The 57,671-nt window shown below is 35.2% G+C and carries 54 protein-coding genes and 1 riboswitch (2 of these 55 running past the window's edge); of the genes, 40 read left to right on the plus strand and 14 right to left on the minus strand.

From position 1 onward, the window contains the following. From BST92_RS07660 to BST92_RS07705, 11 genes are all read left to right on the plus strand, one after another. Nucleotides 1–1,173 carry the 3' portion of an alpha-amylase family glycosyl hydrolase gene (locus BST92_RS07660; RefSeq protein ID WP_105070917.1) on the plus strand. The gene continues 270 nt to the left of window position 1, outside the view, so 1,173 of the gene's 1,443 nt are visible here — the last part of the coding sequence; its start codon lies beyond the left edge, outside the window; its stop codon occupies nucleotides 1,171–1,173. 93 nt (nucleotides 1,174–1,266) lie between these two features. Beyond that, complete coding sequence (locus BST92_RS07665; RefSeq protein WP_105070918.1) at nucleotides 1,267–1,602, plus strand: arsenosugar biosynthesis-associated peroxidase-like protein; 336 nt, start codon at nucleotides 1,267–1,269, stop codon at nucleotides 1,600–1,602. Between the two features lie 208 nt (nucleotides 1,603–1,810). Continuing rightward, nucleotides 1,811–2,878, plus strand: a complete 1,068-nt coding sequence (gene arsS / locus BST92_RS07670; protein WP_105070919.1) for an arsenosugar biosynthesis radical SAM (seleno)protein ArsS — start codon at nucleotides 1,811–1,813, stop codon at nucleotides 2,876–2,878. 1 nt (nucleotide 2,879) lies between these two features. Beyond that, on the plus strand, nucleotides 2,880–3,335 hold the full coding sequence (locus tag BST92_RS15135; RefSeq protein WP_211292461.1) for a TIGR04282 family arsenosugar biosynthesis glycosyltransferase: 456 nt from the start codon (nucleotides 2,880–2,882) through the stop codon (nucleotides 3,333–3,335). Next, the gene (locus BST92_RS15140; protein ID WP_211292462.1) at nucleotides 3,293–3,565 is read left to right on the plus strand and encodes a hypothetical protein; all 273 of its coding nucleotides are present in this window, start codon (nucleotides 3,293–3,295) and stop codon (nucleotides 3,563–3,565) included. Before BST92_RS15135 ends, BST92_RS15140 begins: the two co-directional genes overlap by 43 nt. Before the next feature lie 45 nt (nucleotides 3,566–3,610). Continuing rightward, nucleotides 3,611–6,820: a SusC/RagA family TonB-linked outer membrane protein gene (locus BST92_RS07680; protein ID WP_105070920.1), complete on the plus strand. Its 3,210-nt coding sequence runs from the start codon at nucleotides 3,611–3,613 to the stop codon at nucleotides 6,818–6,820. A gap of 40 nt (nucleotides 6,821–6,860) precedes the next feature. Next, nucleotides 6,861–8,312 carry a SusD/RagB family nutrient-binding outer membrane lipoprotein gene (locus BST92_RS07685; protein WP_105070921.1) on the plus strand — a complete coding sequence of 484 codons (1,452 nt, stop codon included), beginning with the start codon at nucleotides 6,861–6,863 and terminating at the stop codon, nucleotides 8,310–8,312. A gap of 104 nt (nucleotides 8,313–8,416) precedes the next feature. Further along, on the plus strand, nucleotides 8,417–9,763 hold the full coding sequence (locus tag BST92_RS07690) for a sodium:solute symporter family transporter (protein WP_105070922.1): 1,347 nt from the start codon (nucleotides 8,417–8,419) through the stop codon (nucleotides 9,761–9,763). Next, entirely contained in the window at nucleotides 9,748–10,572 is an 825-nt protein-coding gene (locus BST92_RS07695) for a metallophosphoesterase family protein (RefSeq protein WP_105070923.1), read from the plus strand. Before BST92_RS07690 ends, BST92_RS07695 begins: the two co-directional genes overlap by 16 nt. A gap of 3 nt (nucleotides 10,573–10,575) precedes the next feature. Further along, entirely contained in the window at nucleotides 10,576–11,058 is a 483-nt protein-coding gene (locus BST92_RS07700) for a rhodanese-like domain-containing protein (protein ID WP_170061722.1), read from the plus strand. A 3-nt stretch (nucleotides 11,059–11,061) separates the two neighbouring features. Continuing rightward, nucleotides 11,062–11,529: a hypothetical protein gene (locus tag BST92_RS07705; protein WP_105070924.1), complete on the plus strand. Its 468-nt coding sequence runs from the start codon at nucleotides 11,062–11,064 to the stop codon at nucleotides 11,527–11,529. A gap of 70 nt (nucleotides 11,530–11,599) precedes the next feature. Here BST92_RS07705 and metK read toward each other — a convergent pair whose 3' ends face one another. Further along, a complete protein-coding gene (gene metK, locus BST92_RS07710; RefSeq protein ID WP_042291523.1) occupies nucleotides 11,600–12,856 on the minus strand; it encodes a methionine adenosyltransferase in 1,257 nt (418 codons plus the stop codon). Between the two features lie 393 nt (nucleotides 12,857–13,249). Continuing rightward, a riboswitch (SAM riboswitch) is annotated at nucleotides 13,250–13,357 on the plus strand. Between the two features lie 127 nt (nucleotides 13,358–13,484). Here metK and BST92_RS07715 point away from each other — a divergent pair. The 8 genes from BST92_RS07715 (at nucleotide 13,485) to BST92_RS07750 (ending at nucleotide 20,984) form a co-directional block, all read left to right on the plus strand. Then, a complete protein-coding gene (locus tag BST92_RS07715) occupies nucleotides 13,485–14,777 on the plus strand; it encodes an O-acetylhomoserine aminocarboxypropyltransferase/cysteine synthase family protein (protein ID WP_105070925.1) in 1,293 nt (430 codons plus the stop codon). Next, entirely contained in the window at nucleotides 14,777–15,766 is a 990-nt protein-coding gene (locus tag BST92_RS07720; RefSeq protein ID WP_105070926.1) for an alpha/beta fold hydrolase, read from the plus strand. The genes BST92_RS07715 and BST92_RS07720 overlap by 1 nt, the downstream gene beginning before the upstream one ends. Before the next feature lie 9 nt (nucleotides 15,767–15,775). Then, the gene (locus tag BST92_RS07725; RefSeq protein WP_105070927.1) at nucleotides 15,776–16,858 is read left to right on the plus strand and encodes a homoserine dehydrogenase family protein; all 1,083 of its coding nucleotides are present in this window, start codon (nucleotides 15,776–15,778) and stop codon (nucleotides 16,856–16,858) included. A gap of 78 nt (nucleotides 16,859–16,936) precedes the next feature. Then, nucleotides 16,937–17,347, plus strand: a complete 411-nt coding sequence (locus tag BST92_RS07730; RefSeq protein WP_105070928.1) for an RrF2 family transcriptional regulator — start codon at nucleotides 16,937–16,939, stop codon at nucleotides 17,345–17,347. A 353-nt stretch (nucleotides 17,348–17,700) separates the two neighbouring features. Then, entirely contained in the window at nucleotides 17,701–18,765 is a 1,065-nt protein-coding gene (locus tag BST92_RS07735; RefSeq protein WP_105070929.1) for an NAD(P)/FAD-dependent oxidoreductase, read from the plus strand. Further along, nucleotides 18,765–19,088 carry a 2Fe-2S iron-sulfur cluster-binding protein gene (locus BST92_RS07740; RefSeq protein WP_105070930.1) on the plus strand — a complete coding sequence of 108 codons (324 nt, stop codon included), beginning with the start codon at nucleotides 18,765–18,767 and terminating at the stop codon, nucleotides 19,086–19,088. The genes BST92_RS07735 and BST92_RS07740 overlap by 1 nt, the downstream gene beginning before the upstream one ends. 22 nt (nucleotides 19,089–19,110) lie before the next feature. Next, nucleotides 19,111–20,220 (plus strand): acyloxyacyl hydrolase, encoded by a 1,110-nt coding sequence (locus tag BST92_RS07745; protein ID WP_105070931.1) that lies wholly within the window; start codon nucleotides 19,111–19,113, stop codon nucleotides 20,218–20,220. Between the two features lie 2 nt (nucleotides 20,221–20,222). Continuing rightward, nucleotides 20,223–20,984 carry a head GIN domain-containing protein gene (locus tag BST92_RS07750; protein WP_105070932.1) on the plus strand — a complete coding sequence of 254 codons (762 nt, stop codon included), beginning with the start codon at nucleotides 20,223–20,225 and terminating at the stop codon, nucleotides 20,982–20,984. On the opposite strand, the gene BST92_RS07755 is transcribed toward BST92_RS07750, so the two are convergent. The 4 genes from BST92_RS07755 to gldA are packed head-to-tail and all read right to left on the minus strand — an operon-like array spanning nucleotide 20,985 to nucleotide 23,359. Next, nucleotides 20,985–21,584, minus strand: a complete 600-nt coding sequence (locus BST92_RS07755) for a DUF2911 domain-containing protein (protein WP_105070933.1) — start codon at nucleotides 21,582–21,584, stop codon at nucleotides 20,985–20,987. A 48-nt stretch (nucleotides 21,585–21,632) separates the two neighbouring features. Next, complete coding sequence (locus BST92_RS15430; RefSeq protein ID WP_342747847.1) at nucleotides 21,633–21,788, minus strand: hypothetical protein; 156 nt, start codon at nucleotides 21,786–21,788, stop codon at nucleotides 21,633–21,635. After that, on the minus strand, nucleotides 21,788–22,429 hold the full coding sequence (locus BST92_RS07760) for a tRNA pseudouridine synthase A (RefSeq protein ID WP_342747848.1): 642 nt from the start codon (nucleotides 22,427–22,429) through the stop codon (nucleotides 21,788–21,790). Before BST92_RS07760 ends, BST92_RS15430 begins: the two co-directional genes overlap by 1 nt. 18 nt (nucleotides 22,430–22,447) lie before the next feature. Further along, nucleotides 22,448–23,359, minus strand: coding sequence for a gliding motility-associated ABC transporter ATP-binding subunit GldA (gldA, locus tag BST92_RS07765; protein ID WP_105070934.1), 912 nt, complete (start codon nucleotides 23,357–23,359; stop codon nucleotides 22,448–22,450). 300 nt (nucleotides 23,360–23,659) lie between these two features. Here gldA and BST92_RS07770 point away from each other — a divergent pair, with 300 nt between their 5' ends. The 11 genes from BST92_RS07770 (at nucleotide 23,660) to rlmN (ending at nucleotide 34,728) form a co-directional block, all read left to right on the plus strand. Continuing rightward, nucleotides 23,660–24,472 (plus strand): prephenate dehydratase, encoded by an 813-nt coding sequence (locus tag BST92_RS07770; protein WP_105070935.1) that lies wholly within the window; start codon nucleotides 23,660–23,662, stop codon nucleotides 24,470–24,472. Continuing rightward, nucleotides 24,469–25,629, plus strand: a complete 1,161-nt coding sequence (locus BST92_RS07775) for a pyridoxal phosphate-dependent aminotransferase (RefSeq protein WP_105070936.1) — start codon at nucleotides 24,469–24,471, stop codon at nucleotides 25,627–25,629. The genes BST92_RS07770 and BST92_RS07775 overlap by 4 nt, the downstream gene beginning before the upstream one ends. Next, nucleotides 25,626–26,486 (plus strand): prephenate dehydrogenase, encoded by an 861-nt coding sequence (locus tag BST92_RS07780; RefSeq protein ID WP_105070937.1) that lies wholly within the window; start codon nucleotides 25,626–25,628, stop codon nucleotides 26,484–26,486. The genes BST92_RS07775 and BST92_RS07780 overlap by 4 nt, the downstream gene beginning before the upstream one ends. Further along, the gene (locus BST92_RS07785; protein WP_105070938.1) at nucleotides 26,476–27,558 is read left to right on the plus strand and encodes a bifunctional 3-deoxy-7-phosphoheptulonate synthase/chorismate mutase type II; all 1,083 of its coding nucleotides are present in this window, start codon (nucleotides 26,476–26,478) and stop codon (nucleotides 27,556–27,558) included. The genes BST92_RS07780 and BST92_RS07785 overlap by 11 nt, the downstream gene beginning before the upstream one ends. Before the next feature lie 82 nt (nucleotides 27,559–27,640). Beyond that, a complete protein-coding gene (gene rsgA / locus BST92_RS07790) occupies nucleotides 27,641–28,645 on the plus strand; it encodes a ribosome small subunit-dependent GTPase A (RefSeq protein WP_105070939.1) in 1,005 nt (334 codons plus the stop codon). Then, nucleotides 28,642–29,094, plus strand: coding sequence for a D-aminoacyl-tRNA deacylase (dtd, locus tag BST92_RS07795; protein WP_105070940.1), 453 nt, complete (start codon nucleotides 28,642–28,644; stop codon nucleotides 29,092–29,094). Before rsgA ends, dtd begins: the two co-directional genes overlap by 4 nt. 20 nt (nucleotides 29,095–29,114) lie before the next feature. Beyond that, complete coding sequence (locus BST92_RS07800; protein ID WP_105070941.1) at nucleotides 29,115–29,444, plus strand: nucleotide pyrophosphohydrolase; 330 nt, start codon at nucleotides 29,115–29,117, stop codon at nucleotides 29,442–29,444. Nucleotides 29,445–29,446: 2 nt separating this feature from the next. Further along, the gene (locus tag BST92_RS07805) at nucleotides 29,447–30,724 is read left to right on the plus strand and encodes a 3-phosphoshikimate 1-carboxyvinyltransferase (protein WP_105070942.1); all 1,278 of its coding nucleotides are present in this window, start codon (nucleotides 29,447–29,449) and stop codon (nucleotides 30,722–30,724) included. 67 nt (nucleotides 30,725–30,791) lie between these two features. Next, entirely contained in the window at nucleotides 30,792–31,844 is a 1,053-nt protein-coding gene (gene queA, locus BST92_RS07810) for a tRNA preQ1(34) S-adenosylmethionine ribosyltransferase-isomerase QueA (protein ID WP_105070943.1), read from the plus strand. Nucleotides 31,845–31,949: 105 nt separating this feature from the next. Continuing rightward, nucleotides 31,950–33,611, plus strand: coding sequence for a T9SS type A sorting domain-containing protein (locus BST92_RS07815; RefSeq protein ID WP_211292463.1), 1,662 nt, complete (start codon nucleotides 31,950–31,952; stop codon nucleotides 33,609–33,611). A 76-nt stretch (nucleotides 33,612–33,687) separates the two neighbouring features. Continuing rightward, nucleotides 33,688–34,728 carry a dual-specificity RNA methyltransferase RlmN gene (gene rlmN, locus BST92_RS07820; protein WP_105070945.1) on the plus strand — a complete coding sequence of 347 codons (1,041 nt, stop codon included), beginning with the start codon at nucleotides 33,688–33,690 and terminating at the stop codon, nucleotides 34,726–34,728. 75 nt (nucleotides 34,729–34,803) lie between these two features. On the opposite strand, the gene BST92_RS07825 is transcribed toward rlmN, so the two are convergent. Then, the gene (locus tag BST92_RS07825) at nucleotides 34,804–36,267 is read right to left on the minus strand and encodes a T9SS-dependent choice-of-anchor J family protein (protein ID WP_105070946.1); all 1,464 of its coding nucleotides are present in this window, start codon (nucleotides 36,265–36,267) and stop codon (nucleotides 34,804–34,806) included. Between the two features lie 234 nt (nucleotides 36,268–36,501). Here BST92_RS07825 and BST92_RS07830 point away from each other — a divergent pair, with 234 nt between their 5' ends. The 9 genes from BST92_RS07830 (at nucleotide 36,502) to BST92_RS07870 (ending at nucleotide 47,507) form a co-directional block, all read left to right on the plus strand. Continuing rightward, a complete protein-coding gene (locus tag BST92_RS07830) occupies nucleotides 36,502–37,479 on the plus strand; it encodes a polyprenyl synthetase family protein (RefSeq protein WP_105070947.1) in 978 nt (325 codons plus the stop codon). Nucleotides 37,480–37,598: 119 nt separating this feature from the next. Then, on the plus strand, nucleotides 37,599–38,900 hold the full coding sequence (der, locus tag BST92_RS07835; protein ID WP_105070948.1) for a ribosome biogenesis GTPase Der: 1,302 nt from the start codon (nucleotides 37,599–37,601) through the stop codon (nucleotides 38,898–38,900). A gap of 150 nt (nucleotides 38,901–39,050) precedes the next feature. Continuing rightward, nucleotides 39,051–41,813 (plus strand): outer membrane beta-barrel protein, encoded by a 2,763-nt coding sequence (locus tag BST92_RS07840; protein ID WP_105070949.1) that lies wholly within the window; start codon nucleotides 39,051–39,053, stop codon nucleotides 41,811–41,813. Between the two features lie 174 nt (nucleotides 41,814–41,987). Continuing rightward, nucleotides 41,988–42,476, plus strand: coding sequence for a toxin-antitoxin system YwqK family antitoxin (locus BST92_RS07845; RefSeq protein WP_105070950.1), 489 nt, complete (start codon nucleotides 41,988–41,990; stop codon nucleotides 42,474–42,476). Nucleotides 42,477–42,533: 57 nt separating this feature from the next. Continuing rightward, the gene (locus BST92_RS07850) at nucleotides 42,534–43,238 is read left to right on the plus strand and encodes a glycosyltransferase family 2 protein (protein WP_105070951.1); all 705 of its coding nucleotides are present in this window, start codon (nucleotides 42,534–42,536) and stop codon (nucleotides 43,236–43,238) included. Next, on the plus strand, nucleotides 43,235–44,725 hold the full coding sequence (locus BST92_RS07855) for a cellulose synthase family protein (RefSeq protein WP_105070952.1): 1,491 nt from the start codon (nucleotides 43,235–43,237) through the stop codon (nucleotides 44,723–44,725). Before BST92_RS07850 ends, BST92_RS07855 begins: the two co-directional genes overlap by 4 nt. Beyond that, complete coding sequence (locus BST92_RS07860) at nucleotides 44,725–46,134, plus strand: MptA/MptB family glycosyltransferase (RefSeq protein ID WP_105070953.1); 1,410 nt, start codon at nucleotides 44,725–44,727, stop codon at nucleotides 46,132–46,134. The genes BST92_RS07855 and BST92_RS07860 overlap by 1 nt, the downstream gene beginning before the upstream one ends. Before the next feature lie 10 nt (nucleotides 46,135–46,144). Continuing rightward, nucleotides 46,145–46,801 carry a peptidoglycan-binding domain-containing protein gene (locus tag BST92_RS07865; RefSeq protein WP_105070954.1) on the plus strand — a complete coding sequence of 219 codons (657 nt, stop codon included), beginning with the start codon at nucleotides 46,145–46,147 and terminating at the stop codon, nucleotides 46,799–46,801. A gap of 124 nt (nucleotides 46,802–46,925) precedes the next feature. Continuing rightward, entirely contained in the window at nucleotides 46,926–47,507 is a 582-nt protein-coding gene (locus BST92_RS07870) for a helix-turn-helix domain-containing protein (RefSeq protein WP_105070955.1), read from the plus strand. 60 nt (nucleotides 47,508–47,567) lie between these two features. Here BST92_RS07870 and BST92_RS07875 read toward each other — a convergent pair whose 3' ends face one another. From BST92_RS07875 to BST92_RS07905, 7 genes are all read right to left on the minus strand, one after another. After that, a complete protein-coding gene (locus BST92_RS07875; protein ID WP_105070956.1) occupies nucleotides 47,568–49,103 on the minus strand; it encodes a bifunctional GNAT family N-acetyltransferase/carbon-nitrogen hydrolase family protein in 1,536 nt (511 codons plus the stop codon). A gap of 155 nt (nucleotides 49,104–49,258) precedes the next feature. Beyond that, nucleotides 49,259–50,227, minus strand: coding sequence for a deoxyhypusine synthase family protein (locus tag BST92_RS07880; protein WP_105070957.1), 969 nt, complete (start codon nucleotides 50,225–50,227; stop codon nucleotides 49,259–49,261). Nucleotides 50,228–50,241: 14 nt separating this feature from the next. After that, nucleotides 50,242–51,177 (minus strand): agmatinase, encoded by a 936-nt coding sequence (gene speB, locus BST92_RS07885; protein WP_105070958.1) that lies wholly within the window; start codon nucleotides 51,175–51,177, stop codon nucleotides 50,242–50,244. A 49-nt stretch (nucleotides 51,178–51,226) separates the two neighbouring features. After that, nucleotides 51,227–52,618: a type III PLP-dependent enzyme domain-containing protein gene (locus tag BST92_RS07890; protein WP_105070959.1), complete on the minus strand. Its 1,392-nt coding sequence runs from the start codon at nucleotides 52,616–52,618 to the stop codon at nucleotides 51,227–51,229. Nucleotides 52,619–52,819: 201 nt separating this feature from the next. Then, nucleotides 52,820–53,800 carry a pseudouridine synthase gene (locus BST92_RS07895; RefSeq protein WP_105070960.1) on the minus strand — a complete coding sequence of 327 codons (981 nt, stop codon included), beginning with the start codon at nucleotides 53,798–53,800 and terminating at the stop codon, nucleotides 52,820–52,822. Nucleotides 53,801–53,943: 143 nt separating this feature from the next. Continuing rightward, complete coding sequence (locus BST92_RS07900; protein ID WP_105070961.1) at nucleotides 53,944–54,894, minus strand: carbon-nitrogen hydrolase family protein; 951 nt, start codon at nucleotides 54,892–54,894, stop codon at nucleotides 53,944–53,946. Continuing rightward, nucleotides 54,894–55,835: a geranylgeranylglycerol-phosphate geranylgeranyltransferase gene (locus tag BST92_RS07905; RefSeq protein WP_245910886.1), complete on the minus strand. Its 942-nt coding sequence runs from the start codon at nucleotides 55,833–55,835 to the stop codon at nucleotides 54,894–54,896. The genes BST92_RS07900 and BST92_RS07905 overlap by 1 nt, the downstream gene beginning before the upstream one ends. A 589-nt stretch (nucleotides 55,836–56,424) precedes the next feature. Here BST92_RS07905 and BST92_RS15145 point away from each other — a divergent pair. Continuing rightward, nucleotides 56,425–56,940 (plus strand): hypothetical protein, encoded by a 516-nt coding sequence (locus tag BST92_RS15145; protein ID WP_211292464.1) that lies wholly within the window; start codon nucleotides 56,425–56,427, stop codon nucleotides 56,938–56,940. A gap of 328 nt (nucleotides 56,941–57,268) precedes the next feature. Here BST92_RS15145 and BST92_RS07925 read toward each other — a convergent pair whose 3' ends face one another. Beyond that, a protein-coding gene (locus BST92_RS07925; RefSeq protein ID WP_105072226.1) for a mevalonate kinase family protein crosses the window boundary here: on the minus strand, nucleotides 57,269–57,671 show its final stretch. It continues 536 nt past the right edge of the window; the window shows 403 of its 939 coding nt (coding positions 537–939); the start codon falls outside the window, past its right edge; the stop codon is at nucleotides 57,269–57,271.

A 57,671-nucleotide genomic window follows, 5' to 3' on the forward strand; every position in this document is an offset into this window, starting at 1 on the left:
TTTCCTATTTCTGAAAAGAATAGAAAAGCAAAAGGCGATTTAATGGTTGACGATATTAAAGACCCTAAAGAACGTGCGAAATATTTAGGAAGTTACTATGCCGTTGCAGATTATGAAAAGATTAATCCTGACTTAGGCACAGAGGCTGATTTAAATCGATTGATAGAAACGGCTCATGAAAATGGTATGTATGTGATACTAGATTGGGTTGCAAATCATACAGGATGGGATAATCTATGGATTGAGAAATATCCAGATTTTTATACTAAAGATGAGAAAGGAAATATTATTCATCCCAAAGGAACTGATTGGACTGATACTGCAGACTTAAATTATGATAATAAAAAATTATGGGATGCCATGTCTTCATCAATGATATATTGGGTTGACACATTTAATGTTGACGGTTTCCGCTGTGATGTTGCTCATGAGGTTCCTACTGAGTTTTGGAACTATGCTGTGAAGTCTATTAGAGATGTAAAGCCAGTATTTATGCTTGCAGAAAGTGAAAAGAAAGATCTTTTTATAGATGCTTTTGACATGGGATATAATTGGGAAGGCCACCATATAATGAATGAATTAGCACAAGGTAAAACAAATGTGAATACCTGGGATGAGTATATGATAAGAGTAGAAGAGAATTATCAACCAGATGATATTTTAATGAATTTTATCACAAATCACGATGAGAATTCATGGAATGGTAGTGTGACAGAAAGAATGGGAGAAGCTAGTGATGCTATGTTGGCATTGCAATATGTGATTCCAGGTATGCCGCTTATTTATTCAGGGCAGGAATATGGTATGACAGAACGTTTAAAGTTTTTTGAAAAAGATCAAATACCACATGAGAAAGGAAAAGTGTGGAACATGATGGAGAAGCTGGGAACATTAAAAGCTAATAATCCAGCATTGCACGGTGGTAAAGATGCGGCTTCATATAAGCGTATTAATACATCTGAAGATTCAAAAATATATGCTATTGAAAGACAGAAAGATGATCATAAGGTGATTTATGTAGCAAATTTCTCAAGTGAATCTGTTGAGTTTAAAGCGCCTACTATAGTCGGTAAAATGACTGATGCTGTGAGAGGATCAGAATCTAACATTCCTGAAAATTATACGTTTACATTTCCACCATACGGTTATAGGGTATGGGAAGTACGTAAATAAAATAAGATATATTTGTATGAAACCGCTTAGCTGTTGTTGAGCGGTTTTTTTATGCCTTAATGAATTAATCTATTTTAGTAACAAAATAAAATTATGAACAAGACCTATTACGATCCTAAGGATCTTAGAAAATTTGGAAAAATTACAGAGTGGAGTGAAGAATTGGGAACAAAGTTTTTTGATTATTATGGCCAAGTTTTTGAAGAAGGAGAATTAACTGCTCGAGAAAAATCATTAATAGCACTTGCTGTTTCACACGCCGTGCATTGCCCGTATTGTATTGATGCTTATACAGGAGATGCGCTTAAAAGAGGAATCACTAAAGGTGAAATGATGGAGGCAGTCCACGTTGCCGGTGCAATTCAAGCCGGTGCAACACTGGTACATGGAGTGCAAATGATGAATAAGGTTAATAAATTAGAGATGTAAGGAAATACCTTTCTATTTTTAATGGGTTGAGTTAATCTGGTAATTTAAAAGGAATGAGTATTGTAAATTATTCCTTAAAACTCATATATATTTCCTATTGATTTGTACTTATGCAGCGATAGTGACAGTTTTGTGAGATTTTCTGACTACATATGCAAAACCGTAGTTTCATATACTACGTAATTAAATAAAAAAGGGACCATAATTTATGGCTGTAAATACAAAGACCTCTTTAAAGAAGAGAGATTCCGACTTAGCAAATATCAATAAGCAGATGGCTATTCTTAATGGAGAGCCTTTTTCTAATGGAGAGCTACCATCATTTGCAAAAAAAATAAAAGATACTACTGACCAGTTTCCTCTACGACCTAAAAAGCTTGAGATTATCCAGGTAAACGTAGGTTATATGTGTAATCAGGTTTGTGCTCACTGCCATGTAGATGCAGGACCAGATCGTAAAGAAATTATGACTCGCGATACTATGGACAAAATCGTTGAGGTCATTAAAACCACTGGAGCACACACATTAGATTTAACTGGTGGCGCTCCAGAGATGAATCCTGATTTTAGATATTTTGTAGAACAAGCAAGTGCCGCAGGTATTAAAGATTTTATTGTACGCTCTAATTTAACCATCATAAGAGCAAACCCTAAATATCACGACCTACCAGATTTCTTTAAAAAACATAATATTCATGTGGTAAGCTCTATGCCTCACTGGACCAGAGGAAAAACAGATACACAACGTGGTGATGGTGTTTTTGATAAGTCTATAAAGGCTTTGCAAGAATTAAATGATCGTGGATATGGAATGCCAGGTAGTGATTTAAGACTAGATCTAGTATATAATCCTAGTGGTGCTTATCTGCCGGGTGATCAAGCGAGTATGGAAAAGGACATGAAAGCTGCATTATTAGAGGATTTTAATATTCAATTTCATAACCTTTTTGCAATTACTAATTTACCTATTGCTAGATTCTTAGATTATCTAGTGGCTAGTGAAAATTATGAGGATTATATGTATGCATTAGTTGATGCTTACAATCCTGCCGCAGTAGAAAATGTAATGTGTACTAATACCATCTCAATCTCATGGGATGGCTGGTTATATGATTGTGATTTCAATCAAATGCTTGATTTAAAAATCGATAATAAAATCCAACATATTGATGATTACAATGAGGATTTAATTAATAATAGAAAAATTCAAATTTCTCAACACTGTTACGGATGTACCGCTGGTGCAGGTAGTAGTTGTCAAGGTGTTGTTGCATAATATGATTGATAGATATTCAAAAACTGCCATTTTACTTTTTGCCCAGTCGGCAAGAGTAGATGCTATCAGTAAATCACTGGTAGACGTTGCGGTGATGGATGTTTTAAATAATCATGTTCTTAAAACAGTACGCAATTCTGGGCTTGATTATTATCATTTTACAGAAAAAGAACAACGCGGCGAAAGCTTTGGTTCAAGGTTTAAAAACTCTATAGAAGATGTTTTCAAACTAGGTTATACATCGGTAATTTGTATCGGAAACGATACGCCATTACTATCTGTTGATTTAATTCATAAAGCAGCAAACTCTCTATTCAAAGAAAATTCTGTTTTGGGTAAATCACAAGACGGTGGTTTATATTTAATAGGGTTAAACCGTTCACAATTTCAAGCGCAGACCTTTGAGAACCTACCATGGCAATCAAGTCAACTGTCTATTTTTTTAATCAATATTTAAAAAACTTTGATGGAAGTGTAACGGTTCTTAAAACCCTTCAAGATATTGATTCAACGACAGACTTATATCAGTTCCTCGCTGGTAAAGATGCTCGTGATTTATTAATAGGAATATTGTTAAATACGCTTTCGCGTAAGCGTAATAACCACAAGCAATCTACATTTTACAATAAACAGGTATTTCTTTTTCAACCTGCAAATAAAGGCTCGCCAGTACAGATAGCGGCTTAATTTTTTATTACCCTATCTGGGTGTTTTTCAACTTTATTTATTTTCATGAAAAGAATTACTCTATTCATGTTGTTTCTATGTGGTTTAATAGGGACAGCACAATTTACTATTACAGGAACCGTTACAGATCATACGGGAGAACCTGTCGCATTTGCAAACGTTGCAGAGCAAGGAACACGCAATGGTACTACAACCTCGTCAAAAGGAACATATATAATCACTGTACAAGAAAATGCGGTGGTTACCTTTTCTTTTATAGGTTATGAATCTTACAGTGTAAAAGTCATAAGTTCTCAAACAATTGATGTAATACTACAAGAAGGTGACTCTCTAGATCAAATAGTAGTCACTGCACTAGGTGTAAAAAGACAAGAACGAGAGCTAGGATATGCGGTGCAAACGCTGGATGCAGACCAAATAGAAGAAGTCAAAGCCGTTAATTTGCTGGATAACCTAGCTGGTAAAATCGCTGGTATTTCAGTAACGCAAGGTGCGACTGGAGTAGGTTCTTCTTCAAAAATCACTATACGTGGCGAGGCTAGTTTTTCAAACAATAATCCGTTATTTATTGTGGATGGAACGCCAGTAAATAATAATACCGTTTTTAATTTTACAAACGAGGCCGCAGCTGGATTTCAAGAAGTTGATTTCGGGAATGGCGCAGGAGAATTAAACCAAGATGATATAGCAAGTGTATCTGTTTTAAAAGGACCAGCGGCAGCAGCGCTTTATGGAACTAGAGCATCTAATGGTGCAATCATTATTGAAACTAAAAATGGAGGAAAAAAGAAAGGATTAGGAATATCTTATAACACGAGTTTCTTTGTAGACACAGCTTTTCAATTACCACAATTCCAAAACGAGTATGGGCAAGGAAATAGCGGTCAGTTTGAATATGTTGACGGACTAGGTGGCGGAATTAATGATAACATTACCTATTCATGGGGACCAAGATTAGACGCCGGTATTAACATTGCCCAATTTGATAGTCCAGTCACATTACCAGATGGTACCGTTGTGCGTGGTGGTGATACAGCACTTTATAATGGGTTATCAATCACTCCTACTGCTTTTAAAAGCAATCCAGATAACTTGAAGAATTTCTATGAAACTGGTCACACTTTTATTAATAATATTGCGGTCTCAAATGGCTTTGAAAAAGGAGATTATCGTTTTAGTTTTACAGATTTACGTAGCGAAAGCATTATTCCTGGAGTTAATTTAGACAGGCAAAGTGTAGCTGCAAAGCTCAACTTTACACCTAGTGATAAAACAGCCATCCGCACTAGTATCAATTATGTAAATAGTGCATCTGACAATAGACCGTCAAATGGTTATGGAAGTGAAAATGTAAATTATTCACTAGTCGCATGGGGACCACGATCTTTAAATATTGATAATTTAAGAAACTACTGGCAACCAGGCCTTGAAGGTGTACAGCAGTATTCATTTAATTATACTTTTTTTGACAATCCTTATTTTATATTGAACGAGAATCGCAACAGTTTTGGTCGTGATCGTTTGTATGGGAATGTTTCTTTGACTCAAGAGTTAACGTCAGAGTTGACAGCTACTGTAAGAACTGGAATGGACTATAGTAATGAAAAGCGTCGTTTCTTAAGGTCATATTCTACAAACAGATTTAGAAACGGTGCCTATGCAGAGCATGACGTGACTTACCGAGAAATCAATACAGACTTCTTACTGAATTATAAAAATCAGTTTGACGATATCACATTTGACGCTAGTATTGGTGGAAATAGATTGAGTCAAAAGGCCTCAACTACACAGGCTCAAACGACTAGTCTTGCACAACCAGGTATTTTTTCTTTAAATAATGCCGCTAGCCCTATTGAAAGTTTTGGTTTCCGTTCAGAGAAGAGAATTAATAGTTTATACGCTTACGCGAAAGCAGGCTACAAAAACTTCCTGTATCTAGACATTACTGCTCGTAACGATTGGTCCAGCGCTCTAGCTACACCTTTTACAGCAGATAATACTTCATTCTTCTACCCATCAGTATCGACTAGTTTTATATTGAGTAACATAGTAGACTTACCTAAAGTTATCGATTTTGCAAAAATCAGAGCCAGTTATGCACAAGTAGGAAATGATACAGATCCTTATCAAACCCAAGGAACTTTTATATCACAAACACCTGTAAATGCACAACCTACTTTTACAAATCAAGATTTTATCCCTAATCAGAATTTAAGACCCGAAACGACTTCTAGTGTTGAATTAGGGTTTGATATGCGATTCTTAAAGCAACGATTGAATGTAGATTTTACCTATTACAATGCTGTAACATCAGATCAGATACTTTCTTTACCTATCGGGATCTCTTCAGGTTTTAGTCAGCAAGTAGTAAATGCAGGATCTGTTAGAAATACAGGTGTTGAGGTTGTTTTAAATGCGATTCCTGTGCGTACTGATGACTTTCAGTGGAGCTCAACAGTAAACTTTGCGACTAATCGAGCAATTGTTGAGGATTTACCACAGGATGAAGGACGTTTAACACTAGCCTATTCAAGAGTATATGATAGTCAAGATCAAACAGTCTGGCATCAAGTTGAAGAAGGTGGCCGTATAGGTGACCTTTATGGAACTGGTTATTTACGTAATGAAAATGGAGATTTTGTTCTTACGGCAGATGGTCGTTTTATCGCAGATCCGGAGTTGAAAAAGCTAGGAAACTATAATGCAGATTTTACGATGGGATTCAATAACAGTTTTACTTATAAAAACTGGGACGCATCTTTTTTACTGGACTGGAGACAAGGAGGAATTTTAGTTTCTAGAACTCTCGCTCTAGCTGCAGTAGGTGGACAGCTAGAAGAAACAGCTAATAGACCGGATGCCGGAATAGTTGCAAATGGTGTGGTAAACACGGGAACAGCAGCAAATCCGGTTTATGTTCAAAATACGACCGCAGTAAGTGCTGAGAGTTATTACCGTCAGTTCTATGATCGTAATCACGAAGAAAATAATGTATATGATGCGAGCTATTTAAAGCTGCGTCAGTTCTCTATTGGGTATTCTTTTGATTTAAATAAAGGTGCTTTAGGTCTATTTAATGGTGGTGCAGAAATGAGAGTTTCTCTAATAGGGAGAAACTTGTTTGCAATCTCAGAAATTCCTCATTTTGATCCAGAGCAACTTGCAGTGCAAGGTCAGGGATTTGTCAGTGGTGTAGAAGATATGTCATATGCATCTACCAGAAGTATAGGAATTAAAGCAGGAATCCAATTCTAAATTTAAGTTGAACTTAAATTTTAATAGCAAAACACACATTATGAAAAATATATTTATATACTATTCTTTAATTACCTTCCTAAGTATAGGGATGACATCTTGTACAGCAGATTTTGAAGAAATAAATACTAATTCAAATGCACCAGTAACAGTACAACCTAGTTTATTGTTAAGGCAGGTCATTTATAATTATGGAGAAGAGATGTCTTATGAAGGTTTTGTCGCTGGTGGATTATTAGGCCAGCACATGACAGCGTTGGATTTTAATCTTTTTGATAGACATGCTTTAAAAAGTCCGCAATTAGGTGGTGATCCATGGCCTATTTTTTATCGTAATTTAAGAGATAATGAATTGATTATTAATGAGTCTAGATCTAGTGAAGCTTTTAAGGTGTATGAAGGTCCAGCCTTAATCTTTAAAGCCTATATGACCGCAGCACTTACAGATATTTATGGAGATGTTCCTTATAGTGAAGCATTCCGTGGTTTAGATGGAATAGTTCAGCCTCAATATGATTTACAAGAAGACATATATCTTCAAGAAAATGGGATTTTGGATAATCTTGACAAAGGGATTGCAGCCATTGAAAATTATACAGGATCTATTGCTTTAGATGGTGATGTATTGTACAATGGCAATCTACAAGCTTGGGTAAGACTAGCAAATAGTCTTAAGATAAAGGCGCTAGTAAGAATCTCTGATAAAGAAAATATAAGCACTCGTTTACAAGAATTATATGATGATGGAAATTACATAGCAGACAACACTCAAAATGCCATTTTTAACTTTACAGATAGTGAACCTAACAACTTCCGTATGGCACGATTGAGAGCTGGAGATTTCAATAATTTTGTGATGAGCGTGACGATGGAGGAAATCCTAGAAGGATTAAATGATGCGCGTATCGACATTCTTTTTAGACCTAGAGGAAATAATGGGAATGGCGATGATTATGAAGGATTGTTAAACGGTATTGACGCTTCATCAACCTCTGTAAGCCTTGCAGACTATTCACTGGCAGGAACCATTTTTAGAGAAAATACAGGAATGCTAGATGCAAATTATATGACCGCTTGGGAAACCAACTTTTTACTTGCTGAAGCTGCTGAAAAAGGATTGATCACAGCACCTGCACAAACCTTATATGAAACTGCGGTAACTCAAGCCTTTGAATATTGGAATACAACATTGCCCGTGGATTATTTAACTACCACAGCCGCTTATGCCGCAAATGGAAATGATCCTATTGAGCAAATCATCACTCAAAAATGGATTGCGAGTCTTATTAATGGTTATGAAGGATGGATTGAATATAGAAGAACTGGTTTCCCAGTTTTAAAAAACATATCGGCTAGTTTAAATAATAATTTAATACCGGTAAGAATGCCTTATCCTGCAGAAGAAGCAGCGCTCAATGCAGATAATTATAATGTTGCAGCTAGTGCGACTAATAATAACGATATTAATGTGCCTGTGTGGTGGGATGAGTAGATAAAAATAAAAGTAACAGGAAAAACAAATAAAGAGCAAATGTCAGTTCGAGCAGAGTTGAAAATAGTTTAATAGCATTTTTAAGTTTAAATCATATTCCAACAGTGGATTTTCTAACCCAAACATCAACCTTACAGTGGTTACTTATTATAGCGAGTAGTGTGATATTTTTCATATTGGCGCCATATGCTAAAGATGTAGAGACATTTTTTAAAGCACAGCATCGTGGTAAGAAACCTAGTATGGTAATGCTTACTGGTAGTTTGATCATCTCGTGGATTTTTGCAAAAAGCATTACTAATGCTGCAAATTTAGGACTGGCGTTTGGTCTAGTAGGTGGTGTGGCTTACGCTGGTTATTACCTGTCATTTGCGGTAGCAGGAATTGTAATTTATCAATTGAGAGTTCAAGGTGGATTTGAAAGCATCCATCATTTTTTGAGTTCTAAATTTGGTAAAAGTGCTGTAAATGTATTCTCGATATTAATTAGTTTTAGACTATTTAATGAAGTCTGGTCTAACACGATGGTGATAGGAACCTATTTCGGTGACATGGGGACTACGGCTTATTATGCCGCCATAATTGTATTTACATTGCTTACACTAGCTTACACTTTAAAAGGCGGACTGAGCAGCTCGATATTTACTGATGCGATACAAATAGTGTTATTCTCTATTTTACTGGTAATTATTTTGGGCGTTATTTTTACAGAACCAGATGTTCAGGTAGGGGAAATGTTTACTAGCGGAACTTGGTCTATGGAATTAGGTTTGAATTTATTTTTTGCGGCCATTTTGCAAAGTTTCAGCTATCCCTTTCACGATCCCGTGTTAACAGATCGTGGTTTTATTAGCTCGCCTAGAATTACTAGAAAAAGCTTTTTATGGGCAGCGGTTTTAGGGGCGATTTGCATTGTTCTTTTTAGTCTAGTAGGTGTGTATGCACAACAAGCTGGATTAGAAGGACAGGCAGCTGTTGAAGTGGCTAAAAAATTAGGTGTTGTCTTACTACTTATCATTAATTTTATAATGATTACTAGTGCAGCCAGTACCCTAGATAGTACATTTTCTAGTTTCTCAAAGATGCTTACTATCGATTTAAATTTGGGTAAAACGGTCAGTTTTGGTAGAATAATGATGGTTATTGTAGCCGTTTTAGGAACCATTCCTGTTTTTCTGGATGCAGAGATTTTAAGTGCCACAACGATTAGTGGTACAATGGTTATAGGACTCACGCCAGTATTTTTATTATGGAAAATGGACGCTCCTAAAATTAGTTATTTCCTATCTGTCATCGCTGGATTGTTTTTTGGTGTATTATTGATTTTTGAGCTTTTTCCAGAACAACTCATTCATACCAGCGGTAAATATTCTTTATTACTATGGATTAATTTTTATGGTATAATCGTTAGTTTTATTCTCTTTTTAATTCCCACATGTTTCAAAAAGTAAAAGATTTAGGTCATAAACGAGGTAAAATGCTCCTTTTTGGTGGCGTTTATAGTAATTTTCAAGCATTGGAAGCAGTGATGGCATTGGCTCGTTTGCACGATATAGAGCCAGAAAACTGTATTTGTACCGGTGACATTATAGGTTACTGTGGTCAACCACAAGAAACTCTAGATACTTTTCAAGAGTGGAATCCATACAGCATTTTAGGTAATGTAGAAATTCAATTGCGTGATGATCAAGAAGATTGCGGTTGCGATTTTACAGAAGGTTCTCGTTGTGACGGATTTAGTGATGTTTGGTACGCTTTCGCGAAAGCGAACTTACACACCAACTCAAAAGATTATTTCAACACCTTACCAGATCACATCACTTTTGAATATGGTGGAAGAACTGTAGGAGTGGTGCATGGTAGCGCAGATTATGTATCACAATTCATATTCAAGTCCAGCGATTGGGCAGAGAAAATAGAAAGTTACCAAGATCTAGTAGTAGACACTATCATAGCTGGTCATTGTGGATTGCCATTTAAAGATCAATATGAAAATTTATTATGGCTCAATCCAGGCGTGATAGGTATGCCTGCAAATGATGGAGTAACACACACATGGGCTATGATATTAAATGATGAAGATGGTTTTGAAGCACGGCACATTCCAGTGGTTTATGATCATCAAACTGCGATTGTTCAAATGAACAAGCACAACTTGCCACAAGAATATGCACTAACACTAGAAACTGGAATATGGGATAATATGGAAATCCTACCAGATGAGGAACGACTATTGCTAGGAAAACCACAAGCGTTTTAATCTATGAAAAATCTAATCTTCTTCATATCATTTTTATCCATTTCTACCAGCATTCAAGCTCAAGAAATCAATGAATTATTACATCAATATAATAGGATGTCCGTGCCGTATATCACGGTACAGACCTTAAAAATGGAATATGATCAATATATCATTTTGGACACTCGTAAAAAACCTGAGTATGAGGTAAGTCATTTACCTGGTGCCATTTGGGTAGGTGAAAAGTTAGATCTAGAGTTGATTGATGACATTTCTACAGATAAGCCTATCGTGGTTTACTGTTCAGTAGGTATACGTAGTGAAGATTATGGAGAGGAACTTCTCAACGCAGGTTTTGAAAACGTATATAATCTTTACGGTAGTATTTTCTCATGGAAAGATGCCGGATATAATGTGGTAGATCCAGAAGGTCATGATACAGATCAAGTTCATGTATTTTCTAAAGCATGGGAGAAGTATTTAAAGACCGGTGAAAAGGTTTATTGATAGATGAAAGAATCTATAGATTTAATATGGAAGACTATTAAAAACTATTATTGGCTGCTTATTATTCCCATAGTTGTGTTCTTTTATGTCGAATCTTTACAAGAAGAAAGAGAGCTTAATAAATTATATAAATGTACTTATGCTCAGGTGATTCATTCTTCACCTGTTTACAAGAAATATAGTAAGCGTTCTTATCATTATGATTTTTTTGTAGAAGGGAGAAAGTATGTAGGAAGTTCTAGTGCTTACATATCTGATGATATTAAAATAGGGAACTTCTATCAAGTGAAATTTGCTTCAAATAATCCTCGTAATAATAAAATTGATTTTACAACTCAATACTATCAGATTATAAGCGGTTTTGAATCTGATAAAATAGACACCGCATATATCGATGTGTCAAAATATAAGGTTGATTCAGTAGATTTAAAAAATCGATTAAATCGAGTGAAAGCATTAATTGAAAAGTAGGATTAAAAAACAACGCCTCGTGAAATCACGAGGCGTTACAGATTTAAACTACGTTTTAGTTTTTAGGATTCTATAAAGAAAAAGCTTTCTTTACTTCGTCCACATAATCTAATTTTTCCCATGTGAATAACTCTACAGTCTTTTCTACACGACCATTATACGGTGATTCAAAAACTAGTGTTTCTGTACGAGGCTCACGACCCATATGACCATAAGCAGCCGTTTCAGAATAGATAGGATTTCTTAGTTTTAATCTACTTTCTATCGCAGCAGGACGCATGTCAAAGATTTGAGCAACTTTTTTAGAGATTTCTCCATCGGTTAAATCTACAGTTGATGTCCCATAAGTATCTACATGTATAGAAGTAGGTTCTACCACACCTATTGCATAGGATACCTGTACTAGAACTTCAGTAGCAAGACCAGCGGCAACTAGGTTTTTTGCCACGTGACGTGAAGCATAAGCAGCACTACGATCTACCTTAGAAGGATCTTTACCCGAGAAAGCTCCACCACCATGAGCACCTTTACCACCATAAGTATCTACAATAATCTTACGACCGGTAAGTCCAGTATCTCCATGCGGTCCACCGATTACAAATTTTCCTGTTGGGTTAATGTGGTAAGTGATTTTGTCATTAAAGAGCTTTTGAGCATATGCTGGTAATTGCTCGATAACTCTAGGGATTAAAATTTCAACAAGGTCTTTTTTAATCTGTGCTAGCATCGCATCATCATCTTCATTAAAAGGATCGTGCTGTGTAGAAATAACAATAGCATCTATACGTTGCGGTATGTTATCATCATTATACTCAATCGTTACTTGTGATTTTGCATCTGGACGCAAGTAGGTTATCTGATCCATTTCACGACGCAATTTTGCTAGCTCGATAAGTATTTTATGAGAAATATCTAAGGCTAGTGGCATATAATTATCAGTCTCTGCCGTTGCATAACCGAACATCATTCCTTGATCACCAGCACCTTGTTCCTCTTTATTCTCACGATCAACACCTTGATTAATATCTTGTGATTGTTCATGGATTAAAGAAATTACACCACAAGAATCGCCGCTAAACTGGTAAGCACCTTTGGTATAACCTATCTTGTTAACCACTTCACGAGCAATGTGTTGTGCGTCTATATAGGTGTTTGATTTTACCTCACCGGCAAGTATAACTTGACCAGTAGTCACCATAGTCTCACAGGCTACTTTAGATTCTGGATCAAAGGCTAAAAAATTATCTAATAAAGCGTCACTGATTTGATCAGCAACTTTATCTGGATGTCCTTCACTTACGGACTCACTTGTAAATAAATATGGCATTTAAGTATTGCGCTTTCGCGAAAGCGAACTTAAAAATCGCTCTCGACATTAATAATTTTAGAAGATAAAAAGGGCTGTATGCTCGAGTGCGGTACACTGTTTTAGCGTTTATGTTTTCTAATTTGAAAACGAGGTCGCAAGCAGCCAAATCTTTCCCCTAATTGAAGTGCAAATGTAATAAAATGAGCGCTATGTGTGCATTGTTATTATAGCTTTATTAACTATTTCTATAGAGATTAATGATTGCTTTTAATTTTAACGTTTGATTTAAAAATATGTAATTCAGTTTGTTAGGTCTAATTCCTATTGTGTTAGTAGGAATTTATTTTTTAAAAAGTTTGGTAGTCTCAAAAAGTTTTATGAATCTTTACACTCACGTTCATAACCATATTGAAATTATCAAGAAAGGACGAGGGAACAGACCCATCGACTCCTTAGCAACCCTTAACGCTCGTTAAGAAGGTGCTACATTCTGCCCATTAAATTGGGATGAGATGATACACATGTAAGTAGGTTATACTAACAAGTTTCTTTTTTGATTTTCTATCTGGGCTGTAGGTCTGGACAGGAAGTACTTTTTCAATTTGGTTTTGTTCTTAAATCAATTTTTAATTTAAAAAGAAACAAAATGTCAAATCAAAAATTTTCAACAAACGCACTTCATGCAGGTCATGACTTTAAAAATAATGGTGGAACTAGAGCAGTACCATTGTATCAAAGCACGGCATATGTGTTTAATAATAGTGATCATGCTGCAAACTTATTTTCTTTATCTGAACCAGGTTACATTTACTCTAGGATTAATAACCCTACTGTGGATGTACTAGAGCAACGGCTTGCGGCATTAGAAGGTGGTATAGCGGCAGTGGCGACAGCTTCAGGAACTAGCGCAATTTCTACTACACTATTAACCTTATTAAGAGCTGGTGATCACATTATAGCTAGTAGTTCTCTTTATGGCGGTACTTACAACTTGCTGTCGGTAACTTTACCTAGATTTGGTATCACTACTACTTTTGTAGATCCTAACAAGGATGATGCTTTTACAAATGCATTACAAGAAAACACGAGAGCTATTTTTGTAGAATCTCTTGGAAATCCTAAGCTTGATGTACTTGATTTAAAAAAGATAAGTGCGCAAGCTATTAAAGCTCGAGTGCCATTCATCGTTGATAATACAGTTGCAACTCCTTACCTCTTAAATCCTATTGCGCATGGAGCAGATATAGTCATTCACTCGTTGACCAAATATATTAATGGGAATGGAACAGCTCTAGGTGGTGTGATTATAGATGCAGGTAAATTTGATTGGACTAATGGGAAATTTCCTGAGTTCACGGAGCCTAGTGCTGGATATCATGGCTTAATCTATGCAGATGTTTTGAAGGAAGCTAGTTTTATTGCTAAGGTACGTATTGAAGGTTTGCGCGATTTAGGAGCAGCCATTTCTCCTTTTAATGCATGGCAAATAATACAAGGATTAGAAACTTTGAATTTGAGAATTGAGAAACATTCTCAAAATGCGCTTGAATTAGCTCAATGGTTGAATGATAGAGATGAAGTAGAATGGGTAAACTATCCAGGTCTTAAAAATAATAGATATTATGCCCTAGCTCAAGAGTATTTACCTAAAGGACAAAGTGGTATTGTAACCTTTGGTGTTAAAGGTGGATATGAAAGTGCTAAAAAGGTTGTAGACAGTGCTAAAGTTTTCTCTTTATTAGCAAATATAGGTGACACTAAATCATTAATAATCCATCCGGCTAGCACAACACACCAGCAACTTGATGATGAATCCCAATTAAGTACTGGAGTAACTAAAGATCTAATACGTTTATCAGTAGGATTAGAAGATTTATCAGATCTCAAAAAAGATTTAGAAGAGGCATTTTCTACCATTGATAAATCCGTGTTGATATAATGAGTGCTTCTTTAAATCATATAAAATTACCAGATTTTAAATTAAGTAGTGGTAAAGAACAAGCTGTACATGTAAGTTATCAGATCTTTGGGTGTCAATTGCACACGGCACCCATTATATTGATTAATCATGCTTTAACGGGCAACTCTTCCGTATTAGATTGGTGGTCAGAGATTGTTGGTTCTGGAAAAGTTATAGATTCAAATCGCTACACCGTGCTCTCTATTGACATACCTGGAAATGGATTTGATGAAGAGGTAGATCACTTAATATACAATTATCAAGACTGGCGATTGAATGATGTGGCTCGAGTTTTTTATCAGGTTTTAAAAGAACTGCGAGTTTGTTACATACATGCTGGTATAGGTGGCAGTATAGGTGGTTGTTTACTTTGGGAAATGACTGTTACTTATCCAGAGTTGTTTGGTACTATTATTCCTATTGCTGCAGACTGGAAAGCAACAGACTGGATAATAGCAAATTGTCATATTCAACAGCGATTGCTCTCAAATTCTATTCAGCCCATTGAAGATGCGAGACAACATGCAATGACATTTTATAGAACTGCTCAAAGTTTAAGATTTAAGTTTAATAGAGAGATATCCACAGATTTCAAAGTTAAGTTATGGTTGAATTATCATGGTAAATCTCTTAAAAAACGATTTACATTACCAGCTTATAAGTTAGTCAATCAATTGCTAGCTACATCAAATGCCGCTCAGAAATATGATGATAATATATTAAAAGCAATTGCAGATAGTGAAGTGAAAATTAGATTGATAGCTATCAATAGCGATGGCTTATTTATAGCCCAAGAAGATCGAGAAACCTTTGAATTACTGCGGGATTATAGAGATATAAAATATAACGAAATAGATAGTATTCACGGTCATGATGCTTTTTTAATAGAGCATCGTCAAGTAAATCAAATTCTTAAAAAATATCTCAAAGAAGTAGAACCTACTGCATCGCTAAAAGCGTGTGTCTAAAACTTAATTATGAATATCATACATATATACTTATTTGGTTTGGGTAACGTAGGAAGTACGTTAATTAAACAAATTTTAGAAAGTCAGCATTTTTTCAAGACCCATCAAGGTATAGAATTAAAGATAGTTGGATTAGCAAATAGTCGTAAAGTATTAACTACTGCTGATGGAATAGGAGATGATTGGGAGCAAGAGTTTGCACAAAAATCTATAACGAGACGATCTGATGCATTTTATGATTTTGCATCGTCTTATGTTGAAGTACGTATCGCCGTAGATGCCACTGCAAGTAAAGAGCTTTCTCATTTTTATCCAGAGCTAGTCGAACAAGGTTTTCACGTTGTTACTGCTAATAAGATTGCAAATACGTTATCTCAAGAATTTTATGACAATCTACGCTTATTGCTTAGAGAAAGAGATTTGTCATTTGAGTATGAGACTAATGTAGGTGCAGGTTTACCCATAGTCGATACCATACGTAATTTACATAAAAGCGGTGAAGAGATATTTGCTGTAAATGGAGTTTTCTCTGGGTCATTAGGGTATATTTTTAATCGTTTTTCTGAGGAGGAATTACCGTTTTCAAGTATCGTATTAGAAGCGCTTAAAAACGGTTATACTGAGCCCGATCCACGAGAAGATTTATCTGGTAATGATGTGGCTAGAAAACTGTTAGTTCTTGCAAGAGAGACAGGACTAAAAATTGAATTTTCAGATATTACAATAGAAAATTTAGTCATTCTTGATTTACAAACAGCCTCAGCAAATCAATTCATAGATAGAATAACAGAATTAGACAAACCTTTACTACATCGCAAATCCCTATTGCAACCTGATGAGGTATTGCGACATTTAGGTAAACTAGATGTTGTCAATAAGAGTCTAGAAGTTTCTTTGCAAGTGGTAAAAAAAGATAGTCCTGCAGGACAATTACAAGGCAGTGATGGATTTTTTGAAATATATTCAGAATCTTATGCGTCACATCCATTAGTAATCAAAGGTGCTGGTGCAGGTAAGGCTGTTACAGCACGTGGATTATTATCTGATATCATTAAAATAGCAAAATCATGCCCGATTGTGATTTATAAATAAGCTCATTTAATATTCTCTGTAGTATTTTTCTAGAGTAGAATAAAGCAATTTAATCTCTAGAAAATACTACATTTGACCATGCTATCACGTAAAACTAAATATGGTATTAAAGCATTAACTTATCTAGCAAAACTAGATGACAATGAACCTGTTTCTATTAGTACCATTGCAGATGCAGAGCATATCCCTCATAAATTTCTAGAAGCAATTTTACTAGAATTACGTAAAAACAGTATTCTAGGTTCTAGAAAAGGTAAAGGTGGTGGTTACTACTTAATGCAGTCTCCAGAAACGGTCCGTATGTCTGCTATACATCGTATCCTAGAAGGTCCTATCGCGATGCTGCCTTGTGTAAGTCTCAATTTCTATGAAAAATGTGATGATTGTGTTGATGAGGAAACTTGTGCTGTTAATAGATTAATGACTCAAGTACGTGATAATACATTAGAAATTCTTGAAAATCAGACGCTTAAAGATTTGATTAGATAATTTTTTTAATTTTATTACCCTATTAAGCTTATAGGATATATATTTTATTATATATTCGTCCTGTTATTTAATAATGACGTTAGTTTTGGATAGGTCGTACTAAAACACGAGTTGGGATTATTTGATTGGGCTGTTTTCAAATAATTATAAAAACTCGTGTTTAGACCTTATCGATACATCACTTAACTGATAATTATCATTGTGAAGTAATTATTTTTGACACTACTTCAATAAAAGCCCTTTTTCATTCATTTTACTTACTCAATTACTGGCTGTTGACTTGGTTACAATCCATTTGATGACGACCTTTGCATAGGTTAATCTTTTGGCCCTAATGTTGGTAGTATAAAGTTATGATTGAAACAGATATTCTTATTATAGGAGCAGGTCCTACAGGTCTATTTACCGTGTTTGAAGCAGGTTTACTAAAGTTAAAATGCCATTTAATCGATGCATTACCACAACCAGGTGGACAGTGTAGTGAATTATATCCTAAAAAGCCTATCTATGATATTCCAGGCTTTCCTGAAGTCTTAGCTGGTGATTTAGTGGATAACCTCATGGAACAAATAAAACCTTTCCAACCTGGTTTTACATTAGGTGAACGAGCTGAGGATATTGAGAAATTAGAAGACGATACATTTATAGTTACCACTAATAAAGGAACTAAGCATCATGCAAATGCTGTAGCCATTGCCGGTGGATTAGGATCTTTTGAACCTCGTAAACCGCAGATTGAAGGAATAGAGAGATATGAAGATCATGGAGTTGCCTACATGATTAAAGATCCTGAAACCTTTAGAGATAAAAAGGTCGTTATTGCAGGTGGTGGAGACAGTGCTCTAGACTGGTCCATATTTTTAGCAAACGTTGCTCAAGAAGTAACTCTTGTACATAGAAGAGAAGAATTCCGTGGTGCCTTAGATAGCGTTGAGAAAGTTCAAGAGCTAGTCACTCAAAATAAAATTAATTTGATAACACCTGCTGAGGTTACCGATGTAAAAGGTAATGGAAAAGTGGAGGCTGTTACAATCACTATACATGATGAAGCAAAACGTTTTCAAGAAATACAATGTGACGCATTTGTGCCATTGTTTGGTTTATCTCCTAAATTAGGGCCCATCGCAAATTGGGGACTCGAAATTGAAAAAAATGCCATTAAAGTTGATAATACACTAGATTATCAGACTAACATACCAGGTATTTATGCTATAGGAGATGTGAATACTTATCCAGGTAAATTAAAATTGATATTATGTGGTTTTCACGAGGCGACATTAATGAGTCAAAGTGTTTACCAACGCATGAATCCTAATAAAAAATATGTTCTTAAATATACTACTGTAGGTGGTATCGATGGTTTTGACGGTTCTCGTAAAGAGGCAGAAAAAGCCGTGATTAAAAAAATAGGGTCTTAATGGATCAAGATGTAAATATTACCATTATTGATAGAGAAGGCGTTGAACATCAAGTGCAAGCGCCTACAGATATGAATATGAATTTAATGGAAGTTTGTAAAGCTTATGAACTACCAGTAGAAGCTGTATGTGGTGGCATGGCTATGTGTGCCACATGTCAGGTATATATTAAGAGTGATCACGATTTAGGAGAACGCAATCCAGATGAAGAAGCCATGTTATGGGAAGCATTACATGTGCAAGATAACAGCCGTTTAGGATGTCAAATTCCGATTTCTGACGATTTAGAAGGACTGATTGTCGAATTAGCGCCTGAGCAGTAATCTATTTTCATACTTTAGCACAATGAAAAAATTGATCATTGTGTTTTGTTGTATCGCTTTCGCGAAAGCGTCTCTCGCACAAGAATCAGTTGTTTATTCTTTTCCCGCTATACATAATATCGAAGCCTCTTATTTATATGGGGCCATTCTCGAGCATAATCCAGACATCGCACACCTCATATCTGATCATCCTACTGGTGTAATGTTGCGTTACAATCGGAAAACTTTTGGGGAGAACCAATGGGAATCTAGGTATGGATATCCAGATTGGGGATTTTCTGGTATTTATCAAGATATGAAGAATCGTTATTTAGGTGAGGCATATGGAGCATATGGCCACTATAATTTTTACTTCCTTAATCGCAACTTAAATTTAAGTATAGGAACTGGACTAGCATGGATGACTAAACCGTTTGATCCAGTAACAAATGCTCGTAATAATGCCTATGGTTCTAGACTTACAAGTTCTACATATTTATTAACTAATTATAAGCGTGAAAATTTATATAAAGGGATAGGCCTACAAGCTGGCTTTACAATTGTTCATTATTCAAATGCAAATGTTAAAGCGCCTAATAATTCAACAAATTCATGGTTGTTTACCGCTGGTTTAAATTACACATTAAACAATGACAAAACACCAATTTATAAAAGATGGGAGAAGACATCTTATAAAGAAAATATAAGGTTTAATGCAGTCGCCAGATTTGGTGTGAATGAAAGTGACGTGCGAGGTAGCGGGCAATACCCTTTTTATACTTTCTCATTTTATATGGATAAACGTATAGGTTTTAAAAGTAGTCTTCACGCAGGGACTGAATTAATGATATCTGAGTTTTTGAGAGAATATAGGGATTATCAAGCAAATAGTTTTCCTGATAGTGGTATTAATGGAGATGAGAACTTTCAAAGAGTAGGTGTTTTTTTAGGGCACGAATTACACCTAGGAAAAACGAGTGTGATAACTCAGGTAGGATATTATATGTACAGGCCTATTAACTTTGAAAAAAGTATATATAATAGGATGGGCTTGCAGCGCAGATTTAATGATAATCTATTTGCTAGCTTATCGTTGAAATCCCACGGAGCAGCAGCAGAAGGTGTTAGTCTAGGAATAGGATATAGATTATAGAAATGAAAACATTTATTAAAATAAGTATAGTATTTCTGCTGGTTTGTATATCCAGTTGTGATTCTGAGAACGGATTGAATTGCACACAAGCTGCTGGTGATTTAATACGTCAAGAATTAACGGTAGAATCGTTTGAAAAAATCTTAGTATATGAAAGGACTAAACTATTTATTCAACAAGGTCCAGATCATAAAGTCATAATAGAGACTGGTGAGAATTTATTAAATGATATTGAGGTGAAAATCGATGATAACCAACTTATTATTGTAAATAATAACGGCTGTAATCTTGTACGGGACTATGGTGTGACTACCGTTACAGTTATAGCACCTAACATCACTGAAATACGATCTAGTACCGGAGAAGACACAAAGTCTATAGGTACATTGAATTATTCAAATCTAACTTTACTTTCTGAGGATGCTGAACTTGAAGATCAATATCATACCACTGGAAATTTTTATCTCGATTTAAATGTGGATGATTTCAGAATAGTCAGTAATAACTTAAGTAACTTCTATCTAACAGGACAAGTAAACAATGCCTCACTAGAATGGTATTCTGGTGATGGACAGCTGTTTGCTAGTGATCTAGAAATACAAAATGCCCAGATTTATCATCGCGGCACACATAACTGGCAAATTGATGTAAAACAAAACATCGCCGGTAGCATTGTGGGCTACGGCGATGTAATACTAGAGTCTGCTCCAGTTTCTGTAAATGTTCAAGAAACCTGGCAAGGCAGATTGATTATTAAAAATTAATTATTGTAGTACAATAGGTAATTCAGCTCTGTAAGTTCCCCATCCTATCTTTAAATGTACAGTATTATCATTCTTAGGTGAGTACAATGCAATACTTAACTGTTCTAAGTTCTTAGAATCTTTAGTTACAGGAATTGTTACTGTAACAAGATCAAGTTCTGGTTTATGACTATAGTTTCCCCAACCGTCATTTTCTGAGTTGATGTGAACGGTCCATTCATTCTCACTAGGAGTAATTACGATAGAGTAGCGACCGGCTTTAATTAATTTCCCACCTATCATAGCGTCTTTCAAAAGTAGTAATTCAGTACTCTCGTTTGCACCTACACGCCATGACTCGCCTAGTTTTGTGATTCCATCCTCGCGGTTATCTGTTGTGCGAAAGATGTTGCGACCATTTAATGATGGTCTACTATATAAAACACGTATCTGTGGTTCAAGAGCCATTTTTTGCTCTTCAGTTTTTGCAAATTGTCTTTTTGCAGCTTGAGAAGGGAAGAAAGCCGCATCCATTGGGCTTTTATCTAGATCTACAAAATCTTGTGCATAGAGACTACTGCTTATTAAGGCAATCGCTAGAAGTAAAAGTATCTTTTTCATAGTATTTATTTTATGAGATAAAGATAAATGTAAACCTTCACTAAAATATCACGATTCACTTTTGCTTAACTCCATACGATACAACATTAATCCGCTCGCAGGTGCGATATGAGATAAATGTATCTTTTTACTACCATCCAGAGTTTCTTTAAAATCGTCAAGTGTAATTTTATGCATTCCTAGATCAAATAAAGCTCCCATCATTAAACGTACTTGATGTCTTTTAAAACCCATTCCGGTAACTCTAAACGCATAACTTTTTTCTGGAAAAAATTAGCTGTAAATAAGGAGTTCTCTTCGATAAGACAACTGTTCACCGTACTTATTGTATCGGTTGTGTCGGACGGTTTATAAGTATAAGACCAGAAGTTATGTGTTCCTTCAAAAAGTCTTGCAGCAGTTTTCATCAATTCAATATCCAGCTCTGTTTTCATGTAAACCATTAAGGATGCACAAAAAGGGTGAAATTTTTCACCATGGGAAAACAAATAAATATATTCCTTCTCTTTGGGATGTTGAATGACATTAAACTGTGCGTTAGTTTCTTCTATCGCCAGTGCTCTTATGTCACTAGGCAAGTTCAAATTAAAGTCTGCTAGAAAGGTATCTAGATTTAATGCTTCATCATCCAGAAATAACTCAATAATAGTTTCATTTACAGACACACGAGCATCAGTTCTACCAGCAGCAAGGACTTTAAAATTAGGATGGTCTAGTACAAATCGCAAGGTACGTTTAACCATTTTTTCCACGGTGGGAACATCAGGCTGTTTTTGCCATCCATGAAAACGGAATCCTAGATACTGTAACTTAATGAGGTAATAAAGACGTTGCGGTTTTTGCATGTGCAAAGATGAGAATTTCTACTCACCAGTCAATTCTTGAAACATTGTCTCCAGATTTTTATTCCTTTTATTAAGAGACAGAATTTTTAATTCATTATCATGAGCAAAATCAAACACCGCACTACGCATGTCTTCTTTAGTTTCAAATCGTAGACTGTAGATGAATCCAGGAGAGTTTACAAGGTCAGTGACTTCTCTTACTCGGTCGATGCGGTTTAATAATTCTGGTTCTACTTTGTAGTCAAATTCTACTTCTATGATCTGAGCAGCATCGCTTTTCAGGTTCTTTAAATAATCGTCTGCAACGATTTTACCTTTATTGATAATGATTACTCGATCGCACATCGCCTCAACTTCTTGCATGATATGTGTAGAAAGAAGAATAGTTGTTTTTTGACCTACTTTTCTAATCAGTTGACGTATTTCTACAAGCTGATTAGGATCGAGCCCAGTGGTAGGCTCGTCTAGAATTAAAACTTTAGGTTCATGCAATAAAGCATTTGCCAGTCCTACACGCTGTTTGTAACCTTTAGAAAGCTCTTGTATTTTCTTGCCTATATGAGAAGTTAGACCGGTTTCCTCGATCACTTCGTCAATGCGTTTTTTAGAATCGGTTAGTTTAAAGACATCTGCACTAAAAGATAGGTATTCCTTTACATACATATCTGGATACAACGGATTATTCTCTGGTAAATACCCTATGGATTTTTGCACCTCGCGCTGTTCCTTACTAACGTCATAGCCATTTACAGTAGCGGTTCCTTCGTTGGCATTTAGATAGGTGGTAAGAATGCGCATCATAGTAGATTTTCCAGCACCATTGGGACCTAGAAAACCAACTATTTCACCAGCTTTGATAGAAAAACTAACTTCGTCCAGCGCTTTTTGCTGCCCGTAATATTTGGATACTTTACTTACTTCTATAGACATAAGGTAAAGATAAGAAATGATTAGTAGAGGAATAGCTTTTTTAACTTCGCTTTCGCGAAAGCGAGATCACAACTTTACCCTACTACAACGATAGAGTTCTAAATCTGACATAAAACTTCTCGAAATTTGCGAGATTTATAAAAATCTATTTTACATTAGCAACTTATTATGACGACAAACAATTATTTCTGGTACGGATTTTACTTCTATTTTATGGAAGAAAGGACGCTATTGTAATAATTGAAAATTATATAACACAATAAAGTCCTGATCTAATCAGGACTTTTTTTTTACTTAAAAATGAAAGTAGCCATACAAGGAATACAAGGTTCTTACCACCATCAGGTGGCAACGCAGCTTTATAAAAATGTGGAATTATTAGAATGTTCTTCATTTGACCAGCTGGCACTTGCAGTTGCAAATCATGAAGTTAAAACTGGCATCATGGCTATAGGTAATTCCATCGCAGGAAGTATTTTGCCTAATTACAGTTTAATTAAAGATTACGATTTAAAGATCATAGGAGAATATTATTTAAATATCCAGCATCAACTCATGGCATTGCATGGTCAGGAAATTAAGGATATTATAGAAGTGCAATCGCATCCCATGGCATTGTTACAATGTAAACCTTTCTTTAGTAAGCATCCAAATATTAAATTAGTAGAAACAGATGACACAGCGGCAGCCGCTCTTAGAATTTCTGAAGAAAACAAACGTGGTGTTGCTGCGATCGCAAGTAAGAATGCGGCACAATTATATGACCTTAAAATTATCAATGATGATATTCAAGAAGTAAAAAACAATGCCACACGATTTGTTGTATTAGAGGCTAGAGGAAGGATGAATAATGAAGCTAATAAAGCGACGATCAATTTTACCGCTAGTCATGAACCTGGAAGTTTGGCCAAGATATTGACTAAACTAGGAGAGCTGCGCATCAATGTTTCAAAAATTCAGTCAGTTCCTATTATTGAAAAACCATTTCTATTTTCTTTTGTTGCAGATCTGGAATTTAAAAATTTACAACAATTTGAAGAAGCACAATTAGAAATAGGCATTCTTGTAGAATCAATAAAAATCTTAGGGATTTATAAATCACACACGCTATGATAAAAACAGCAACAAGACTTGATAGCGTTCAAGAATATTATTTTGCGACCAAATTGCGCGAAGTAAGAGCTTTATCAGATTCAGGAAAACCAATTATTAATACTGGAATAGGCAATCCTGATTTATTGCCGCCTGATCATGTCTTTCCTGCACTTGCTGCAGCGTTACAAGATCCCAAAGCACATGGTTATCAAAGTTATTTAGGGTTGCCAGAACTTAGAGAGGCAATGTCACAATTCTATAAAACGCATTATAAAGTTACACTAGACGCAGCATCAGAGATCATACCGTTGATGGGAAGTAAAGAAGGGATTTTGCACATCTCTATGGCTTTTCTCAATCCTGGTGATGCGGTTTTAATTCCAGATCCTGGTTACCCAACTTATGCAAGTGCGACTAGATTATGTGAGGCTATTCCTGTTGTTTATAATTTAAAAGAAGAGAATAATTGGTTGCCAGATTTTGAGGCTTTGGAACAATTAGATCTAACCAAAGTAAAAATTATGTGGACTAATTATCCACACATGCCTACTGGTGCGGCAGGTTCTAAAGAAGTTTTTGAAAAGCTGATTGCTTTTGCGACTAAGCATGAGATTTTGCTAGTAAATGATAATCCGTACAGTTGTTTGTATGAAGATCGAATAAGTATTCATCAAGTTGCTGGATCTATGAAAGTAGCTTTAGAATTAAATTCTATCAGCAAAACGTATAATATGGCTGGCTGGCGCGTAGGAATGCTTACTGGAAATACTAGTTTACTTAAAGAAGTAATGAAAGTAAAAACTAATATGGATAGCGGTATGTTTTACGGAATTCAAAAAGGTGCCATTGCCGCTTTAAAAACTGATCAAGAATGGTTGCAAAAACAAAATAACATCTATAAAACCAGACGAGCTTTAACCATACAACTTGCAGAAGCTTTACATCTAGAGCCACAAATACAAAACGGCGGTTTATTCCTTTGGTGCAAGTTGCCAGGTGGAATGAAAGACGATAAGGCTTTTGTAGATCAATTGCTTCACGAGAACCATATTTTTATCGCTCCAGGAAGCATTTTTGGTAAGAATGGAGAAGGGTATGTGCGATTTTCACTTTGTGTAAAAGAAGAACAAATAAAAGAAATGATTGATAGAGTTTCTAAAAAGGTAGCATTATGAAAAACATCTTTTTAATAGGAACTGGATTGATAGGCGGCTCGATGCTCAAAGATTTACGTGTTCATTATCCTCAGGCTATTTTTTATGGCATAGATCAAAATATTGCTCATGCTCAAAAAGCAAAGCAAAACGGCATTGTAGACGAGGTAGCAAACCTTAGTGATGTTTCTAATGCAGATTTTGTTATCATCTCTATTCCTGTAGATGCTACTTTAAAAGTTTTGCCTCAGGTGCTCGACTTAATTAATGAATATGCGCTTGTTATAGATGTTGGTTCTACAAAAGAGGCGATTTGTAAGAGTGTAGAGAATCATAAAAATAGAAGACAATATCTTGCAGCGCATCCTATTGCAGGAACAGAATTTTCTGGACCAGACGCGGCAATTTCAAATTTATTTGTCAAGAAAACGCTAATTGTATGCGAGGTGGAGAAAACCACCTTTAAATTGCAAGAATTAGCAAACCAGCTGTTTGAAAAACTTAGAATGCGTGTAAGATATATGACCCCAGCGGCACATGATAAACATATTGCTTACGTGTCTCATTTATCTCATATTTCTAGCTTTATGTTAGGCAAAACTGTGATACAAGAAGAGGAAAATGAACGTGATATATTTGACCTCGCGGGCAGTGGTTTTGAAAGCACCGTACGATTAGCAAAAAGTTCTCCAGCCATGTGGACACCCATATTTGCACAGAATAAGGAAAATGTATTAGCTAGTCTAGATGGATATATTGAGAATTTATCTCGCTTTCGCGAAAGCGTAAAAAATAACGATCACCAATCCATATTTCAAGATATGGAAGAAACAAATAGAATAAAAACGATATTGAAAGGAATTGAAAATGGAAAATAAAAAGGAATTTAGAACCTGGTTAGATAACCACAAATTAGAGCATCCTATAGTGATTGCTGGCCCGTGTAGTGCCGAAACAGAAGATCAAGTGTTGAGAATTGCACATGATTTAAAAGATAGTGATGTCACTTACTTACGTGCAGGAATATGGAAACCTAGAACGCGACCAGGAAACTTTGAAGGTGTAGGAGCGATAGGATTAAAATGGTTGCAAAAAGCAAAAGCAGAAACTGGTTTGCTAACTGCTACAGAGGTTGCTAATAGAGCCCACGTAGAACTGGCGCTAGAACATGATATAGATCTTTTATGGATAGGTGCACGATCTACAGTGAGTCCATTTATAGTACAAGAAATAGCAGATGCTTTAGAGGGAACAGATAAAGTGGTGCTAGTAAAAAATCCTGTAAATCCAGATTTAGCTTTATGGATAGGTGCGGTTGAGCGATTTCATACAGCTAATATTAAAAACCTAGGAGTAATTCATAGAGGTTTTTCTACTTATGAAAAATCAAAATATCGTAATATACCTGAATGGCAAATTGCGGTAGATTTTCAAACACGTTTCCCAGATATTCCATTGATATGCGATCCATCCCATATTACTGGTAAGAGAGATATGATTTTTGAAGTATCACAAACCGCACTAGATCTTAATTATGATGGATTGATGATTGAAACACATTATGATCCTGATAATGCATGGAGCGATGCGGCACAGCAAGTAACTCCAGAAACATTGTTGCAAATTTTTCAAGACTTGCGTATTAGAAAGGAACAAGATGATGAGGTAGGTTTTCAATCTAAACTAGGTGTTTTAAGAGCGCAAATAGATGTGATAGACAGCAATATTATTGAGACTTTGGGTAAAAGAATGAAAACAGCTGATGCGATCGGAGCCTTAAAAAAAGAGCGTAATGTAGCAGTTCTTCAATCTAAAAGATGGAACGAGATTTTAGGTAAAATGATTCTTGCTGGTGAAGAACAAGGTTTAAGTGAAGAATTTATTCTTAGAGTTTTTAAAGCGGTTCATCAAGAATCTATCAATCATCAAGAGAAAGTAATTAATAAATAATTGCGGTAAAGATTTTATGTTCTGGCAGCACTATATATAATTAACCTAATTTTGACTTCTAGAAATAAAGCAATTAGTTTAAATGAAAGGAACCGTCTATAGATCAACAGGAAGCTGGTATGAAGTAAAAGGTACTGATGGTGCGATGTATTCATGTCGTATAAAAGGTAAATTTAGACTACAAGGAATTAAGAGTACTAATCCTGTGGCTGTAGGTGACCGAGTAGAATTTGAAATCGAGAAAAAAGGAGATGAAGAAATAGGAATTATTAATGAGATTGAAGAACGTGATAATTATATCGTGCGCAAATCTGTAAACCTATCTAAACAAACCCATATTATCGCAGCAAATGTGGATCAGGTTTTTTTGATAGTCACTTTAAATAATCCACCTACATTTACCTCATTTATAGATCGTTTTTTAGTAAGTGCGGCAGCTTATCAAATTCCAGTTATTTTACTTTTTAATAAAGTAGATACTTATAACGATGATCAAGATGAAGTGGTGTTAGATCCAGAAACTGGTGAAGAAATGCTAGCGATGACCGAGCTGGATCAGGTGCGTATTTTAATGCAGTTATATAAATCTGTTGATTATGAATGCATTGCGATAAGTGCAGCAACAGGTAAAAATATAGATTTAGTAAAAGAGAAGATGCTGGGTAAAACCAGCATGTTTGCTGGCCACAGTGGTGCTGGTAAAAGTACTACTGCAAACGCGATCCAGCCTGGACTGGAGTTAAAAACTAAAGCAATAAGCTTACAGCATAAACAAGGGCAACACACTACTACGTTTGCAGAGATGTTTGATCTAGAATTTGATGCTCGTATTATTGATACACCAGGTATTAAAGGTTTTGGTGTTGTAGATTTAGAGAAAGAAGAAATAGGTGGTTATTTCCCAGAGATTTTTGAACTAAGTCAGAGCTGTAAGTTTCATAATTGCTTACACCTTGAAGAACCTAAATGTGCCGTTAAAGAAGCTGTCGAGACAGGAGAAATCTACTTGAGTCGTTATGAGAGCTATGTGCAAATTGTCAATGGAGATGAGGATAATTATCGTGCAGATAAATATACCACACCATGAGAGTAGTTTTGCAACGTGTTAGTGAAGCAAGTGTTACTATAGATGGTCAAGTTCATGGAGCCATAAATCATGGGCTACTTGTTTTACTTGGTATTACTGTAGAAGACACTCAAGAAGACATTGATTGGCTCGTGAATAAAATTGCTGGCATGCGCATTTTTTCAGATCAAGATGGTAAGATGAATCTTAATATCAGTGATGTAAATGGAAATGCGTTAGTAGTTTCTCAGTTCACGCTATATGGCAGTACAAAAAAAGGTAATAGACCTAGCTTTATAAATGCCGCTAAGCCAGATGTGGCTATACCATTATATGAAAGTTTTGTGAGCACGCTTTCGCGAAAGCTGGATAAAACAATCCCAACAGGAATCTTTGGGGCAGATATGAAAGTTGCTCTCGTAAATGACGGACCTGTCACCATTTTAATTGATAGTAAGAATAAAGAATAGCTAAATTTCAAATTAAGACTATGAGCCTTAAAGAATCACAACAGCAAGTTGATAACTGGGTCAAAAATCACGGAGTGCGTTATTTTAATGAACTCACTAATATGGCGCAACTTACTGAAGAAGTAGGAGAAGTGGCACGCATTATCGCTAGGCGATATGGTGAGCAAAGCGAGAAAGAAAGTGATAAGGATAAGGATCTAGGAGAAGAGCTGGCAGACGTTATGTTTGTAGTATTATGTCTTGCAAATCAAACTGGAACTGATCTAGAGAAAGCATTTGCAAAAAAACTGCAAATCAAGACTGAACGTGATCACGACAGACATCATAATAATGAAAAGCTCAAAAGCTAGTCATGGATTTACTACTAGAGAAACCCATAGAGTCATTAAATAAAGAATTGACCTTTACTATTACAGGCTCCAAAAGTGAAAGTAACCGGCTACTTATTCTACAGGCACTTTATCCAGAGTTAGAAATCCATAATCTGTCTAATAGTGATGATACCGTGCATATGCAAGAGGCTTTAATGTCTCAAAAAAACCATGTCAATATAGGGCACGCCGGTACAGCAATGCGTTTTCTTACGGCATACTATTCAAGTATAGAAGGTATAGTTACCATTACAGGTAGTCAGCGCATGCAGCAGCGACCTATCGCAGTGTTAGTAGAAGCTTTAAAATCTATAGGTGCAAAAATTGAATATTTAAATGAAGAAGGTTATCCACCACTTCAAATTGAAGGTGGACATATTAATGCAACGATTGTTAAACTAAATGCTAGTATCTCTAGTCAGTACATAACAGCGTTAATGCTTATAGCACCATCGCTTAAAAATGGATTAAAGATTGAACTAGCAGGTAAGTTAACATCGCGACCTTATATTGAAATGACGGTAGGTTATTTACGATCTTTAGGAGTTACGGTAAACTGGTCAAAACAGGATACCGCTATTCAAAAAGATAAACAGATTTTATCTGAAGTTATTCAAATTAAACCACTAGACACTATAATTCATAAATCACTAACAGTAGAAAGTGACTGGAGTAGTGCTGGCTATTGGTACAGTTGGGTCGCCCTACAGGAAATAGGATATAAATTAACCTTACAATATTATTTTAAAGAATCTGTGCAAGGCGATAGTAAGCTACAAGAGTATTATGAAGCCTTTGGAGTGCAAACCACTTTTGTTAATGAACAATTAGTATTAACTAAGATTTCAGATAAGCTGGCACAACGTGTAGTGATCAATTTAGTAAATGAACCAGATCAGGCGCAAACTATATTTGCCACATGTTTAGCACTAGGCATTAATGCACATCTTACAGGATTGCATACGTTGCGTATTAAAGAGACAGATCGCATTGCAGCCTTAAAGGATGTGGGATCTCGCTTTCGCGAAAGCGTAATTCAAACCACTCAAGATACCATAACATTAACTTGTGTACCACTTGCGCCACACGACAAGCCTGTTGTTATAGATACCTTTGACGACCATAGAATGGCTATGGCTTTTGCTCCATTAGCATGTCGTACATCTCTATTAATTAAAGATGCAGGAGTTGTTACAAAAAGCTATCCGCAGTTTTGGGATGACTTAAAACGGGTAAATGTCAATATCACAGAAATTTAAGTGTCAATTTACTTGACAACGCCTATTTCACAATCGTATATTTGTAATCTCAATATAAAATGAATACATGAAGCTATCTCAATTCGGTTACAAACTACCAGAAAATTTGATTGCGCAACATCCTGCAGAAAATAGAGATGAATCGCGACTTATGGTACTCCATAAAAAAACGGGTGAAATTGAACATAAAATGTTCAAAGATGTTCTTGATTATTTTGAAGAAGATGATGTTTTTGTGACTAATAATACACGAGTATTTCCTGCGAGACTTTATGGTAATAAAGAGAAAACAGGTGCACGTATCGAGGTTTTTCTTTTAAGAGAATTAAACCCAACAACTAAATTGTGGGACGTATTAGTAGACCCAGCTAGAAAAATAAGAATAGGGAACAAACTTTACTTTGGTGATGATGAAAGTCTAGTTGCAGAGGTAATTGATAACACGACTTCTAGAGGAAGAACTTTAAGATTTTTATTTGATGGTAGTTATGAAGAATTCCGTCAGAAATTGAAAGATCTGGGAGAAACGCCACTTCCTAGAGAACTAGGTCGCGAGGTTGAAGAAGAAGATGAAGAGCGTTACCAAACTATCTATGCGACTAATGAGGGCGCTGTTGCAGCACCTGTGGCTGGATTACACTTTTCAAAGCATTTATTAAAGCGATTAGAGATTAAAGGCATTCATAGAACAGCAATTACGATGCACATTGGTCTAGGTACATTTGCACCAGTTGAAGTAGAAGATTTATCTAAACATAAGATGGATAGCGAGCAAGCTGAGATTACTGAAGAAACTTGTGCTATCGTAAATAAGGCTATAGACGCTAGAAAAAATGTTTGTGCTGTAGGTACGACCACCATGCGTACTCTGGAAAGTGCTGTTAGTAGTGATGGTCATTTAAATACTTTTGATGGTTGGACTAATAAATTTATTTTCCCGCCTTATGATTTTAGTATTGCAAATGCTATGATTACAAATTTTCATCATCCTAAGTCAACTTTGATGATGCAAGCAGCAGCTTTTGCAGGATATGATTTATTGAAAAAAGCTTACGATGTAGCCATTAAAGAAGAGTACAAATTCTCTACTTATGGAGATGCAATGTTGATAGTTGACTAAATTATATACAATTAATCTTACAACGAACCGCTTAGAGCTTTTCTAAGCGGTTTTTTTGTGCTAATCTCGTATATTGCAACTTATTAAACTCCCTAAAAATCAGTGATGAAAAAAATATTACTAACGTTATTAATTTGTACTGTAACCTTTAATTTAAATGCTCAAGTATCTGATCAAACAACACCACCTAGTTGGGCATTCAATTTAAAATCCCAACCAGTAGCTGAAATCATGCCGTCTTTTGATTTACAATCCATGATTGCCGAGGATGCCATTGAAGCAAATCAAGTCATTAAAAAGCCTTACCGTTTTGGTAAAAAGTTTTCTGTTGCAATGGATTTGTTTAATTCTGGTCAGTGGACAGAATTAGAGAATGGTGATCGTTTATGGAGATTAAATGTAGTATCAAGTGGTGCTCGCACAATGAACTTTATGATGGATAGATATAATCTTCCAGAAGGAGCAGAAATGTATATTTATAATGATGAACATACTGATAAAATAGGTCCGTATACAATCAATGAAAATCAAGATGATGGAATTTTAGGTACATGGGTGGTTTATGGAGATAATGTATGGATTGAATATTATGAGCCAGCTTCTGTAAGAGGTTTAGGGCGCATTTCTATTAATGAAGTTGTGCATGGTTATAGAGGTTTTGGAGAGGCTGAAGAGAGCTTTCTAAAGCTGAATGAATCTGCAGCATGTAATGTGGATGTGATGTGTAATCCTAATCAAGGTTCTACAAATGGTCAGGATTGGTCAACTATACGTGATAATTATAGACATGCTGTAGCGAGAATTATTATTAATGGTGCTGGACTTTGTACAGGTACTTTAGTTAATAATGTGAGAGAAGATGGAACGCCATATTTTTTGACGGCAGATCATTGTTTAGGTAATACTGGTGATGGGGCAGGAACATCATATTCTGCAACTGGTTGGAGTTTCGGCTTTGATTGGTATACTAATACACCTGATTGTGCCACTAACTCAAATACAGTAGGTGCTCAAAACCCGACTAGAGTGATTGCTGGAGCAACGCTAAGAGCAAATAGAGGTGCTAGCGACGTGGCGCTTTTTGAATTAAATACGACTCCACCTGCGTCATGGGATTTGTATTATGCAGGATGGTCTAGAGCAACATCTGGCGTGACTTCTCAATTGAGTATTCATCATCCTAGTGGTGATATTATGAAATTAGCAAGGAATGATCAAAGTGCATCTTTTGTTACCGTTTCTGGAATTTCCTGTTGGAATATAGCAGATTGGGATTATGGTGTTACTGAAGGTGGTTCTTCTGGTAGTTGCCTATTAAATCCACAAGGTCAAATTATAGGACAATTACTGGGTGGAAGTGCAGCTTGTTCTGGTACAAATGACAATGGCGCACCAGACTTTTATGGTAGATTTAATGTAAGTTGGAATACAGGAGGAACTGCAGCGACACAATTAAAAGATTGGTTAGATCCAGATAATACTGGAGCAGCGTCTTATGATGGTGATTATTACTCCACACTAAGTACAACAGAGAATCAAGTGCTTAATTTTAGTGTATTCCCTAATCCGTCTAAAGATATTTTTAATTTTGATTTAGATCAAGAAGCTTCTTATCAAGTATATGACCTATCTGGAAAAGTAATTGCTACAGGAGAATTTACAGATAATAATAACAGTGTTGATCTTAGCGCTGTATCAAATGGTATCTACTTTATCAATGTGCAAACTATTAATGGTAAGGCAACAGCAAAATTAATCAAAGAGTAATTTTTAACTCAACAACTTTAAAACGCGCTGCAAGATTGTCTAATTTTGCAGCGCATTTTATTTATAAAAAGTTCCATTGAAAGAAACTAAAAAAGATATTAGATCATATACTCAAGATGAATTGAGAGCGTATTTTATAGATCAAGGTCAACAGGCTTTTAGAGGTAATCAAGTGTATGAGTGGTTATGGAAAAAAGGAGCGCATCACTTTGAGGACATGACTAATCTTTCAAAAGAGACAAGAGCATTTCTTCAAGAGCATTTTGTGATCAATCACATAAGAGTAGATCACATGCAGCGCAGTAAAGATGGTACTATTAAAAACGCAGTAAAATTACATGATGGTCTAACAGTAGAATCTGTAATGATACCTACACCTACTAGAACAACAGCTTGTGTTTCTTCTCAAGTAGGATGTAGTTTGAATTGTGAGTTTTGTGCTACGGCGCGTTTAAAACGCATGCGTAATTTGAATCCTGATGAAATATATGATCAAGTCGTGGCTATTGATCAACAAAGTCGGGCATACCATAACAGACCTTTGTCCAACATTGTCTTTATGGGAATGGGTGAGCCACTGATGAATTACAATAATGTAATTAAGTCTATTGATAAAATTACTGGAAACGATGGTCTAGGAATGTCTCCTAAGCGTATTACTTTGTCGACTAGTGGAATTCCTAAAATGATGAAAAAACTGGCAGACGACAGGCCTAAATTCAACCTTGCGCTATCATTACATAGTGCAATTGATGAAAAGCGTGTAAAAATCATGCCTTTTAATGAGCAATTTCCTCTAGAGGATATCAAAGATGCTTTAAGATATTGGTATGAAAAGACAGGTACACGTGTCACCTATGAATATGTAGTCTGGAAAGGAATTAATGATACTAAAGAAGATATTGATGCGTTGATCGAATTCTGTAAAGTGATACCTTGTAAGGTTAACATTATAGAATATAATTCTATAGATGATGGCCGTTTTGAACAAGCTTCAAAACAAGCAGTAGATGCATATGAAAGAGAGTTGAATCGTTTTGGTTTTGTTGTTAACGTTAGACGCAGTAGAGGAAAAGATATAGATGCTGCTTGTGGACAACTGGCAAATAAAGAATAAGTTTTTTAATTTATTGTATAAAAAAAACGGCCTCCATTTTGAAGGCCGTTTTATTTAAAAAAAAATGTTTATCAATTACTTCTTGATAAATTGTACTGTTTGAGATCCATTATCAGTATCTAATTTCAATAAGTAAAGACCAGCACTTAATGTGTTGATTTTAATTTGATTGTTGTTAGATTTTACATTTTCTGATATAACTTGACCTAAACCATTATAGATTGTAGCTTTAGTAATAACCTCGTCAGTTTTGATATTTAAGACATCAGTTGCTGGGTTAGGGCTCAAAGTAAATAGGTTTGCAATTTGATCATCTACAGATGCAGTACCTTCAGTAGTGAATTGCCATACTGGTCCAGCAGTATTCGTTCCACCTACATTTCTAGGTTGTACTTGCCAGTAATATGTAGTTCCTGTAAGCATGCCTGTAATATTTACTGAAGCATTAGCAGTAGTACCTAATGCATTCAACGTAGTAGGGCTATCACCTAATAAGAAAACATAAGATTCTGGTGCGTCACCGGTAGTAGCGTCTACCCATGCAAAAGCTACTGCATTATTATTTGCCGTGTCAATAATAACATTTGTTGCCATATCAGCAGGAGTAGGAGTGGTTACAGCATCTGGTGCATTAACGTTTCCTACCTCAGTAGTAAAGCTCCATACTGGATTGTTTGTAGCAGATCCCGCAGTATTTTTAGGGATTACTTGCCAGTAGTAAGTAGTGTTGTATAAGAATCCATTAATCGAAATCGGTAAAGTTATCGTTGCAGGAGCAGTTCCTAAAGAAACTAAAGTAGTAGGAGAATCCCCTAGTAAGATTTCATACTCATCCGGTGAAACAGATCCTAAAGTATTATCAGGTGCCCAAGCAAAAAGAATAGAGTTGTCTGGTGATCCGTCTGCGTTATTATCATTTGTGTCTATAACTACACCAGTAGCTGAATCTGCAGGTGTTGGAGTCATTGCAGGTCCTGGAGGATTTGCAGCTCCTTGAATTACTTCTACATTGTCAAATGTGATTGCATCACCATCATTTTGAAGGTGTACAAAAGCGATATAAACACTTTGATTTAAATATGCTGCAAGGTTTACGTTGAAAGAAGTAAATACTGCAGACGCATTATTTCCTAATTCTGCCTCAGTTAGGTTTTCTACTTCTACAAATGAAGTTGTGTCTGTTTGAGAAGTTGTTGATATTCTAATTGAAAGTTCAGAACCAAAATCACCTTGATTTAAATCTGTAGCATCAAAGACTAATACATTTTGTGTTGAATTAATAGGAATTAATGGCGACACAATCCAATCCTCTGCAGTTTGTCCAGCGGCAACTGCTTCCCAAAGACATTGTGCACGAAATTCTGGGTCTGTTCCAGCTTGTGCCCACTGAACAGTGGTACCAAGGCCATTTGCTCCATCATAAACCGCCCAACCTGCTGGTGGGAACGCTGCACCTGCACCATTAAAATCCTCAAGGAATTGGGCAGATCCAAAATTAAATGACACTAACGCCATTAAGATTAAAGTAATTTTTTTCATGTCTAGTAATTTAATTATTTGCGCTAAATATAGCCATATCTAAAAAAACCGACTTGTCATTTGTTTAACAATTACAGACTTTTTACAGATTTTGCTTAAATATTAGACGTACTACATTTTAATCGGTTGAAGTGTTGAAATGACTACGTTAAATATTTGATAAATTACTGATTCGTCCTTTATAATATTCAATGTCTTAAAAAGGTTATTGCTAGGGTAAGTATATTTGCAGTCATGAAAATAGTTGAGCAAATAAAAGCACCAGTTGCACACGAGATGGAACTCTTTGAGAAAAAGTTTCAACTAGCAATGGCATCTCGTATCGCTTTGCTCAATAGAATTACTCATTTTATTGTCAATCGTAAAGGAAAACAAATGCGACCTATGTTTGTTTTTCTAGTTGCAAAAATGATAGGAGATGGAGAAGTTAATGATCGTACTTATAGAGGTGCGTCAGTAATCGAATTAATACATACAGCGACATTAGTGCATGATGACGTTGTTGATGATAGCCTTAAACGTCGTGGATTCTTCTCAGTAAATGCCCTTTGGAAAAATAAAATAGCCGTTTTAGTAGGTGATTATTTATTATCTAAAGGTCTATTATTAAGTATAGATAACGGTGATTTTGATTTACTACAAATCATTAGTGTAGCAGTACGTGAGATGAGTGAAGGCGAGTTACTACAAATAGAAAAAGCTCGTAGATTAGATATTACTGAAGATGTATATTATGACATTATACGTAAAAAAACTGCCACACTTATTGCCGCTTGTTGTAGTCTAGGCGCATGTGCTGTTGCACCAGGATCTCCCGATGTTGAAAAGATGAGAGAATTTGGTGAGATGATAGGTATAGCCTTTCAAATTAAAGATGATCTTTTTGACTACGGAAACGAGCGCATAGGGAAGCCTACCGGCATTGATATTAAAGAACAAAAAATGACCTTGCCTCTTATCCATACTTTGCAAGTAGCTAGTAAAAAGGACCGTAAATGGTTGATCAATTCTGTGAAAAAGCACAATCGTGATAAAAAGCGTGTAAAAGAAGTTATTGACTTTGTTAAAAACAATGGTGGCTTAGAATATGCAGTAAAAGCCATGTATGATTATAGAGATAGAGCTATGACTATATTAAACTCTTACCCAGATTCTGAGTATAAAAGATCATTAGAGCTTATGGTAGAGTACGTTATTGACCGCAAAAAATAATAAAATTTTCATTTTGAGATTAGTTTCTACGCTTTCGCGAAAGCGTAATAAAAACCTGCTTCTTTACTATTCACTACCTCATAACAAAAACGTACCTTTGCAACCGCAAATAAAACAGCATGAGCATAGTAGCAATAGTAGGACGACCTAACGTAGGGAAGTCTACACTTTTTAATAGATTGATACAACGTCGCGAGGCCATTACCGATGCGGTAAGTGGTGTGACTAGAGATCGTCATTATGGAAAAAGTGACTGGAACGGTAAAGAATTTTCTTTAATTGACACCGGTGGATACGTATTAGGTAGTGATGATGTCTTTGAGGCAGAAATTGACCACCAGGTTGAATTAGCCATTGATGAGGCTGATGTCATTCTTTTTATGGTTGACGCTGAGGACGGAATCACAGGAATGGATGAAGATGTTGCAACTTTACTGCGCAAGATTAAGAAACCTGTTGTCCTTGCTGTTAACAAAGTAGATAATCCAGAGCGTGAGGCAAATGCAGTTGAGTTCTATAACCTAGGATTAGGTGATTATTTCACACTTTCTAGTACTAGTGGTAGTGGTACTGGTGATTTGTTAGATAAGATAGTAGAATTATTACCAGACACGCCAGTTAGAGAAGATAGTGATTTACCTAGATTTGCAGTAGTAGGTAGACCTAATGCTGGTAAATCTTCTTTCATCAATGCACTAATAGGTGAGGATAGATATATCGTGACTGATATTGCTGGTACCACGAGAGATTCTATTGATACTAAGTATAATCGTTTCGGTTTTGAATTCAATCTAGTTGATACAGCAGGAATAAGAAGAAAGAAAAAAGTAAAAGAAGATCTAGAATTTTACAGCGTCATGCGCAGTGTACGTGCTATTGAACATGCAGATGTTTGTATACTTATTCTAGATGCCACTCGTGGATTTGATGGACAGGTGCAAAATATATTCTGGCTGGCAGAACGCAATCGTAAAGGAATTGTAGTGCTAGTAAATAAGTGGGATCTTGTTGATAAAGAAACAAATACTGCCAAAGAATACGAAGCGCAAATTAGAAAGGAAATGGAACCTTTTACTGATGTGCCTATTGTATTTATATCTGTATTGAATAAGCAACGTATTTTTAAAGCCATTGAAACAGCTGTTGATGTTTTTAAAAATAGAACTAAGCGTATTAAAACTAGTGAGCTTAATGAAGTGATGTTGCCTATTATAGAGCATTATCCGCCGCCATCTCTAAAAGGTAAATTTGTGAAAATTAAATTTGTCACTCAACTACCTACACCACAACCTCAATTTGCTTTCTTCTGTAACTTACCGCAATATGTAAGAGATCCTTATAAAAGATATCTTGAGAATCAATTGAGAAAGAATTTTGACTTCAACGGCGTACCTGTTAGCGTGTACATGAGAAAGAAATAATGTTTAATTCCATAACTAATAAAAGAGCCAGCATTGCTGGCTCTTTTATTTTTAAAGATTATTAACTAGCTGCTTATGAGTAATTTTCAGATAATATTAACATTTTGAATTTGAGATGTAAGTAATTTCATCCCGCTAGCTAACTAAACTATGAAAAGATTAATTTTAACCTCTATAGCAATATTTGCTATAGTTATTGCACATGCTCAAAAATTTGAGATAAAAGGAGTCGTGCAAGACTCTACTAACTTAGAGTTTTTACAAAGCGCCACAGTATTTCTAGAGAGTAAAGTAGATTCAACATTAATATCTTATTCTATAACCGATGAGAATGGTTTTTTTAAACTCGTAGGGAATACTGCCGTTAGAGAATTTAATTTTTTCACATCTTTTACAGGCTATAAGGAATACAGCAAGACGATTAATTTTAATGATGGTTCAATTATAGATTTAGGTACAATTAGTTTATCTAGTGATGTAGAATTTCTAGACGGTATTATAGTAAATGCACGTAAAGCACCCATAACTGTAAAGCAAGATACCCTAGAATTTAATGCCAAATCTTTTAATACAAAAGCAGATGCTAATCTAGAGGATGTAATTAAAGAATTGCCAGGAGTAGAGATTGATAAGGATGGTAAGATAACTGTAAACGGTAAAGAGGTTACTAAAATTTTAGTGAATGGTAAAGAGTTTTTTGGTGATGATCCTCAGGTAGCTTTAAAAAATCTTCCTAAAGAGATCATTGATAAAATTCAAGTTACAGAATCAAAAACAGAAGAGAAAAAAGCAAATGGTGAAGCTGGCGATGCTAATGCGAGCGAAATAAACATTACCATAGACGAAGATAAAAATAAAGGATGGTTTTCAAGATTAACAGCTGGTGCAGGAACTGATGATCGATACTCTATGAGTGGTATTGTCAACTATTTCAAGGATTCTTTTAGAGTCAGTGTTTTAGGTAGTAGTAATAATATTAATAGTCCAGGCTTTTCTTTTGATGAAATCTATGATGCCATGGGTAATAGTGCTTATTCCATAAATCGTAATTCAAACGGTAGTTTTGGTATTAATGGTATAAGCTTCGGTGGTTCTGGTGGAATCACTTCTAGTAGGTCAGCGGGATTAAGCCTAGCAAACGATTGGGATGAGAAGGTAGATCTTACGGCTAGTTATTTTTACGGTAATAATGATACAGAAACACAAACAAATAATAAAACGACAACATTCTTACCAGACGATCGGGATTTTACAACCACATCTTCTTCAAGAGGTAGAAATATGGGGTATTCTCATAGAATCAATACTAGAGTAGAGGTTAAACTGGATACTTTAACCACTATCAGTATAGAACCTAGCTATAATCTAAGCTCTAATAATAGTTTGAGTAACCGTATCTCAAATACCCAAGATAATACAGGACAAGAAATTGATATAGAAACATCTAATAATTCAAATTCAGATAATTATTCTGCTGGTGCAAATCTATATTTCAGTCGTAGGTTTAAGAAGAAAGGAAATTCTATATCCCTATTTACGACATTAAACATCAATGATTCAGAATCTATAAATGACTTCTTTTCTGAACGTATAATTTCAGATAATGGTATCATTGATGAAACTGAGATTCAAAATCAAGTTATTAATCAAGATAGTAAAGGGACTAGATTTTCTATTACACCTACATGGCGCAAATCGTTAAGTGAGGATTATAGACTCAATATATCTTATCGCGTGTCTGCAAATAAACAAGAACAAAGTCGCAATGTTTTTGATAGAGATATGACTACAGGAGAAGCCACCATTTTTAATAGCGCATTAAGTAATGATTTTGAGACAGATAATACTCAACAACGACCTAGTGTAGGATTATCTTATAATAAGGATAAAACCAGATGGGAAATCACCGCTGGACTATTATATCAAACGTTAAATACTGATAACGTTGCGTTAGACAGTTCTTTTGATCGCTCTTTTTCTAATCCATATATAAGAGCATATCTAAGTAAGCAGTTTGGTAAATATGGAAGAGTATATTTTAATTACAGCAATAATATTAATGTTCCTAGTGTGAATCAACTGCAACCTGTAGAAGACAGTACTAATCCTCAAAACATTATTAGAGGTAATCCAGATCTAGAAGCCACTAACACACATAATGTATACTTAAATCTCAATAACTATAACTGGGAAGAAGGAAAAGGTATTTATTCTGGCGCTGGTTTTACATACACAAATAATCAAGTTGTAGCGACTACAACGACAGATGATAATTTAGTAAGAACTACCACATACACAAATGTAGATGGAACCTATAACGGTTATTTATACTCTGGTTATAGTATGCAGTTTAAAAAGGATAAAAGAGAGATAGATGTTACCCTAGGACTAGATGCAAATTTTTCTTTAAATAAAGGATTTACAAACAATGAAGCATTTGAGACTAATAATGTAAACCTTTCTCCTAACATAAGTTTTGAATATAGTATCGATGATATTTTTGAAATCGAGACAGAATATAATGTAAGTTTTAATTCAAGTAGATTTTCACTGGACAACATAGACGATCAAAACTTTACAAACCATACTGCGGCGATAGATTTAACGACGTTCTGGCCTAAGAATTTAATCATGGGATTGCGTGGTGAGTATAATATATTTGGTAACGTGACAGAAGAGTTTGATAACGACTCCTTTGTGCTTATAGGTAGTCTAGGTTACAAATTTGCAAAGGATAAAGCTATCCTTAAACTTAAAGCATATGACATCTTAAATCAGGTGATAGATACGCGCCGCACCATTTCACAAGATTTCATATCAGACTCTAGTAGCTTAGTATTACGTCAGTATTTCATGTTGAGCTTTACTTATAAGTTTTCAAAATTTGGCGGCAAGGATCCTAATAGAGAATAGAGAGATATATTTTATGACGCTTTCGCGAAAGCGTATTGAATCACATAATAGTATCAACTGGTAAATATTTCCTTTTCCATATAACATCATTCCCGCGTGAAGAACCTTTTAAGATTCTGTGAACACTTTGTGATGTAGAACAGATTACTTTGCTGTAACCAAAGTAATTAATCGATGAAATTTTTAATAACAGCTATGTTATGCATCAATGCATTATTGCCTTTTATATCGATGCAAAAAGAGTATATAAAGCAGGTTGACGATAACGGTCAATTGATCAGTGAAGGTTGGGTCTTAAATGGAGTAAAAGACGGTTACTGGAAATTTTATGATCAACAACAACAATTAAAGCAAGCTGGTCATTATAGTAATGATCAAAAAACAGGTTACTGGTACGAGTATCTCGCTGGTAAAATAAGTTCTGAAGGGCATTATAAAAATGGATTAAAGGCAGAGTGGTGGACCTATCACAATAAAAATGGATATCGTCTTATTAAAAAACAATTTAAAAAAGGTTTGCAGCATGGGTATGTTCTCTATTACAAAAACGCTACACTATCTATGGTTGAGGAGTACAAAAGCAGTAAGAAGATAGGTGCCTGGACCAGTTATTTTAAATTTAAAAGAGATCATCCAGGTTTTTCTATGAGTGATTTACGTTAAATATGGCCATGTATGTAAGTCTGATATTTCTTAACTTTCCACCTTTAAAATTCCCTATTGCAATCCACTAATTCTATCATTAGAGTAATTATACCTGCTTATAATGAAGCAGACTCTATACCGCTTGTCATAAATGATATCCCTTCACTTGTTACTGAAGTCATTGTCGTTAGTAATAATTCTAGTGATGACACTATTGTTAATGCACAAAACGCAGGTGCTACAGTTTTAGAAGAACATCAACGTGGTTATGGTTATGCCTGTTTAAAAGGAATGGAGTATGTCTCGCGATTATCTAATAGGACAGATATTATCGTTTTTCTAGATGGTGACTATAGCGACTATCCAGAGCAGTTGTTAGATCTAGTGAAACCTATAATTAATGATGATATTGATTTTGTTATCGGTGCTCGAGTAAAATCATTGCGTGAAAAAGGTTCTATGACCATTCCACAGGTATTCGGAAATTGGTTAGCGACTACACTCATGTCTATTCTTTTTAAATCTCGATTTACGGACTTGGGACCCTTTAGAGCTATAAAATATGATAAATTATTGGAGCTCGATATGCAAGATAAAACATACGGCTGGACAGTAGAGATGCAATTAAAGGCATTGCGTAAAAAATATTCTTATGTTGAAAAACCCATGAAATACCGCAATAGAATAGGTGTTTCTAAAGTTTCGGGTACTGTTAAAGGTGCTATATTTGCAGGCGTTAAAATATTAACCTGGATATTTAAATACGGTTTTAAAAAATGATATTAGAATGGATTTGCATCATAATTTACTCAACATCACTAGTGATGATTTTGTTCTATGCATTTGCTCAACTCAATTTACTATTTAACTACTTAGCAGCTCGTAAAAATGCAGTTTCTGGACCTATTTATGATCTAGATAATCCGGCTGAGGTTCCTTATGTGACCATACAACTACCTGTTTTTAACGAGGCTTATGTAATGGAACGACTTTTAGATAATATAGTCTTACTAGATTATCCACATGATAAGTTAGAAATCCAAGTTTTAGATGATTCTACTGATGAAACTGTAATTAGTACTAAAGCACATGTAGAAAAGCTAGCTGCTACCGGTATTGATATAACTCATATTACTAGAGAAAATCGTGTAGGATTTAAAGCCGGTGCACTTAAAGAAGGACTAGTCGATGCAAAGGGTGAATTTATTGCCATTTTTGACGCAGACTTTTTACCAGAAACAGACTGGTTGAAAAAAACGGTTATCCATTTCAAAGATCCTGAAATAGGTGTAGTTCAGACACGATGGGGACATTTAAATAGAGATTACTCTATACTGACACAGATACAGGCTTTTGCCCTTGATGCGCATTTTACTCTAGAACAAGTAGGTCGTAACTCAAAAGGACATTTCATAAACTTTAATGGAACTGCTGGTATATGGCGCAAAGAGACCATTATTGATGCTGGTAACTGGGAAGGAGATACACTTACAGAAGATTTAGATTTAAGTTATAGAGCACAGCTTAAAAACTGGAAGTTTAAATACCTAGAAGATGTTACCACACCTGCAGAATTACCTATCGTAATAAGTGCAGCACGTTCACAACAGTTTAGATGGAATAAAGGTGGGGCAGAGAATTTTAGAAAAATGTTTAAACGTGTCGTGGGCAGTTCAAACATTGATTTTAAAACCAAATTGCACGGTGTGTTACATTTGTTAAACAGTACCATGTTTTTAAACGTGCTGATTGTTGGGCTACTTAGTATACCGATGTTATACATTAAAAATGAATATGCACACTTAAGAGTTTACTTTATTGTGATGAGCTTTTTTGTTATTAGTACTATCATATTCTTCATATGTTATTGGTATATGTACAAGAATACCTATGGTGGTGGTTTTAAAAACTTCATTAGCTATATTGGAATGTTTTTCACTTTTTTCTCAATCGCAATGGGTTTTTCCCTGCACAATTCAATAGCAGTAATAGAAGGTCACTTAGGGAAACGTAGTGAGTTTGTGCGTACACCTAAGTTTAATCTCGCAGCGGTAGGAGGCAATTGGAAAACCAATAAATACCTCAAGAAAAAAATAAGTCGCAACGTGATATTAGAAGGGATATTAATGCTCTACTTTGGATTTGGAATGTACTCGGCATTTATCGTTGGTGATCAAGGTGGTGATTTTGGACTCTTTCCTTTTCACTTAATGTTATTTATAGGATTTGGTTTTGTGTTCTTCCGTAGTATCACAGATAAGCAATAATGGAACGTAGGTTATCAAATGCCTTCGGTATGCTAACCATTATTAGCGCTGTTTTATATGGATGGTTTTTCTCGCTTGCGCGAAAAGATTTTTCAAACCTGCTCATTGTTTATACACTACTTTTTCTTGCTTTTCTAGGTTATAATTATATATCTAAAAAAGGAACTCAAGAAAATTTACAATTGTTTCCTTCTTTTCTCGGTAAGTGGTTTTATGGGGCATCACTCATTGGTGGTATATTTTTTATTGGACTTATATTAAGGTTACTATTAATAGACAATACACCACATCTGTCTCAAGATTTTTTCAGATTTATATGGGATGGACATCAATTGTTAAATGGATATAATCCCTATCTGTATTTACCAGATGATATTATAGAATCTGGATCCAGCCATATCCCTAACGCTTCATTCTTGCATGCGTCTATGGGAGAATTATCAAGTGGGCACTACACAAATTATCCACCTTTAAATCAACTGTTTTTTGCGATTGCGGCATGGTTAGGTGGCGATAGTGTTCTAGCTTCTGTAATATGGATGCGCATATTTATCATCCTGGCAGATGTTGCCATCTTTATCTACGGGATTAAATTATTACGATTACTTGGTAAGCCTATGTGGTTAATAGCATTATATTATCTGAATCCTTTTACAATCATTGAACTTACAGGTAATCTTCACTGGGAAGGAATGATGGCATTCTTTTTACTAGCCTCAGTTTATTACTTACTCGTTTATAAACAATGGCAAAGCGTCCTGTTTGTGGGTTATGGTATATTGCTCAAATTATTGCCAGTTATGGTGTTGCCTTTACTTTTGAGAAAATTGAAATTTAAAAAAGCATTTGTCTATTACATAGCTGTTTTAATTGTAGTTGTTTTAGGCTTTCTTCCGTTTTTCTCTCAAGACTTGATTGATAAATATTCGGCATCGGTAGGATTGTGGTTTGGTAATTTTGAATTTAATGCTAGTGTATATTACATCATTAGGGCAATAGGTTATCAAGTAACAGGTTATAATATTATACAAACCGTAGGAAAGATTTTACCTTTAATTACCTTAGTAGTTATTTTGGGGATATCTTTTATAAGAAAGAATGAATTTCCTGAAATACTTCTATCCAGTGTCGTATTTTCTTTTTTCACTTATTTAATATTTTCAACTACAGTGCATCCATGGTACCTGACCATACCATTGTTATTTTCTGTTTTCACAAAGTATCGCTTTATGTTATTATGGAGCTATACCATCTTTCTTAGTTACTCAGCTTACTCGAGTGAAAGTTTTACAGAGAATAGTTGGTTTATCGCTATCGAGTACATTTTAGTACTATTTATATTTATTTTTGAACTGTTTTTAACCAAAACAATACTACCAGAAAGTAAAGGGGAAATAACTAACCATTAAACCACTTGCCATGAAGCAATTAATTATATTAATCCTGATAACTATATTAGGATTTATCGTCTATGATTTTTATAAAGACTGGGATCGATTTCATGCACCAGAATATCATTATTCCACAGAAGCGATCATTGATGAAGAATATCATAATCAAGATGTAGTCTTGATGTATCACGATGCTATTACTGATTTAAATAGCTTTATCAAGCTACAATGGACAGCAAATGATATAGATGTAAGATTACCAGAAGATGACGATTTAGAAACAACACTCGCTGTAAAAGAATATGCTCAAAAATTAGCTTGTGTAACTTATTTAGAGCAAAAATTAGCGCAGTCTGCAAATTATAAGTCTAAAGGCTGGAATAATCAACAGATTATCGATTTTGAAAATAATCATAGTACCCCAGAAGAAATTAAAACTATAGGACAAAAGAGTTTGTTGAAACAACTCTATGATAATCAATGGGAAATTAGTCAACGTATAGGTGCAAAAAATGCCCTTATTTATGAAACACAAAGAATTCTTATAGCAAAAGGTTATGATATAACTTTAGATGGTGTATTTGCAAAAGCTACTATGGAGGCGCTAAGTGATTTTGAATCAAAAAACAATCTTTATCCAGATGGTAAACTTGACGTTCTTACTTTTGAAGCTTTATTAAAGTAGGTTTTTAAAATACAGTATGTCAATGTTTTGACACATTTGTCATAAGAATGACGTAAACAAGTCAGCACTATAATTTGTTCTTCAGATGAGTTCGTTCTTAGGTTTGTTTCACTAATTTTAATTCATGAAACAGATGAACCCAGTAGGTACTAAAATCAAAGAGATACGTCTTAAAAAAGGAATGTCTCAAGAAGAACTTGCGACAGATTCTCAAGTTAGTTTGCGAACTATTCAACGTATTGAGAATAATGAAAATGAACCTCGTGGTAAAACCTTGCAGCTTATTTGTGAAACGCTGGATATTAACATTGAAGAGTTGCTTGATTTCGGTAAGCATGAAGATCATCAGTTTTTAGGTTTATTTCATTTATCTATCATTCTAGGAACTCTTTTCGGAGTAGGAAGTATTCTTATTCCTTTAATATTGTGGATGACTAAAAAAGATAAAATTAATGGTCTACAACGTATTGGAGCTCGTACATTAAATTTTCAAATTTGGTGGTTAATTTTAATGATTATAATTCCGACAATTGGTTTTGTGCTAATTTTCAATCAAGGAGTACCTGATATTAAAGTTATGACGAGCATTATGTTAATACCAATTGTAATGATGATAATAAATGCCATTTTGGCTATAATTTTTGCTATTTTAAACTTTCGTGGTAAACAAATCACGTATCCCAGTATTATACCTATGATTAAATAAAAAAAAGGATTTCTTATACTTTATAAGAAACTCTTTTACAATTTTAATTTTAAGCAAAGCTTACTTTTTACTCACTTCATACAAATCAATCCTACGGTCTTTTAAGTTCTTCACCGCTCCGTAGTTATGTAATTCTTTAAGAAGATCTAGATCCACATCAGCCACAAGAATCATTTCTGTGTTTGCGGTAGCTTCTGCCTTAACGCCATTTGATGGGAAAGCAAAATCACATGGTGTAAATACTGCGCTTTGTGCATAAGAAATGTCCATGTTTTCTACCGCGGGAAGATTCCCCACGCTACCAGCGATAGCTACATAACATTCATTCTCCACCGCTCTAGCTTGAGAGCACAAACGTACTCGTGCATAAGCATTTTGTGTATCTGTCAAGAATGGTACAAAAAGAATTTGCATGCCTTCTTGTGCCATGATACGGCTCAGTTCTGGGAACTCACTGTCGTAGCAAATCAAGATTCCTATTTTACCACAATCCGTATCAAAAGTCTGAATTTTATCGCCACCTTGAAGTCCCCAAACCTTCTGCTCGTCTGGAGTAACGTGTATTTTTTCATAACGTTCTATCGTACCATCTCGACGGCACAAATTCCCTACATTATACAATTGTCCATCAATGATTTCAGGCATTGATCCTGTAATAATGTTGATGTTATACTTAATGGATAATTCAGAAAACTTGTTTCTTATCATTTCAGTATATTTTGCTAGTTCTCTAATAGAATCACTAACACTCAACTTATTGTAAGCAGCCATAAGTGGCGCATTAAAATATTCAGGGAATAAAGCAAAATCAGACCTATAAGCTGCAACAGCATCTACAAAGTATTCTACTTGTTGCATTAACTCATTAAAACCTGAGTAAGGACGCATTTGCCACTGGATTAATCCTAACCGCACCGTGCTTTTTAATGCTGTGGTTTTTGTAACTGGTTTTGTATAGTAAATATTATCCCATTCTAGTAATACGGCAAACTCCATAGAGGCTTTATCGCCATCCAGATAGTTTTTAAGAACACGAGAAACATGGAAGTCGTTTGATAGTTGAAAGTTCAGTACAGAGTCTGTAATCTCTTTATTGCGCACTTTTTCGATGTATTCCTTAGGTGTCATTTCACTCGCGTGATTATGATAGTTAGGAATACGACCACCGAAGGCTATACCTCTTAAATTCAAATTCTCACACAGCTCTTTACGGTAATCATATAAGCGACGACCTAATCGCATACCACGATATTGTGGTTTTATAAATACCTCAATTCCATAAAGTACATCACCATCATCATCGTGCGTGGTGAACTTGTAATTTCCGGTCACTTGCTCATAAGTGTACTGACCACTAAAATCCTCATATTTTACCACTATAGAAAGTGCACAAGCAACAATTTCTTCATTTACTTTAAGCACTACCTGACCTTCTGGAAACTTGTCTATAAGCGTTTTGATCTGTTCTTCTCGCCAGTAAGAATCTGGTAGATTGCTATAAGAATCTATCATCGCGTGCTTTAACTCTTCATAATCTTTAAGCTGTAAAAACTCTAGATTTAAGTTGTCAATCTTACTCATATTAATATCACTCATAGTGTCTTAGTTGTATCTAAATGTAATGGGAATTCAATTGTTTTAAGCGCCTAAAAAGTTAATTTTTTAAGCATAAAAAACCTGTAAACCGCTATGTGTTGAGCAACTTACAGGTTGTGTTCTAGTTCCGCTTTCGCGAAAGCGGAATTAAAAATTTACATCTCTAATAAATAAGCAAAAATCAATGGTGCCACAATAGTTGCATCACTTTCTACTATAAATTTAGGTGTGTCTTGATCTAGTTTTCCCCATGTGATTTTCTCATTAGGTACGGCACCAGAGTAGCTTCCATAACTGGTTGTTGAGTCAGATATCTGACAGAAATAACTCCAGAATGGCGTGTCGGTACGTTCCATATCTTGATACAACATAGGCACTACACAAATAGGAAAATCACCAGCGATTCCACCACCTATCTGGAAGAAACCGATCCCTTTTTGTGAATTATCAGTATACCAGTCTGCAAGGAAGGTCATGTACTCGATACCGCTTTTTACAGTACTCGCTTTTAACTCACCTTTTAATACATAACTAGCAAAAATATTACCCATAGTGCTGTCTTCCCAACCTGGAACGACGATTGGAAGATTAGCCTTAGCAGCAGCATACATCCATGAGTTCTCAATAGGGATTTCATAATACTGTTCTAGTACGCCACTTAAAAGTAGTTTGTACATGTATTCATGCGGGAAATAGCGCTCGCCTTTTTCCTCTGCATCTTTCCATATTTTAAAAATATGTTCTTGTAATCTTCTAAAAGCCTCTTCTTCTGGAATACAAGTGTCTGTCACGCGGTTCAATCCTTTTTCAAGTAAATCCCATTCGTCTTGCGGTGTTAAATCGCGATAGTTAGGCACTCTTTTATAGTGGCTATGCGCCACTAGATTCATCAAATCTTCTTCAAGGTTTGCACCTGTACAAGAAATAATATGTACTTTATCTTGGCGTATCATCTCACCAAAAATCTTCCCAATTTCTGCAGTACTCATAGCTCCAGCTAGCGAAACTAGCATTTTGGAGCCTTGGTTTAATTGTGCTTCATAACCTTTGGCAGCGTCTACAAGCGCAGCGCTGTTAAAGTGTAAGAAATAGTTTTCTATAAAATCAGTAATAGGTTTTCCCATGATATTTTTGAAGATTAATCTTCTATGTTTTTCATTTTTTTCAATCCAGCTTTTGTAAAAGCATTGTCTGCCTCATAGCCGTCTTCTCCTTCTAGAGCGATGTCTTTAAACTTATAGCTCAACATTTTATAATACAATTTTGCAGCAAGAAAATCTGATGATTTCTCTGATGGATTAGGACATAATTCAACGATGTCAAAACCTACCACGTTCTTCTCTGCAAAAACCATTTTTAAGAAATCTAATGTTTCATACCAGAAGAGCCCACCAGGTTCAGGCGTACCAGTAGATGGACATATCGATGGGTCAAAAGCATCTAAATCGATGGTAATAAATACATTTTCTGTAAGTGCTTCAGTAGCTTTTTCTTGCCAGTAGTCATCTTGTACCATTTCATGAGCAAAGAAGATTTTATCGTCGTCATTAATACCTACTTCTATGCTGTCCATAGAACGTATTCCTACCTGCACTAGATTTGTTTTTTGACTCGCTTCATATACGGCACAAGCATGATTACAAGTACTACCGTCGTATTCTTTTCTTAAGTCTGCATGAGCATCAATTTGTAATACACTCAAGTTTTCATACATATCGTTAAAAGCGCGTATACTTCCTATAGAAATAGAATGTTCTCCACCAAAAAGGGTTACAAACTTATTTTTCTTAATATACTTTTTAGTAGTTGCGTGCACGGCATCTACCATTGCTTCTGGCGAACTGTTCTCTGTAACAGCATCTGCAAGAAAGACTCCATGATGATACACTTCTGTATCAGTTTCAATATCGTATAATTCCATATTTGCACTGGCGTCTAGAAAGGCTTCTGGTCCTTTATCTGCGCCTTTTTGCCAGGTGCTTGTTCCATCATAAGGAACTGGAATTAAAACGATTGATGCATTATCGATTCCAGCATATTCATCTGGAATTCCTGCATAGTTTGAATTACTCATGTCTTGAAATTAAAAGTTTGTTTTAAAGTTAATCGATTTATATAAAATATTAATATCCTAATATATCTAGCATTTGTTCTGAGCTTTGTTGCTCTTTAAAAACTCTAGTTTGTATAGCTCCATTTTCATCACGGTCTATTAAAATATGTTTAGGAGCTGGTATTAAACAGTGTTGTATACCGCCATATCCACCTATTGTTTCTTGATAAGCTCCAGTATTAAAAAAGCCTATATAGAGTGGTTTATCTTTATGATATTTTGGTAAATAAATAGCATTAACATTTTGCTCACTGTTGTAATAGTCATCACTATCGCAAGTTAATCCACCTAGTAGTACACGCTCATATTCTTCATTCCAGCGGTTTAAGGCTAGCATAATAAAACGCTTGCTTATTGCCCATGAATCTGGTAGGGTTGTGATAAATGAACTATTGATCATGTTCCACTTTTCACGGTCGTTTTGTTGCTTTTGATACAACACTTTATAAATAGCTCCACCACTTTCACCTACTGTAAAAGAACCAAATTCTGTGAAAATATGGGGCACATCAACATCTGCCTCATCACATACTTGCTTTATTTGATTTACGATCTCATTGATCATGTACTCATAATCAAATTCAAATGCTAGTGAGTTTTTTATAGGGAAGCCACCACCTATATTAAGACTGTCTAGTGATGGACATATTTTCTTAAGGCTTATGTAGACTTTAAGGCATTTGTGTAATTCATTCCAGTAATATGCATTATCACGTATACCTGTATTAATGAAAAAGTGTAGCATCTTAAGCGACACTTGTTTGTTCTCTTGTATCTGATTTTTATAGAATGAGAGAATGTTTTTGTAACCTATTCCTAAACGGCTCGTGTAAAATTCAAACTTTGGTTCTTCTTCACTCGCTATTCTTATTCCTACTTTAAATTGCTTATATGTCGCATTTGTCAATAGGTCTAATTCTTCATAGTTATCTATGATAGGAATACAGTTTTTGTGGCCAGAGTTGATTAGGTCTGCGATATTGTCTATATATTTTTCGCGTTTAAAACCGTTACTAATGATATAGGTGTCGTCTTTAATTTTACCTTCAGCTTTTAGACTTTTTATAATATCTATATCAAAGGCACTACTGGTTTCTAAATGTATATCGTTAGTCAACGCCGTATCTAGCACATGTTTAAAGTGTGAACTTTTTGTACAATAGCAATAATGGTATTTTGCTTTGTAGTCCGCTTTTGCGAAAGCGTCATTAAACCACCTCTGTGCACGCTGTATATTATCAGATATCTTAGGTAAATAGGTGAACTTTAATGGTGATCCATATTGTTCTACCAGTTCCATCAGATCGATATCGTGAAAGTGTAAGGTCTTGTCTTCTAGTTTGAACTCCTCTGTTGGGAAGAAGTACGTTTGATCGATTAGATCAATGTATTTAGTATTCAATGGCTATAGGTTAAGTGTAGTTTTAAGTGAACTACAAGCTAAACAAAAAAACGTTAATAATAGAATGAAATGTGTTACCTAAATATTAAAATTGAATGGCGATAAGAAGGGACAATAATATTCCTTTTTTTGAAATAATTGCAAAAAAAATAGCGTTGCCTAAATATTTAGACAACGCTAGTGTTTACAAGTGATTGTAGCTTATATCATCTTTAAATTGATGATTTCTTGATCTGTTAAAGTACGATAATGCCCACGTGGAAGGTCTTTTTTAGTCAATCCACCTAGCACAACACGATCTAAAACTTTAATCTCATATTTAACGGCTTCAAAAAGAGCCTGTACGATATTGTCTTTTCCACTATGTATTTCTATTCCTACCTCATTATTGCGGCCATCCTCAACATAATTGATTTCTTTAACCTCAATAACTTCTCCATTAATAGCGATACCATTACGTAATTGCATTAAATCCTCGTGTTTAAAACTACGATCTAGGGCAACTTGATAAATCTTGCGCATTTCTAGATTAGGATTATTAAGTTTGTTAGCCATTTCTAAGTCATTAGTAAATAGCATTAAACCTACAGATTGTCTTCCTAGACGTCCTACATAATGTAAATTTGCCACACCAGCACTTTGCATCAGGTCTAACACAGTTTTACTAGCTCGTTCTCCTTTACGCGGTGCGATAAAACCTTTAGGTTTATTAAGTAGTAAATATTGTTTTTTATAAGGCTGTATATTTTGACCGTCGAATTTTACTTCATCAGTTAATTTAACACGATAACCCATTTCAGATACAGGTTTACCATTAACAGTTACACTACCAGCTTTAATGTATATATCTGCATCACGTCGACTGCATATTCCAGAGTTCGAAATATATTTATTCAATCGTATTGTTCCATCATCAGGCTTAGACTTAGAGCCTTCAGATTTTTTACGCATGATATATTCCTTCTTTGTTACTGGATTACCTGTACGCGATGTTCCTACTACTTGATTTTTACCACCTCGAGTTGTTGGTTTTCCGGTAGGTGCATTTCCTCTAGCTTGAGATTTTCCTCTATGGTCTGTGCTTCCAGCATTTCGTCTGTTGCCACCTTTTGAGCTAGAAGAATCTCTGCCGCCTTGGCGACCAGTTCCTTTTCCTCTTGCTCCATCATTACCTCTTCCCATGGTATTAAATTTTTTGCAAAGATAAGTTTTTAAAAATGTGATGGTGCAAAAAGAATTCTAAAGTATTTACTTCCTCAAATAGAATAATTTAGAGGAGTTACCCCATCACTTTAAAGTGTCATTTTTAATGATTAAATCATCGATTAATCTGTAATCTTTACAGTAGATTGTCGTTCCCGATTGATATGTAACTGCGTCACATCTGGTCTTGAGTAATGACCTACCGCGTCGAAGTTTTGTCGCTCTTCCAGAACTCGATTAAAATCTAGCGTTGCTGTGATGATTTCTTCTTTACCTATTTGAGGTTCGATTATCCATTCGCCATCGGGACCAGCGATACAACTACCGCCATTTGCTAAAATATTTGGAGATTTTTCTAAGATTAAATCGAGATGCGGTGTGTCTACTGGGAAGTCTTCTTTAAACATCATACTTGAAACAGACAGTACAAAAGTGCGTCCTTCACGAGCTATAAATCTGGTAATATCCTTAGTGTTATGGTCACTTCCTGGCCAGCAGGCTACATGTAGATTAGTTCCTTGTGCATACATGGCAGCACGTGGTAATGGCATCCAGTTTTCCCAGCAATTCAAACCACTTACCGTAAAGTCTTTTAATTTGTGAGTCACCAAACCATTTCCATCGCCGGGTGACCATGTCAAGCGCTCATCATAGGTAGGTTGTAATTTACGGTGTACACTTTCTATGCTTCCATTTTGGTTGATGTATACCATGCTGGCATATACACTATGACCACCACGATCTTGTGGACGCTCTATGATACCTAAATAAATGGCTATGGAGTTCGCTTTCGCGAAAGCGCATACCGCATCCAGCTCGCCGTCCTCGATACTTATGCTATTTAACACATAATGTCTGTGCAGTTCTTTCACCTCTTTTTTATTCCAAGTAGCGCCATCAGTTAGCGCAAGCCAGAATGGATAACCTGGCAATAATCCTTCTCCAAAAACAACTAATTCTGCATCTTGCTTCTTAGCCTCTTCTAGCGTGGAAAGTATTTTGTCTAATGTCGCTTTTTTATCTAGCCATACTGGAGAGATTTGAGCAAGTGCTACGTTGATGAGGTGTTGCATTACAAGAAATTTTGAAGTCGTTGGATGATGGCAGGCAAATCAATTAATAATATAGAAAGCACGCCACCTACAATGACTATTTTAAGTATAAAATGTATTAACAGATATTCTCTTTTACGTCGCGAGCTCCATAACAATGGTAAGCATACTAGTAAGGCACCGCCTATTAAGGCAAAGTAATAACGCATATATCCTATATTAAAATAGAGTATCAATGCTGTAATAGGTATAATAGTAAGCAATGTTAGTAAGGTGTAAAAACGCTTGCTTGCTTTTTCTCCTAATACTACTGGTATGGTATGGTAATTTTGAGCGAGATCACCTCTTAAGTTTTCGAGATCTTTAATGAGCTCGCGCATCGCAAGTATGAGAAATAAGAAACTACCATGTACAAATACTACTAGATATAAATTACGGTAATACATGAATAGCACAAAAAATGGAGTAATAGCCAGTAGGGCTGCAGTAAGATTACCAACAAAAAGGACTCGTTTAATTTTATGTGAGTAGAGCCACATGGCAAAAATATAAGCGGCAAAAAAGAGTCCTGCTCGCCACGATACGATGAGACCCAAGATAAACGCAACAGCATTAACCGTAAAATAAACCGTCCATAAGGTAGAGCGACTTACTTGATTTTCTAGCATGGTTTTTTGCGGTCTATTAATAAGGTCTTTTTCACGGTCATAAAAATTATTAATGATGTAGCCACCTGCTATAGCTGCGGCACTAGCCAGAATAATCAACCACAACTTATAATCCAGCACAATCTCCTTAACAGATAATTCTGGAGCGATAATAAAAACAGCCGCTAATAATTGCGCTATCGCTATTATAGCGATGTTATAAAGTCTTACTGTTGAAAAAAGACTCAACGCTTTAATGACTAGCGTTTTTATACTAGCCTTTGTACTCATGGTATATGTTTGCTCTTGATTCACAGGACTAAGTTAAGCAGTTTCTGTTTTTTAAATGATAATGGTATGTGAAATTGTAATGATCAGTTTATTTCAGAATCTTCTATTAATAAAATCTCATACATTGGATATAAAATTTTACTACTTAGCAATCAGTAGTCTGTATTTCAATAAGATTCCATTTTTTATTTTATGATCTCTTTAGGAAACTAATATGTTTATTGGGAACATGATGTTGAAAAGATGCATCAATTTTCAAACGAGATAAGCCGAAAATCGATAAAAGTAAGCATATTATAAACCGTGATGATATAAAAAATAGATAATCACACAAATGAAATTTTATGAAAAAGTATTTTAAATTTTCACCAATTTTATTTTTTGGACTTTGTCTTATTTTAAATTCGTGTAGTGAAGAAGATAATTCAAAAATAGAGGAAACCAGAATTACGAATCAATTTAGTATTCAAAAAAGTAGTCAGCAAAACTCCTTAATTTTTAGTTCATTTGACGCCGCAATGCAGGCCAAATTAAATGATAATCCAAAACTGACGAAGAATTATCTCAAATTTTTATTGATTTTTATGTGAATAATGGAGGAGAACTTGTTACTATGGAATCTTCACAAGAAAACATTGATAATTTGGATTTTGGTGAAGATTATTTTACTGTAAGTGATATAATCAATAATACATCGATACATTCAACATATACAGAGTATTTAAATGAGCTACAAAATTTATACAATAATTTAAATAATTATGATTTGAATTCTTCAGAGTTAGCAATTGTTCAAAGTAATATAATTTTTATGGAGGAATTTGTAAATTATTTGTATGATTATACTTTACAAAATACTAATTTCACAGCTAAATCAGATTGCAATGGATGGTGGTCTTGTTGGGGAAATTGTGTCGCTGGAACCATTTCTTGGGGATTAATAGGTGGTATGTCAGGTTGTGTTACATTAGGTAGCGCTGGTGTTTTAATAGGTGGAGCTGTGACTCTTATTACTGGTCCTGGTGCAGCAGCAGGTGCTTCAGCTGGTGGTATTGCTGGTTGTATAACTGGTGGTATTGCCGGAACGGTCATAGGAGCTTTTCATGGAGCATCGGAGGCTTGTGATTAATTTAAAATTGGAATTATGATTTTTATTAAATATCTTAAATATTTATTATGGGTTGGTTGGGTTTTAAGTCTATCATGCACACTACAATCATATATTTCTTTGAGTGATAATATCGAATATGTAGGTACAGACAAAAGCTGGAAATATGAATTTTCCCAAATAGCTTTTTGGGGTTTTCTTAGTATGTTCTTAATATCTAGTATATCAATAATATATTATTATCTCAGAGGAAAGAAGTTTCTTGACAAATCACTATCTTAAAACTGAGATATTATAAAAAAGTCCCATCACAATCGTGATGGGACTTTTAAATATTATTTAAATCCTTTTAAAAATTATAAACCACTTCCAGTTTGTAATCCTTTAAAGAAGCCTGCGCTTTTTCTAGGTCTTCTGTAAATCCTAAGATGTAGCCACCACCACCAGATCCACAAAGCTTCAAGTAGTAATCACCGGTATCCAGTCCTTTTTTCCACAAGCCGTGGAATTGTGCTGGTATCATAGGTTTAAAGTTGTCCAGTACGATATGTGATAATTTCTTTACGTTACCAAAAAGTCCTTTTACATCGCCACTTAAGAAATCCTCAACGCACATGTCTGTGTATTTCACAAACTTATCTTTCAACATACTACGGAAACCTTCTTGCTTCATGTTTTCCATAAAGATGTTTACCATAGGTGCTGTTTCTCCTACAATTCCACTATCAAGTAAAAAGACAGCGCCTTTTCCA

It is taken from the genome of Nonlabens arenilitoris (assembly GCF_002954765.1).
GTDB classification, from domain to species: Bacteria; Bacteroidota; Bacteroidia; order Flavobacteriales; family Flavobacteriaceae; genus Nonlabens; species Nonlabens arenilitoris.

Bases quoted from the DNA above. Each gene is read 5' to 3' on its own strand.
- BST92_RS07665 (WP_105070918.1), top strand. From the start codon at position 1,267: ATGAACAAGACCTATTACGATCCTAAGGATCTTAGAAAATTTGGAAAA.
- arsS (WP_105070919.1), top strand. From the start codon at position 1,811: ATGGCTGTAAATACAAAGACCTCTTTAAAGAAGAGAGATTCCGACTTA.
- BST92_RS15135 (WP_211292461.1), top strand. From the start codon at position 2,880: ATGATTGATAGATATTCAAAAACTGCCATTTTACTTTTTGCCCAGTCG.
- BST92_RS15140 (WP_211292462.1), top strand. From the start codon at position 3,293: ATGGCAATCAAGTCAACTGTCTATTTTTTTAATCAATATTTAAAAAAC.
- BST92_RS07680 (WP_105070920.1), top strand. From the start codon at position 3,611: ATGAAAAGAATTACTCTATTCATGTTGTTTCTATGTGGTTTAATAGGG.
- BST92_RS07685 (WP_105070921.1), top strand. From the start codon at position 6,861: ATGAAAAATATATTTATATACTATTCTTTAATTACCTTCCTAAGTATA.
- BST92_RS07695 (WP_105070923.1), top strand. From the start codon at position 9,748: ATGTTTCAAAAAGTAAAAGATTTAGGTCATAAACGAGGTAAAATGCTC.
- BST92_RS07700 (WP_170061722.1), top strand. From the start codon at position 10,576: ATGAAAAATCTAATCTTCTTCATATCATTTTTATCCATTTCTACCAGC.
- BST92_RS07705 (WP_105070924.1), top strand. From the start codon at position 11,062: ATGAAAGAATCTATAGATTTAATATGGAAGACTATTAAAAACTATTAT.
- metK (WP_042291523.1), bottom strand. From the start codon at position 12,856: ATGCCATATTTATTTACAAGTGAGTCCGTAAGTGAAGGACATCCAGAT.
- BST92_RS07715 (WP_105070925.1), top strand. From the start codon at position 13,485: ATGTCAAATCAAAAATTTTCAACAAACGCACTTCATGCAGGTCATGAC.
- BST92_RS07720 (WP_105070926.1), top strand. From the start codon at position 14,777: ATGAGTGCTTCTTTAAATCATATAAAATTACCAGATTTTAAATTAAGT.
- BST92_RS07725 (WP_105070927.1), top strand. From the start codon at position 15,776: ATGAATATCATACATATATACTTATTTGGTTTGGGTAACGTAGGAAGT.
- BST92_RS07730 (WP_105070928.1), top strand. From the start codon at position 16,937: ATGCTATCACGTAAAACTAAATATGGTATTAAAGCATTAACTTATCTA.
- BST92_RS07735 (WP_105070929.1), top strand. From the start codon at position 17,701: ATGATTGAAACAGATATTCTTATTATAGGAGCAGGTCCTACAGGTCTA.
- BST92_RS07740 (WP_105070930.1), top strand. From the start codon at position 18,765: ATGGATCAAGATGTAAATATTACCATTATTGATAGAGAAGGCGTTGAA.
- BST92_RS07745 (WP_105070931.1), top strand. From the start codon at position 19,111: ATGAAAAAATTGATCATTGTGTTTTGTTGTATCGCTTTCGCGAAAGCG.
- BST92_RS07750 (WP_105070932.1), top strand. From the start codon at position 20,223: ATGAAAACATTTATTAAAATAAGTATAGTATTTCTGCTGGTTTGTATA.
- BST92_RS07755 (WP_105070933.1), bottom strand. From the start codon at position 21,584: ATGAAAAAGATACTTTTACTTCTAGCGATTGCCTTAATAAGCAGTAGT.
- BST92_RS15430 (WP_342747847.1), bottom strand. From the start codon at position 21,788: ATGATGGGAGCTTTATTTGATCTAGGAATGCATAAAATTACACTTGAC.
- BST92_RS07760 (WP_342747848.1), bottom strand. From the start codon at position 22,429: ATGCAAAAACCGCAACGTCTTTATTACCTCATTAAGTTACAGTATCTA.
- gldA (WP_105070934.1), bottom strand. From the start codon at position 23,359: ATGTCTATAGAAGTAAGTAAAGTATCCAAATATTACGGGCAGCAAAAA.
- BST92_RS07770 (WP_105070935.1), top strand. From the start codon at position 23,660: ATGAAAGTAGCCATACAAGGAATACAAGGTTCTTACCACCATCAGGTG.
- BST92_RS07775 (WP_105070936.1), top strand. From the start codon at position 24,469: ATGATAAAAACAGCAACAAGACTTGATAGCGTTCAAGAATATTATTTT.
- BST92_RS07780 (WP_105070937.1), top strand. From the start codon at position 25,626: ATGAAAAACATCTTTTTAATAGGAACTGGATTGATAGGCGGCTCGATG.
- BST92_RS07785 (WP_105070938.1), top strand. From the start codon at position 26,476: ATGGAAAATAAAAAGGAATTTAGAACCTGGTTAGATAACCACAAATTA.
- rsgA (WP_105070939.1), top strand. From the start codon at position 27,641: ATGAAAGGAACCGTCTATAGATCAACAGGAAGCTGGTATGAAGTAAAA.
- dtd (WP_105070940.1), top strand. From the start codon at position 28,642: ATGAGAGTAGTTTTGCAACGTGTTAGTGAAGCAAGTGTTACTATAGAT.
- BST92_RS07800 (WP_105070941.1), top strand. From the start codon at position 29,115: ATGAGCCTTAAAGAATCACAACAGCAAGTTGATAACTGGGTCAAAAAT.
- BST92_RS07805 (WP_105070942.1), top strand. From the start codon at position 29,447: ATGGATTTACTACTAGAGAAACCCATAGAGTCATTAAATAAAGAATTG.
- queA (WP_105070943.1), top strand. From the start codon at position 30,792: ATGAAGCTATCTCAATTCGGTTACAAACTACCAGAAAATTTGATTGCG.
- BST92_RS07815 (WP_211292463.1), top strand. From the start codon at position 31,950: ATGAAAAAAATATTACTAACGTTATTAATTTGTACTGTAACCTTTAAT.
- BST92_RS07825 (WP_105070946.1), bottom strand. From the start codon at position 36,267: ATGAAAAAAATTACTTTAATCTTAATGGCGTTAGTGTCATTTAATTTT.
- BST92_RS07830 (WP_105070947.1), top strand. From the start codon at position 36,502: ATGAAAATAGTTGAGCAAATAAAAGCACCAGTTGCACACGAGATGGAA.
- der (WP_105070948.1), top strand. From the start codon at position 37,599: ATGAGCATAGTAGCAATAGTAGGACGACCTAACGTAGGGAAGTCTACA.
- BST92_RS07840 (WP_105070949.1), top strand. From the start codon at position 39,051: ATGAAAAGATTAATTTTAACCTCTATAGCAATATTTGCTATAGTTATT.
- BST92_RS07845 (WP_105070950.1), top strand. From the start codon at position 41,988: ATGAAATTTTTAATAACAGCTATGTTATGCATCAATGCATTATTGCCT.
- BST92_RS07855 (WP_105070952.1), top strand. From the start codon at position 43,235: ATGATATTAGAATGGATTTGCATCATAATTTACTCAACATCACTAGTG.
- BST92_RS07860 (WP_105070953.1), top strand. From the start codon at position 44,725: ATGGAACGTAGGTTATCAAATGCCTTCGGTATGCTAACCATTATTAGC.
- BST92_RS07865 (WP_105070954.1), top strand. From the start codon at position 46,145: ATGAAGCAATTAATTATATTAATCCTGATAACTATATTAGGATTTATC.
- BST92_RS07870 (WP_105070955.1), top strand. From the start codon at position 46,926: ATGAAACAGATGAACCCAGTAGGTACTAAAATCAAAGAGATACGTCTT.
- BST92_RS07875 (WP_105070956.1), bottom strand. From the start codon at position 49,103: ATGAGTGATATTAATATGAGTAAGATTGACAACTTAAATCTAGAGTTT.
- BST92_RS07880 (WP_105070957.1), bottom strand. From the start codon at position 50,227: ATGGGAAAACCTATTACTGATTTTATAGAAAACTATTTCTTACACTTT.
- speB (WP_105070958.1), bottom strand. From the start codon at position 51,177: ATGAGTAATTCAAACTATGCAGGAATTCCAGATGAATATGCTGGAATC.
- BST92_RS07895 (WP_105070960.1), bottom strand. From the start codon at position 53,800: ATGGGAAGAGGTAATGATGGAGCAAGAGGAAAAGGAACTGGTCGCCAA.
- BST92_RS07900 (WP_105070961.1), bottom strand. From the start codon at position 54,894: ATGCAACACCTCATCAACGTAGCACTTGCTCAAATCTCTCCAGTATGG.
- BST92_RS15145 (WP_211292464.1), top strand. From the start codon at position 56,425: ATGGAATCTTCACAAGAAAACATTGATAATTTGGATTTTGGTGAAGAT.